This window comes from Burkholderia sp. BCC0044, from assembly GCF_902832955.1.
Taxonomy (GTDB): domain Bacteria; phylum Pseudomonadota; class Gammaproteobacteria; order Burkholderiales; family Burkholderiaceae; genus Burkholderia.
This window is the reverse complement of the sequence record NZ_CADFDO010000003.1, coordinates 964,928-1,021,861: the sequence shown is the minus strand read 5'-3', so window position 1 is coordinate 1,021,861 and position 56,934 is coordinate 964,928. Positions and strand designations below refer to the sequence as shown.

Genomic DNA, 56,934 nt, shown 5'->3' with positions numbered 1-56,934 from the left:
CGGCTGCTGCTGCCTTCCATCACGAGGCTCAGGTGCTTCAGCCCGTCGAGCGCGGTCGTGACTTCGTCCTCGCTGACGTTCATCACCGGCGAGCGCGCGGTTTTCTGGTTGCAGCCCGCGGTCAGCGCGTTCAACGACAACGGGTAGGTGTCCGGCACCGTGTGCTGTTTTTCGACGAGCACGCCGACAATGCGGGCCTCGAGGGGCGTGAGTTCGCGAAGGGCGCGGGGCGTGGGCGTATCCGGCGTGGTGTTCATGAGTGGCGTCGCAGCGTGCAGCAGGTGAAGGGGAAACGGTCGCGGCCCGCGCGGCTTCGCGCACGGGCGAGCCATATGATAGCTCGCGACGCGCGGCCCGGCGCCGCTGGCCGCGTCGGCGCGCGCACGTGCCGCAGCGGGCTTTCGTCCGACGTAGCGGCGCGCCCGATCGCACGCGGTGCAACGCAACGATGCATGCGCACAGCGCCGCAGATTCGGCCTTCGCGCACGCCCCGGCGTTTGCGCGATGCACATGCGGGCGCTACGATAAGCGTTCATCCCGATATCAGCGGCGCCGCGCGCGACCGTCTTCGCACGTCGATACCACGCATCACCCGCCCCGAATGCGCTGCCGCCGTGCGTGCGCGCCGCTCGTCACTACCGTTCACCCCCTCACCGGTTCACCGCCATGACTGCATCTTCTCCCGCACACGTACGCGCCATCGTCACCGGACACACCCGCGGCGTCGGCGCGGCGCTCGCCGAACAACTGCTGCAGGAAGGCATCGCCGTACTCGGCGTGTCGCGCAGCCGTCATCCGTCGCTCGCGTCGCAAGCCGGCGAGCGCTTCGCCGAAGTCGAACTCGACCTGTCAAATTCCACGGCCGTCGCAACCTGGCTGGCCGGCGACACGCTGCGCCGCTTCGTCGACGGCGCGTCGCTCGTGCTGCTGTTCAACAACGCGGGTATCGTCGACCCGATCGGCCCGCTCGCCGCGCAGGACCCGGCGATCGTCGCCCGCGCGGTCGGCCTGAACGTCGCCGCGCCGCTGATGCTGTCGGCCGCGCTCGCGCAAGCCGCCTCGGCCGCGACCGAATGCCGGATCGTGCACCTGTCGAGCGGCGCGGCGCGCAACGCGTATGCCGGCTGGAGCATCTACTGCGCGACCAAGGCCGCGCTCGATCATCATGCGCGCGCCGTCGCGCTCGACGCGAACGGCGCGCTGCGGATCTGCAGCGTCGCGCCGGGCGTCGTCGATACGGGCATGCAGGCGACGATCCGCGCGACCGACGAAGACAACTTCCCGATGCGCGAGAAATTCGACCAGTTGAAGTCGAGCGGCGCGCTCGCCACGCCCGAGGCGACCGCCCGACAGCTGATCGGCTATGCGCTGAGCGACGCATTCGGTAACGAGCCGACGGCCGACGTGCGCAACCTGCCAACGAAGTAGGCATCGGCCGCGGCCCGTCATCCTTCGAGCCGCTTCGTCCAGTCTTCGACCTGCCGCTCGATCCGGCGCTTTTCGAGCATCTTGCGCCAGCCGGGCGGCAGCAGCGGCACGTCGCACAGCGCATCGAGCGCGGCCATGTCGAGCGTGCGTCGATACAGCACGTCGAGCACCGTCGACAGCGGCCATTGCGGGTAGCGGCGCGCATGCAGCGCCAGCACATCGCCCGCCGCCACCCAGCCTTCCTGCAGCACGCGGTAGTACCAGCCAGTCCGGCCGCTGTCCTGCACGAGCGCCGCCATGCGCGGATGGTCGAAACGCGCGTTGAGCTTCCAGCACGGCTGCCGCGACTGCGACACCTGAAGCACCGCACCGCCCAGCGTGAACACGTCGCCGAGACACACGTCGTGCTCGGTGATGCCGCGCGTCGACAGGTTCTCGCCGAACGCGCCCGGCCGTGCGAGCACGTCGCGCGCGCCGATCTGCCCGGCCCACCACGGATAGTGATCGTGCGCATAGTGGTGAACCGCCTTGTCGGCGCCGCCGTGATGCCGCGCATCGGCCTGCTCGTCGCCGGCAAAGCCGAGCGCGCCCAGCCACAGGCGCGCATCCGCCGGCTGCTTGTCGATCGCGCTCGCGTGCGGCGTGCCGGCCAGCGGCCGGCTCGTGCCGATCCGCACCGCGTCGACGGCGGCCGCGATCGCCGGCCGTGTGTCGTCGCTCATGCCGCGACACCGTCCGGCAGCGCCGCGAGCAGGCGCTCGAGTTCGCGCGTGCGTGCGTCGCCGAGCGGCAGCAGCGGCCGCCTCGGTTCGCCGGCGTCGAAACCGCGCAACCGCAGCCCGGCCTTCACGGTCACCGGCAATCCGCCGTTGACGATGAACTGCAGCAACGGCAACTGCGCGTGAAAAACCGACCGGGCGCGCGCGAGATCGCCGGTGCGCATCGCGTCGAACAACGCGAGCGGCAACGCGGCATTCAGGTTCGGCGCGGCCGTGCACCATCCGGCCGCGCCCGCGGCCAGCGCGGCGAGCGCCATCGGATTGCTGCCGTTGTAGAACGGGATCGTCCCGTCGCTCAACTGCGCGAGCCGGTGCATCCGGCCGATGTCGCCGGCGCTCTCCTTGACCATCGTCACGTTGTCGACGGTCCGGCAGATCGTCGCGATCAGGTCCGGCGACATGTCGACGCCGCTCGTCGCCGGGTTGTTGTACAGCATGATCGGGATGCCGATCGCATCGCCGATCGCGCGGTAGTGCGCGACGATCTCGTCGTTGCCGAGCTTCCAGTACGACACCGGCAGCACCATCACCGCATCGGCCCCGGCCTGTTCGGCGAAGCGGGCACGGCGCACCGCGCCCGCCGTGGTGAGATCGGAAATCCCGACGACGGTCGGCACGCGCCGGCGCACCGCGCGAATCGATGCGGTCGCGACGGCCTCCCATTCGGCGTCGGACAGGTAGGCACTTTCGCCGGTACTGCCCAGCGGCGCGATCGCGTGAACGCCGTCGGCGATCAGGCGTTCGATCAGCGCATCGAGCGCGTTCAGGTCGACACCGCCGTCGGCGGAGAACGGCGTGACCGGGTAGGCAATGATGCCTTTCAGCAGGATGGACACGATCGGTATTCCTCAATGATTGACTGACAAGATTGAAACGGCGTACTCGCTTACGCGACGCAATCCCGATGCGTACGCAACGCGCGGCGCGCGTAGTAGTCGAACGTCACCGCATCGCGCTTCGGCTTCGAGATCCAGTCGTGCGCTTCGCGCGCCAGCGCCGGCGGCACCGGTTTGATCTCGCCGGCCGACATCGCGAGCAGTTGCAGCTTCGCGGCGCGCTCGATCAGCAACGCGAGGATGCATGCCTCCTCGATCGTCTTGCCGACCACGAGCTGGCCGTGATGCGACAGCAGGATCGCGCGCTTGCTGCCGAGCGCCTTCGAGATGATCTCGCCCTCCTCGTTGCCGACCGGCACGCCCGGCCAGTCCTTCAGGAACGCGCAATCGTCGTACAGCGGGCAGGTGTCCATGTGCGACACGACGAGCGGCTGCTCGAGCATCGACAGCGCCGCGACGTGCGCCGGATGCGTATGGATGATGCAGTTCACATCCGGGCGCTCGCGATAGATCCACGTATGGAACCGGTTGGCCGGATTCGGAATGCCTTCGCCGTCGACGACGTCGAGATCCTCGTTGACGCGCAGCAGGTTCGCGGCCGAGATCTCGTCGAAGCCGAGCCCGAGCCGCTGCGTGTAGTACGTGCCGGCCGCATCCGCACGGCAGGTGATTTGCCCGGCCAGGCCCGAGTCGTGGCCGGCGTCGAACAGGATCCGGCACGTCAGCGCGAGCTTTTGCCGTGTGGACCAGCCGCTGTCGCCCACTTCGTTTTCAAGACGCCGCTCTGCCAGCGCGACCAGCGCTTCCTTCGTCAAATTCAGCGTTTCCGCCATGTTCGCCTCCTGAATGAACCGGGTCTGCCGCGCCGTCCGCAGCCGTTTCCCCGGGCATAGGTGACACACGATACACCGAATGACACTTTGTGTCATGCGTTACAATCGGTTTTTCGAAGGACACCTGCCGCCCCATGACGATTCGCCTGAAGCTGCTCAGAAAACAGAAGGGCTGGACGCTCGACGTGCTGGCCGACGAGACCGGCCTCACCAAGAGCTACCTGTCGAAGGTCGAGCGCGGCCTGAGCGTGCCGTCGATCGCGGTCGCGCTGAAGCTGTCGAAGGCGCTGAACGTCGACGTCGAGCAGCTGTTCTCGGAAAGCAGCAACCGCGAGCTGATCACGGTCACGCGCGCCGGCGAGCGCACCGCGATGGGCGCGGCGGCCGACAGCCATGCGCACCGCTTCGAGAGCATCGCGGCCGGCGTCGCGCCGAAGAAGATGCTGCCGTTCGTCGTGCATCCGCCGCACGAATTCGTCGCGTCGACGTTCCGCGAGCATGAAGGCGAGGAATTCCTGTTCGTGCACAAGGGGCGCGTCGAAATCGAGTTTCCGAACGAGACGGTGCAACTCAGGGCCGGCGATTCAGTCTATTTCAACGCACTCATCCCGCACCGCACGCGCAGCCTCGGCACCGCGCAGGCGGAGATCCTGGTCATCGTCAGCCACGACGACTAGCCTCGTCACTTCTCGTCACTCTTTCGCGCAAGGATCTTCCGATGGTCACCAAGGCCACCGCACCGTTCCAGCAGATCAAGACGCTCGTTCGCCAGAACGTCGAGTCCGGCGACTGGCGCCCCGGCGACCGCATCCCGTCCGAGCTCGATCTCGCCGCGCAGTTCGGCGTCGCGCGCATGACGGTCAACCGCGCGCTGCGCGAGCTGACCGAGGAAGGCGTGCTCAAGCGCATCGCGGGCGTCGGCACCTTCGTCGCCGAGGTGAAGCCGCAGTCGAACCTGCTGATGATCGCGCACATCCGCGACGAAATCCGCGCGCGCGGGCACGAATATCGCTGCCGCGTGCTGAGCCGGTCGAGCGAACCCGCGTCGTTCGACGTCGCGGCCGCATTCGGCCTGCCGGTCAATACGCCGGTCTTTCACGTGGTATGCGTGCACGAGGAAAACGGCCGCCCGATCCAGCTCGAGGATCGCTACGTAAACCCGGCCGCCGCGCCCGGCTTCATCGATCAGGATTTCCAGACCGAGCCGCCGTCCGAGTACCTGTACAACAACGTGTCGCACTACGAACTGGAAATCGAGCACGTCGTCGACGCGTCGCTGCCGACCGGCGAGCAGGCGCGGCTGCTCGACATGCGCGCCGACGAGCCGTGCCTCACGCTCACGCGCCGCACGTGGACGGACGGGCTGCCCGTCACGTTCGTGCACTTCCTGCATCCGGGCAATCGCTACCGGCTCGGCTCGCGCTTCAAGCCGGGCGCAGGGCGCCACCCGACCTGATCGTTCAGCGTATGCACCCGAACGCACGGCGGCCGTTTCGTCATGAAACGGCCGCCGCGTTCGTTACCTCGACGCACGAGCGTCAGATCACGCCGACCTGCCCCGCGTCGCGCGACCACACCACCGGAAACAGCGGATGATCGAGCGGCGCGCCGTCCGGCAGTTGCTCCGCGAGCCCGGGGAAATCGGGCGACGTCTTCCAGCGGCGCGGCGCATGCCGGACATCGTCGCCGACGAAGCGGATCGAGAACGCGCGCCGGCGATTCTGCGTGCCGCCCGACGCATGCAGCGTCAGCATCCGGAAGCACACCATGTCGCCGGGCTCGAGCGCCCAGTGGCGGATCGGGAAGGCCGCGCGGTCGGCTTCGATGTCGGGCAGGTCGGCGAGGCTGCCTTCCGGGAACCACTTCGCCTCCTTGTCCATGAACGTGCGCGGCATCAGCCACGGCCCGCGATGCGAGCCCGCGACGAATTCCAGCGTCGATTCGAGCGGCACCGGATCGACCGGAATCCACATGCTGACGTTGTCGTCGCCTTCGATGTTGTAATACGGCTGGTCCTGATGCCACGGCGTGCGCTGCCGCGTGCCGGGCTCCTTCACGAGCAGGTGGTCGTGATGCAGCCGCACGTGGTCCGTGCCCATCAGCGCGGCGGCGACCGACGGCGCCGGCGAGCGCACGATGAAGTCGCGATACGCGTCGTTGTGCTGCCAGTTGCAGAAATCCTCGAAGAACCAGCCGGGATCGTCAGGCCGGCTCGCGACTTTCGCGCGTTCGCTCGGCTGCGCGAGGTTCGCGTCGATGCCGGCCCGCAGCGCGGCCACTTCGTCCGGCGAAAAGATGCCCTTGATGCAGACCGCGCCTTCCTCGCGGAACGCGGCGATCAGTTCGGGCGTCACGGCTTGCGCGACGCGGTCGTGGATACTCGTCATGGTGTGCCTGTCGATCGGATGAGTCACGGGGTCACGGCGCCGAAGTCAGTTGCTTGGCGCCGTAGATGTCGAAGTCGAAGTATTTCGCGGCGATCTTCTGGTACGTGCCGTTCGCGCGGATCGCGACGATCGCGTCGTTCAGCCGCTTCTTCATGTCGGCGTCGCCCTTGCGTATGCCCATCGCGACGCCGTAGCCGGTGATCCGCGCGTCGGTCACGTCCGCGCCCGCGAACGCGTAGCCCTTGCCGCGCGGCGTCTTCAGGAACGAGTAGCCGGCCTGCGTCTTGTCCTGAAAGGTCGCGTCGAGGCGGCCATTCACCAGATCCTGATACACCTGGTCCTGATTCTGGTACGAGACGATCGTCACGCCCCTCGTCGCCCATTCGGCCTTCGCATACGCCTCCTGCGTCGTGCCCTGGTCGATCCCGACGCGCTTGCCGGCGAGCGACGCGGCGGTCGGCAGCAGCTTCGAGCCGACCGGCGCGACGAGCGCGCCCGGCGACGCATATAGCTTGTTCGAGAAGTCGATCTGCTTGAGCCGCTCGTCGGTGGCCGTCATCGCGGACATGATCACGTCGAACTTGCGCGCGCGCAGCGCCGGGATCATGCCGTCGAAGCTTTGCTCGACCCACACGCACTTCGCATGCAGCTGCTCGCAGATCGCATTGCGCAGGTCGATGTCGAAGCCGGCGAGCGAGCCGTCGGACTGCTTCGCCTCGAACGGTGGATACGTGGGGTCGATACCCCAGCGGATCGTCGACGCGTCCTGCGCGAACGACACGAGCGGCGCGAACGCCAGCGCGGTGACGAGGAGCTTTGCGGTGCGGTTCATGGCGGGTCCTTGTGAGTCTCGACGCGGCGGGCGATGCCGGCGTACGGTGGGGGCGACGCGACGGGATGCCGGCGCGGGGGTGCGAAAGACGAGGGACTTCGATGAAACTGCGTTGCAGTCTAGACCGCTTGATTTTTGAGCGCAAGCGTGGAGATCAAGAACAGAAAAGGTAAAGACGGGCACGAACCCGAAGGCCAGCGCGGTGCTTGATTTACAGACGATAAGCCGGGAATTTCGCGTGTTTACCCTGCGCGATGCGTATTCGCCACAGAGCATACTTCCCCGGATATTCGCGGAACAGCGATGTCTATACAGGGGATCGGCGTAGCGCTTCTCCCTGACACGGTTGTAGCGGAATTTGCGAGCGACCTATACCGCATGGCAAGTCGCTCGAACGCGATCACGCGTTCGACGATGCAAGATATACCTTACATTCATGGGTCGCTGAATCCGCGCCGGAGGACCCGTATGCAACTCAATGAGATCGGTCAGGCCGTGGCAAAACGGAGGGCTGAGCTCGATCTCACCCAGGCTCAACTTGCCAGGCTCGCCGGGTTGTCTCGCCTCACTGTCAACCAGCTCGAAACGGGCAAACTCAAGGATCTCGGTATCAACAAGCTGATTCCGTTGCTTGCGTTGCTCGGCATCGAGCTCGTGACCCACGCGCGGCCCGCTCAACGAGGCCTCTACAAGGCCACCATAAGCGCGAACGTCAGCTACAAAAGTGAATTGACCGAGCGCCGGCTGGTCAACGCATTGGCCACGGGGGAAATCCCGGCGGGATATGAATCGCAGTTCGCCGTCGTCCTGGACGAGGTGCCGCTTCCCGTCGTCGTACAGGCGGTCGAGGAAGCGGCCGAACGCTCCGGAACCCCGCTTCGGTCGATCTGGAAAAACCTTGCCGCATGGTCGCAAGCGCTTCATCTCTATCGGAAGGTCTGGGTTTGACGTCAGCACCTTCCTGTCGCCGCTAAACCCTACCGCGCCGCCGCGCGTGCTGCAGCGGCGTCAGCCGTTCAACTGGCACGTCCCGTTCGCTGCCGTCGCCGAGCGTGATCGCCTCCAGCAACGCGGCCCAGCCGAGCCGGTTCACGTGATCGACGTTCACGCGCACATCGATGAGCATGCGCACCGTATCGACATGACCGCATTCGGCCGCCGGCATCAACGCGGCGCCGCGATACCGGTTCGTGCCGCTCAGGTCGGCGCGGTGCGCGAGCGTCATCCGCAGGATGTCGTCAAACGCATCAAAAACCCCGCAAAACACCGCCCCCAACTCCGGCGAAACCGCGATTGCCCGCGATGTCCCGCCATGTTAAAAGTCATCGCACGCATTTGAAAACAAAATGCCCGAATCCACAGAAGTGCAGAAATGAATAGACCCCTGTTCGACCTCGACCTGCTGCGCGCGCTGGTAATGGTCGCCGACTGCGGCAGCTTCACGACGGCTTCCGCGCGCCTGCATTCGACGCAGTCGACAGTCAGCCAGAAGGTGCGCCGGCTCGAGGAAATCGCCGGCCACCGCCTGCTCGATCGCGGCGCGCGCGACGTGCGGCCGACCGATGCGGGCGTGACGGTGCTCAGCTATGCGCGACGGATGCTCGCGCTGAACGACGAGATGCTGGAGGCGCTGTCGGGCGCGACGGTCGCGCTGACGATCCGGCTCGGCGTGCCCGACGATTTCGCGGCCGGCCGCACGACGCACGCGCTCGCCGCGTTCAAGCGCGAGCATCCGCAGGTGAAGCTCGAAGTGACGTGCGGGCTGAGCCGCGACATCAGCGCCGCGTACGATCGCGGCGAACTCGACCTCGTGCTGATCAAGCAGCGGCGCGACAGCCGCGAGGCCGTCGTGCGCTGGCCGGAGAAGCTGCGCTGGATCGACAGCGCGAAGCATCCGTCGATCGATCTCGACCCGGTGCCGATCGTCGTGTTCCCGCCGCGCGGCCTCTATCGCGACGACATGATCAAGGCGATCGAGGAGCGCGGCCGCCGCTGGCGGATCAGCTTCACGACGTCGAGCCTGAGCGGCATCCAGGCAGCCGTCGCGGACGGGCTCGGCATCAGCGTGCTGCCCGCGCGCGTGGTGACGGACGAGCATGTGGTGCTGACCGCGAAGCAGGGCTTCGCACCGATCGAGCACATGGACATCGCGATCCTGCACCGGCCGACGGCCGACCCGATGGTCAGCGCGCTGACGAAAGCGCTCGCGGCGATGCTGGAACTCGAAGGGCGGTAGGCGAAGCGGACTTCGAACGGGAGCGGCACACGGGGCGCCCCGCCCGCGTCAGAACATCGTGTTGCCGTTCGCCGCCTGCTCGGGCACCGGCTGGTTGACGTCCCAGTGTTCGACGATCTTGCCGCGCTCGAGCCGGAAGATGTCCACGATCGCACTGCCGCGCGTGCCCGGTTCGCGCACCGCGTGCACGTGCAGGATCACGTAGTCGCCGTCGACGAACGAGCGTTTGATCTCGCTGTGCGACTGCGGATATTTGTCGCGCAGAAACGCGACGAATTTGCGGAAACCGTCGCGACCATCGGCCGCGTTCGGGTTGTGCTGCACGTAGCGATCGCCGACATACGCGAGCGCGGCGTCCGCATCCTTCTCGTTCAGCCCTTTCTCGTAGAACGCGAGCACCGTGCGCCGGTTGGCTTCCTGCTGCGCGTCGGCCGGGCCGTCCGCCGCCGCATGCGCGGCGGTCACGGCGAACAGTGCCGCCGCCATCCATCGTGCGGCTCGTGCCGCGGTCGTGCGTCGCATCGTCGTCTCTCCCGGAAATCCGGCTGAAAACCGGATCATACCGGCGCGACGCGACACGGCGCTCAGACCAGCGCGCCGTCGCGCGCGACGATCTTCCCCGACGAGACGACGACGCGCCGCACCGGCCGCGCGACGACAGCCTCGGCGAACGTCAGCGCGTCGACGAGCACGACGTCCGCGCGGCTGCCCGGCTGCCCGGCTGCAGCCCGTAATCCGCGAAACCGCAGCCGCGCGCCGCGCCGTGCGTCACGCAGTCGAGCGCGACTTCGAGTGCATCGTCGCGGCGGAAATCGTTGCGCATGCCGATCAGCATCGCGCGTTCGAGCATGTCGGGCGAACCGTACGGCGTCCACGTGTCGCGCACGCCGTCGTTGCCGCCGATCACGGTCACGCCCGCCGCGCGGCATGCGGCCACCGGCGGCACCGGCACCGCGGCCGGCGCGGTCGTGACGATTCCCACGCCGAGCTCGGCCATCCGCGCGAGCAGCGCATCGCGCTCGCGTTCGGCGAGATCGCCGAGACAGAAACCATGGCTGATCGTGACCTTGCCGTGCATCCCGTGTGCTGCCGTGCGCTGCAGGATCAGGTCGAGCGAGTACGCGCCCATCGATCCGCGCTCGTGCAGATGGATATCGAGCCCGCGGCCGTGGCGTTCGGCGATCGCGAACAGCACGTCCACCGCCTCGACCGGGTCGCCTTCGATCGCGCACGGATCGAGGCCGCCCAACAGGTCGGCGCCGGCGGCGAGCGCGTCGGACAGCAGCGCATCGGTGCCCGGCCGCTTGAGCACGCCCGATTGCGGAAACGCGACGATCTGGATCTCGACCTGCCCGCGCAGCGTCTCGCGCGTCGCGAGCACGCCGTGCAGATGGCGCAGCCCGGCTTCGGTATCGACGTCGACGTGTGTGCGGATGCGCGTCGTGCCGGCCGCGAGGAACGCGCGCGCCAGCGCGAGCGACGCGGCGCCCGCATCGTGGCCGCTCGTCGCGCGATAGTGGCGCTCGTTCTCGATGCGGTCGACGAGGCGCGGCCCGACCGCGTTGCGATACCACGGCATCCCCCAGTGGGTCTTGTCGAGGTGCGTATGGCCTTCGACGAGGCCGGGCAGCGCCAACGCGAGCGCGCCGTCCTCGATCGCGCAGCCGGCGGGCGCGTCGAGCGACGGGCCGACACGGGCGATGCGATCGTCTTCGATCAGGATATCGAGCGCGGCGTCGGCGTTCGTGCGGACATTGCGGATCAGCAGGTTCGTCATGTCGATTCCGGTCGGGTCGGTCAGTGCAAGGCGTGCACGGCGCGTGCCGTGCACGCCGATAGGGTGGATCAGCGCGTGAATCGCAGCGACGGCGCGAACGGTGCGCCCGTATCGCTTTCGCCGCGACGGAATACCCAGCGCTCAGCCGGCACGCCTGCAACGGCCGCCGCCGCGTTCGGCGCGCGCACCGCGACGAAGCTCGCGTCGCAGCCCACCGCGATTCCGTAGTTCTCCTTGCCGATCGCGCGTGCGCCGGCGTGCGTCGCCATGTCGAGTGCGATGCCGAGCGCTTCGTCGGTGTAGAAGCCCGACCGGTAGCCGACCATCATCGCGCGTTGCAGCATGTCGCCGTTGCCGTACGGCCACCACGCGTCGCGGATGTTGTCGTTGCCCGCGAACACGTGCACGCCCGCGTCGCGCAGCCGTTGCACCGGCGGGAACGCGCAGTCGCCCGGCGCGTTCGTCAGGATCGACACGCCGGCTTCGGCCAGCGCCGCGGCGGTGCGCTGCACGTCGTCGTCGCTCACCTGGCCGAGCGCGTACGCATGGCTCACGTTCACGCGCCCGCCGAGCCCGGCCACACGCGTGCGCGCCGCGATCCGCAGCAATTGCGCGATGCCCGTTTCGCCCGGCTCGTGCAGATGGATGTCGATCTTCGCGCCGCGCTTCTCCGCGATGCCGAACACGATGTCGAGCTGGCCGTCCGCGTCGCCGTCGAGCGTCGTCGGGTCGATCCCGCCGACCACGTCCGCGCCTTCGCGCACCGCGGCGTCGAGCACCTCGGCCGTGCCCGGGCACGTAATCACGCCTGCCTGCGGAAACGCGACCAGTTCGATGTCGACGATCCCGCGCCACTGTTCGCGCGCGGCCATCACGGCGTGCAGGTTCGACAGGCCCGTCGTCGCATCGACGTCGACGTGGCTGCGCATCGCGATCGTACCGAACGCGGCGGCCTGCGCGATCAGCGCGTTCGCACGCTCGACGATCGGCGGCGCGGCCGCGAGCTGGCGCTTCTCGACCGCGAGCCGCTCGCGCAACGCGCCGACCGGTTCGTGCGGCACCCAGCGATCGCCGACGAAGCTCTTGTCGAGGTGGATATGGCCGTCGACGAAACCGGGCAGCACGACGCGGCCGTCGAGGTCGATCGTCTGCGCGCCGGGCGCGGCTGTGCAATCGGCGCCGATCGCCGCGAAGCGGCCGTCGCGGACGACGAAATTGACGGGCTGGCCGCCGGCGTCGCGGGCGTTGATGAAGAGTCGTTCGGTCATGGCTTCGAATGTGGGGCGGTCGCGGCGCGACACCGGCGCGGACAGCGGAAGAAACCGCGGCCGGCGCGGCGCGACTGTTGGCCGTTGGCAGGGAATCCGGCCACGATATCGGACGCCGCTGCGCGAGGCCAATTAAATGTCGCGATGCCGCGCATTCGATTTCGCGATGTGTGGCGCGCACGGCCACCGGGCCGGGCGTGGCGACGGAGAAGCGGCGAAATGTCAGCGGCAGCGCGTCGGTCGCGTCGCCGGCACGCTGACGCCCGTAAGCCGCGTCGCGCCGTTCTTCGACGCTCCGCCCGACCGGCGATTTACGCGGCAACAGACTTTACACGTTGTTACCCTGCCGCACCGGACGCGCATCCGGCCATTCCTTATACTCACGCCGAGTTCGCCACCCTTGACGGGAATCCATCGGCGGACACGTTGCCGATGCAGGAATCATCATGATGCGCATGCCTTCCACGAAGACCGTTCTGTTCGCCTCGCTCGTCGCCGTGGCGGCGCTCCCGCTCACCGCGTGCGTCGCACCGGGCTACTACGGCGCGCAACCGGGCTATCCGCAGCAGCAGCAATACGCGACGCCCGGCTATGCGCAGCCCGCGTATTCGCAGCCGGGCTACGTGCAGCAGCAACCGGCGTATCCGAACCAAGCGCCGCAACCGTACGATCAATACGGCAATCCGACGCAATACGGCTCGCAGCCGTATGACCAGTACGGCAATCAGCAGCAGCAATACGCGACCCCGTACGGCGCGCAATACGGCACCGTGTCGAACATCCAGCCGGTCAATGGCTCGGTCGGCCCGTCGGGCGTGGCCGGCACCGTCGTCGGCGCGCTGGTCGGCGGGCTGGTGGGCAACCAGTTCGGCCGCGGTCACGGCCGCGATGCGGCGACCGTGATCGGCGCACTCGGCGGGGCGGTGGCGGGCAACCAGATCGGCCAGCAGATGGGCGCGGCGCAAGGCCCGAGCAGCTATCGGATCGACGTGCAGGTCAGCGACGGCTCGATGCGCTCGTTCGACGTGCAATCGCCGGGCAACCTGCGTCCGGGCGACCGCGTGCAGATCAACGGCAATCAGCTGTCGCGCTATTGATGCCGCTGGCGTGCGCGTGAGTCGATCGCGCGCACGTCGCCTGTTTGACGTCGGGTGCCGGTCCGGCCCGACGGCGCATGCGCTTTACGCGCTCCCTCCTCGATGGCGATACGACGCGCCGCCATCACCCTCTTCTCCGTTCACGATCGTGCGCGCAGCCCGTGCGACGCACCGCACATCGCCACGAGGCATCCGGATTCCTATTAGGATAACGACGATGCATCCCGCGACCACAGCAGCGGCGCGCCGGCATGCACGACCCACAACCGGAATGCTGCCGATGACGATAAAGATCACGATCCGCCTGCTTGACGCCGCCGACGCGGCGCAGTTCCAGACCGTCCGCCTGCGTGCGGTCGACACCGCGCCCACGTCCTTCCTGCCGACGCTCGACGAGGAATCGCAGGTGCCGGTCGACGAATTCGCGAAGCGCCTCACGCCGACGCCAGCACAGGCCGTGTTCGGCGCGTTCGACGGCGACACGCTCGTCGGCATCACCGGCGTGCGCCGCGACGCACGCACGAAGATCGCGCACAAGGCGACGATCTGGGGCGTGTACGTCGACGCCGCGTATCGCGGGCAACGCATCGCGCAGGCGCTGCTCGACAGTGCGACCGCGCATGCGACGAACGCGTGGGGATGCAAGCAACTGATGCTGTGCGTGAACGAGGTCAACCGTACCGCGGAGCGACTGTATGCGTCGCAGGGGTTCGTGCGGTTCGGCACGGAGCCGCGCTCGATGTGCGTCGATGGCCGCTTCTACGACGAGCACTACATGGTCAAGACGCTGGCGTAACGCAGTCACATTCGCGTTCACGCGCAGGCACCGGCCGGTCCGCACGCGAACGTCGTTGCGTGTTGCGCCATCTCACCGCTTGTCGGTGATCGTCGCGTTGACCACCTGCCCGGCGATCGTCACGTTCGTCAGCGTCATCGCACTCACGTTGAACGCATAGATCGGCCCCGGCGACGTGACCGTCGGCGCGCCTGACGCGACCGGCGTACCGAAGTCGCAATTGCTGATCGTCACGCCGGAGATCGGCTGCACGGCCGGCGTCGGCGGCGTGCCGTTGTAGTCGAACGCGACCGGCCCCTGCGCGACGATCGCCTGGAAGCACGACGCGGTCACGCCGTTCAGCGTCACGTTGCTTGCTTTCACGTCGGCGATCGTCACGTTCTGCACGACCGGCGCGCGCGTGCGCACCGCATCGTTCGCCGGCTGGTAGTCGCAGTCGAACGTGACGATGCCGCCCTGCGCGGCCGACGGATTGCCGGCCGACGGCGTCACGACGCCGAGCGGCACGCTCGCGTTGACCGGGCTGCCCGCGAGCAACGCGCTGCCGTAGCCGCCGCCCTTCAGCGTCACGCCGTTCGGCAGCGTGACGCCCTTCACGTGGAAATCCTTCACGTAGCCACCGCGGTTCATGTTGGTCTTTACGCGAATCGCGATGTTCAGCGGGTTGGTCTGCCAGTTCGCGTTCAGCATCGACAGGTTCGTCGCATAGATCTGCTCGACGCCGCCGCCCATCTCGCTGCCGAGCGTGATGCCGCCGTGCCCGCTGTTCATCGTGCAGTTGCGGATCAGGTGCCGCTTTGCGGGGCCGTATTCGGTGTCGCGGTCCTTGCCCGACTTGATCGCGATGCAGTCGTCGCCGGTGTTGAACGTGCAGTCCTCGCACAGCACGTCGGTGCATGCGTCCGGATCGAAGCCGTCGTTGTTCGGGCCGATGCTGTTGGTCGTCACGCCGCGGATCACGACGTTGCGGCTGGCGGTCGGATGGTGCTGCCAGAACGGCGTGTTCTGCGTCTGGTAGTTCGCCATCAGCACGTTCGTGCAACCGATGAATTCGACCATGCACGGCCGCAGGTAGTGGCCGAGGCCGAAGATGCGCTGCTCGACCGGCACGCCGGCCTCGGACAGCGCCGGCAGGTAGTTCTGGTCCTGCTGCCACGGCGTGACGGGCGACGTCAGCAGCGCATAGAGCGCGTCGGGAATCGCGGGCGCGACGATCCGCAGGTCGACGTTGTTCGGATTCGCCGAGTTCTGGGCCGGCGCCGTCGCGCTCGCGCCGTACGCGCCCGACGAGCCCTTGTAGGTCCACCAGCAGACGCTGTTCGCGCCGCTGCCGGAGAACGGCGTCATCGCCTGCCCGTTGAGCACCGACGTCGGGCCTTCGCCGGTCAGCGCGATGTTCGTCGCGTTGCGCGCGTAGACGGGCGCGCCGTAGTTCAGGCAATCGTTCGCCTGCCAGCGGCTGTAGTACAGCCGGCCGTTCGCGCCGCAATCGACCGGGCCGTCCTTCGCGTAGTCGGCCGGGTTCGGGCTGAAGTAGATCGTGCAGTTCGCGCTCAGGTGGAACGTGACGTTGCTCTGCAGCACGATCGGCCCCGCGCAATACCAGTTGCCGGCGGGCACGACGACGCGGCCGCCGCCTTCGCGCCGGCATGCGTCGATCGCCGCGAGAAACGCCGGGCGCGAATCGAATGCGCCGGGCGCCGTCGTCAGCTCGGAACCGGGGCTGACCGGCGATTTCGCTGCGGGGTACGGCGACGTCTGCGCGACCGTCGCGCATGGGCGCGCGCCGTAGTGCGCCACGTCGAAGTCGCGTCCGCGCCGCGCGAGCCGCGACACGTGCGCGAGCGACGCCGCGATGCGCGCCGCCGCGCCGTGCTCGCCCCACACGAGATCGACCGCCGACGCATTCGGCGTCGCGCCTGCCGCCAGCGCGCGGGTGGCCGCGAACGGGCCGCCGAGCATCGCACCGCCGGCGAGTGCGCCGGTCCAGCCGATGAAGGCGCGGCGCGATACCCGTTTCGACGCGGGCGATCGGACGGACGAAGACGGACGGCGGCGGTGGGCGGCCATGGGCACTCCTTCTGGATAGGGTATCGATGCGCCGGTCGGTGCATCGCTATTTATACGTCGTCGTACTACATTGCGGAGTCTAGACGGGAAGCGGGCGGGATACGTATCTGTCGTTTACCCTGTTATTTATGACTTTTCTTGCTGTATGTGTGCACACACTCACTATCGAGACTGCGACGATAGAGATATGTCGTCGTATGTTTATGCGCAAAAACCCTGGGCTGAATCGCCCCGGCCAACGATGTCCGCCGGGGCGGTTTCCCTACTCGCCGGCTGCAGCGGCCGCTCCTGTCGTCGGCTCGCGCCCCACCGAAGCCGCCGGCTCGAACACCAGCACCAGGTCACCGCGATAGGGCCCGTTGATCGAAGCCGCACCGCTGACGGCTGTCGCTTGCGCACTGACCTTCACGTTGCGGGTTTCGTCATAGCCGTCGAATCCGTCGTGCCCGGGTTTCACCAGCGTGAGCGTGCGAGCAACGCCGGGCGCGATTTCCGCGTCTTCGGCCTTGCCTGTCAGCACGACCTTTGCGTTGGCAAGGTCGTCCCGACCGTTCGACAATCTCAGCGGCTGCAGCAGCGTGACGTTGATATCGGGATTCGTCGTGCGCACGCGGATCGGCAGCGTCGTCGCGAACGTCCGTTGCCTGCCGTCGGTCGCGTTCAGCTCGACCACGCCGTACGCGGTGTTGTCCGGCTGTGAAACGAACAGGCTGTCGCCGATGTGTGCGGTGAGCGTGATTTTCTTGACGACCGCTTGCGGCGACGTCGAGCCCGCATGGGCGATGCCGGTCAGGGCGCCACATGCGACGAGTGCGGTGAGAGAGATTCGGATTTTCATTGTGTAGTCCCGCATTCCTGAGGATTGGGATTCGAGCGCCCGCGCCTTCCATTGCAGGGCAATCCGGAACCTTGCTTATCCCGAAATTAGCCCGCGGTACCCCCGTGGCATTCGATGCGCCCAGCCGCGGCGCGCGCGATCGAGTCGTCCGGATTCGATCGCAAACAGGTACCGGATTCGCGCAACAGCCAATACTGGCCTTGTTGTGCGAACCCTCCGCGCCACGGCATGCAACAACGATAGGTCGCGGGAAGTCCGTTAAAAATCCATGGAAACCTTCACGGGTTTTTACGGTTTTCATTCACCAGTGCCATCTTGAAATCAAATAGAGCGCACTCGCGAATTGCCGCCGCCGACCGCCTCGGTAATTCCGCCTCTGTTCAGCTCCCCGCTGCCCGCGCTATCGTTTCCCCTATCCCCCAGCCAGGAGCTGCCTTTGCCTACCCGCCACGGAGTCGACCTCATCCGCGCCCGCGCGCTGTTCGATCGCGAGCGCCACGCGTTCACCGAAGCCATGCCGGTCTCCCGCGCGCTTTCCGCGGAAGCGTCCGAGCACTTGCTGTTCGGCGTGCCGTTGCACTGGATGCAGGACTGGTCGACCCCGTTCTCGCTGTACGTGAAGGAAGCCCGCGGCGCGACGTTCACCGACGTCGACGGCCATCGCTACGTCGATTTCTGCCTCGGCGATACGGGCGCGATGTTCGGCCATGCGCCCGAACCGGTCGCCCGCGCGCTCGTCGAGCAGGCCACACGCGGCTACACGACGATGCTGCCGAGCGAGGACGCCGCCTGGGTGTCGCGCGAACTCGCGCGCCGCTTCAAGCTGCCGATCTGGCAGTTCGCGCTGAGCGCGAGCGACGCGAACCGCTTCGTGCTGCGCTGGGCGCGCGCGGCCACCGGCCGCAACACGATCGTCGTGTTCAACGGCTGCTATCACGGCACGGTCGACGACGTGTTCGTCGATCTCGTCGACGGCCGCCCGGTGCAGCGCGACAGCCTGCTCGGGCAGTCGTACGACCTGCTCGCGAACACGCGCGTCGTCGAATTCAACGATCTGGACGCGCTCGAAGCGGCGCTGAAGGACGGCGACGTCGCATGCGTGCTCGCCGAGCCCGCGATGACGAACATCGGGATGGTGCTGCCCGACCCGGGTTTCTGGGAGGCCGCGCGCGAACTGACGCGCCGCCACGGCACGCTGCTCGTGATCGACGAGACGCACACGATCAGCAGCGGCCCCGGCGGTTACGCGGTCGCGCACGATCTCGAACCGGACATGCTGGTGGTCGGCAAGCCGATCGCGGGCGGCGTGCCGTGCGCGGTGTACGGGTTCAGCGCCGAATTCGCGGAACGCGCGAAAGCGGCGAAGCTGAATGCGCCGCCCGGCCATTCGGGCATCGGCACGACGCTCACCGCGAACATGCTCGCGATGCATGCGATGCGCGCGACGCTGGCCGAAGTCGCGACCGACGCCGCGTACGCGCACATGTTCGAACTCGCCGCGCGGCTCGCGACGGGCCTCGAACACGCGATCGCGAAACACCGGCTGCCGTGGTGCGTGACACGCATCGGCGCGCGCACCGAGTTCCAGTTCGCACCCGTGCCGCCGCGCAACGGCACGCTGGCCGGCGCGCAGCTCGACAGCGAACTCGAGCACATCGTGCATCTGTATCTGCTGAACCGCGGCGTGCTGATCACGCCGTTCCACAACATGATGCTCGTGTGCCCGCAAACGACGGCCGACGATGTCGACCGGCTCGTCGCGCAGTTCGATGCGTGCCTGGGTGAACTGGCCGGTTGATCGAATGCGACGACGGATGATCCTCGACGCGCCGGCAAGCCGGTGCGCTCGAGCATCGATGCGTCGTCGATGACGAAGGCGCGCGGCACGCGCAGCGAACCGAATACGCGGCGCCCCGTCCCCGCCCCGCTACACCGCCTTCAACGCGCGCCGCGCCACTTCCGCGAAATACCGCGCGCCGATCGGCAAAATCTCGTCGTTGAAATCGTACGTCGCGTTGTGCAGCGGCACGCCGCCCTGCCCGGCCGCTTCGCCGTTGCCGATGAACACGAAATTGCCCGGCACCGCCTGCAGGAACGCGCCGAAATCCTCCGAGATCATCATCGGCTGCACGCCGGCGTTCACCGCGTCGGCGCCCGCGACGTGCGCGGCGGCCTGCACGGCCGTGTCGACCCATTCCGGCGAATTCACCGTCGGCGCGAACTCGTGCGTGTACTCGAACGTGCAGGTCGCGCCGTGCGTGCGGCAGATCCCTTCGCTGATCTCGCGCATCCGCGTCTCCAGCAGCGCCTGCACGTCGCGCGAATAGCTGCGCGTGTCGCCCTTGATCGTCACCGTCGACGGCAGCACGTTGCGCAGCCCGTCGGTGATGAATTCCGTGCACGAGATCACCGCCTGCAGGCCCGGGTCGAGATTGCGCGACACGATCGTCTGCAGCGCGAGCACGATCTGCGAGCCGATCACGATCGGATCGATGCCCATGTGCGGACGCGCCGCATGCGTGCCGCGCCCGTCGATCCGGATCACGAAGTTGTCCTCGCTCGCCATGATGCCGCCCGCACGCGTCGCGAACGTGCCCGCGCGCATGCCCGGCATGTTGTGCGCGCCGAAGATCGCATCGACGGGAAAGCGCTCGAACAGCCCGTCGGCCATCATCGCCTTCGCGCCGCGGCCGTGCTCTTCCGCCGGCTGGAAAATGAAGCGCACCGTGCCGTCGAAATCCTTGCGCTCGGCCAGCAGTTGCGCGGCGCCGAGCACCATCGACATGTGGCCGTCGTGCCCGCACGCATGCATCTTGCCCGGCGTGCGCGACACGTGTTCGCGGCCCGGCGCGTGCTCGGCGATGTTCAGCGCGTCCATGTCCGCGCGAATGCCGATCGCGCGCGGGCCGGTGCCGGCCGTCAGGTTCGCGACGAGCCCCGTGCCGCCGATGCCGCGATGCACGTCGAGCCCGAGCGTCGTCAGGATCCGCGCGACGTAGTCCGACGTGTTCACCTCTTCGAAACCCGTCTCCGGATACTGGTGCAGATGGCGGCGCCAGGTCTTCAGTTGGCCCTGCAGCGTGCTTTCTGCCGTTGCGTCGATTGTGTCCATTGCGTTCGCCTCGTCGGTCGTCAGTCGGTCGTCAGTCGGTCGTCAGTCGGTCGTCAGTCGGTCGTCATGTCGTTCAGGCCGCCACCGCCGCGCGGCTCAGCCAGGCGCGCTGTCGCGCGAGCACCGCGTCGGCCGTCTCGCCGACGCAGTGCCGGTACACGGACGGCGCGGTCGCCCCTTCCGTGTTGATCGCGAGCACGCGCGCGTTCGCGTCGAGCCCGACCTGCCGCGCGCGCGCCGGGTCGCGCATCAGCACGGCCAGCCCCGCCACGCCGGCCGCACCCGATTCGCCGGCGACGAGCGGCACGTCGCGTTCGCTGCCGGCCGCGAGGCCGCGCATCGCCTGCACCGCGTCCTCGTCGTCGATCAGCATGAAGTGGTCGATGCACATCTCGAGGAAATCCCACGCGAGCGGCGACGCCTCGCCGCACGCAAGCCCGGCCATCACCGAATCGACGCTGCCGCTCGCCTTCGTCGCGCGCCCGGCCAGCGCGCTCTGGTACAGGCAATCGGCCTGGCGCGGCTCGACGACGACGAAGCGCGGCCGCTGCACACCGTCGCGTTCCCACAGGTAACTCGCGACGCCCGCGGCAAGGCCGCCCACGCCGCCCTGCAGGAACACGTGCGTGAACGGCCGCCCGTCGTCCTCCGCCGCCTGCGCGACCGCTTCGGCGGCGATCACGCCGTAGCCCTGCATCACGTCGCGCGGAATCGCTTCGTAGCCGTCGTACGACGTATCCGACACGACGTACCAGCCGTTCGCCTGCGCGAGCTGCGCCGCGCAGACGACCGATTCGTCGTAGTTCCCCGCGATGCGCACGATCCGCGCGCCGTACGCCGAGATCGCGCGTTCGCGCTCGGCGTCGACGTTCGCGTGCAGCACGATCACGCATCCGCAGCCGATCGCGCGCGCGGCCGCGGCCAGCGCGCGGCCGTGATTGCCGTCGGTCGCGCTGATCACCGTCAGGTCGGCCAGCGCCGACGCGTAGCGGCCAGTGACGAGCCCTCGCGGATCGAGTTCTTGCGTGCGGCGCAGCCGCTTCACGAGCCGCACCAGCGCGATCGGCGCGCCGAGCGCCTTGAAGCTGCCGAGCGGCGAGCGGCACGACTCGTCCTTCACGCTGACGCTCGCGACGCCGAGCCGCGCGGCCAGATCGGGCAGCGCCCGCAGCGGCGTGCGCGCGTTCCCGACGAGCGGCCAGTGCGCGAGCCACGCGCCGCTTTCGTCGGCCGACGCGATGTTCATCACGCGGCGCAGCGCATGAGGGTAGGCGGTGCGCGACGCGCGCGGGTTGGCGATCAGCATGGCGAAAGGCTCCGGAGCGGGACCGCGCGGGCGGTCCGTCGGGTGAGTCAGATGGGTCGGGGCGGGCAGGCGCCGGTTGCGCTCGCCGTCGGTTGGAAAAATAATATTGCGCATGCTGGTGAACGAAATCGCCAAATCGACCGTTCTGATGCAAAAATTTCTCATTCTTTCGAGGTTGTACGCGCCATCATGACGACCCCTCTCGATGCGTTCGATCGCAAGCTGTTGATGGAAGTCCAGCGCGACGCGCAGACGCCGCAGGCCGAGCTCGGCGCGCGCGTCAACCTGTCGACCGCCGCCGTGAACCGGCGGCTGCGGCGTCTCGCGGAAGCGGGCGTGATCGAGCGCTACACGGCCGTCGTCGCGCCGGAGAAGGTCGATCATCCGCTGACGATCGTCGTGAACGTCGAGGTCGAGAGCGAGCAGATCGATCAGCTCGACGCGATGAAGCGCGCGTTCGAGCGCTGCCCGCAGATCCAGCAGTGCTACTACGTGACCGGGGAATGGGATTTCGTGCTGATCCTCGCGGTACGCAACATGGATCAGTACAACGCGCTCACGCGCGAGCTGTTCTTCGCGAACAACAACGTGAAGCGGTTCAAGACGCTGGTCAGCATGAGCCGCGTGAAAGTAGGGCTCGACGTGCCGGTCGATTCCGGCGAGTGAATGTGAATGCGGCGATGAAACGGCCGGCGCGAGACAACGTGCGCCGGCCGTTTCCCATCGACGGTTACCTCAACGACAACTGAAGCTCGCCGCCGAGTTCAGGTCGCCCGAACCGTTGTAGCGCGCGACCTGCGGATACGGGCACAGCGGCCGCGTGCGTCCAGCGCCCCACGACGTCGGCACGTCCGCGTTCGGCACCGCGTTCGTCGTGTCGCGCGCGGTCGCCACGACCGCCGCGGGCGCCTGCCCCTGTTCGACCCACGCGACGAGCGGCGTCAGCATGTCGAACTGGTCGGCGGCCGGCCCGCCCGAGCAGTGGTTCATCCCCGGCACCGGATAGAAGCGTGCAAAGCTCGACGCATCGCCGCCGTTCGCCTGCGCGACCTGCGCATACCAGTCGCGCGTGTCGTTGAACGAGAACACCGGGTCGCCGGTGCCGTGATAGACGAGCAGCTTCGCGCCGCGCGACTTCAGCGCGGCGAGGTTCGTCTCGTCGGGCGGCGTCATGAACGACCACGACGATTGCGTGTAAGTGCCGTTCGTCGCGAAAATCGCCGGCGCGTCGTTGTCCATGTCGAAGCCGAGCGCGAAGCCGGCGAGGTTCGCGAGCACGGCGGCGGTCTTCGGCGGCGTCATGAACGTGAACGCCATCGCGGCCGGATCGAGCGTGACGGAATTCGACTGCTTCCACCCGGCCCAGCCAGGGCCCGAGATGCCCGGATCGTACGGAAAGCTCGCGTACAGCGCCGTGCCCGCGCTGTTGCGCGCACCGGCGAACACGTTCTGCAGCGCGGTTTTCTGCGCAGGCGTGAGGCACGACCCGGTGCGCGTGCCGTTCGCACAGGTCGGGATATCGGCATCGACGCTGAAATGCGCCTGGCACGCGGCGACGTCCTGCACCATCCCGTCGGCCGCGCCGTCGAGCGCATCGCATTTCTCGAGAATCTTCGCGCCGACGAACTGGCGCTCCGCATCGTTGAAACCGCTGCGGATATCCGGCAGCCCGTTCGTTCCGGTGGCCGACGCGATCTTCGCGAACTGCTGCGCGCCGTACATCTCGCCGATCGCCGCCTTCGGCAGATGGAAGCCCGGATCGCCCGCGATGATGCCGTCGTAGTCGGCCGGGTTGCGCACCGCCGTGACCATCGCATGACGGCCGCCGTTCGAGCAGCCGCCGAAATAGCTGCGATCGGGCGCCTTGCCGTACGCGAGCCGGATCACCTGCTTCGCCATCGGCGTCAGCGCATCGACGGCGCCGTAGCCGTAGTCGATCCGCGCCTGCGGATCGAGGCCGAACAGCGGATTCTGCGCGGCGCTGTGCCCGGAATCCGAGCTGATCACCGCGAAACCCTGGTTCAGCGCGTTGGTCAGCGGCCCGCCGCCGCCGATCTCGCCGGTCGCGGTCACGACGTTGCCGTCGAGCCCGCCGTTCGCCTGGTAGAAGAAGCGGCCGTTCCATGCTTTCGGCAAGCGCATCTCGAAGCCGATCGCATAGGTCTTGGCGTCCACCGCGCTCACGCGCTGGTTCATTTTGCCCGCGATCACGCAGTGCTCGGCGACCGGCTTGCCGGCCACCGTCAGCGAGCCGGCCGCCGCGGTCGTCACCGACGTGAACGACGTGTTCGCATACGCGAGCTTCGCGGCGAGCGCGTCGCAGGTCTGCGCCATCGCGGCCGGCGTCGCGGCGCTCAGGTGGGTAGGCGCGCTGATCGAATCGTCGCCGCCGCAACCAGCCAGCAGGGCGGCGGCGGACAGCGGCGCAATGCAGAGGAATGCAGATTTACTGTTCAAGATAACTCCCGTTCGGTTCGTCACGCCGGTGAATCAGAACATGTGCCGCATGCCGACCATCGCGCCGAGCTGCCCCATCCCCGCGCCGGGCGTCGTGCCGGGCCCGCCGCCGCTGACCGAGTAGCGTGCATGCGCGCTGTTCCACAGATACGACGATTGCGCATAGACGGCCGTGCGCTTGGTCAGCAGATAGGTTGCACGCAGCGTCGCCATCGTCGCGCGCGTGTCGTGCGCGCTGTTGACGATCCGGTAGCCTTCGCCGTCGACGATGAAATCGGGCTTCACCGCATACGACGCGCCGAGAAAGAACAGGTCCGAATGCGCGCCCGCCGCGGCCGGCGAACCGGTCGACACGCGCCGCCCGATCCAGCCCGCGCCGATCTTCGCGCCGGCCGCCTGCGCATAGGCGCTCACGTGCGTGCGCGCATCCTTGCCGCCGCTGCTCGTGAAGGGAACGGGCGCCACGCCGTCGAAGAAGTTGGCGGCCGCGCCGGTGCCGCCGCGCTGTTCCTCGTACGACGCCGCCGCACCGAAATACGCGCTGTCGTACTTGAGCATCACCGACCAGTTGCGGCACTGCACCGCGTCGCCCGGCACCTGCCCCGCGCACGTGCCCTGCCCCGGCGAGTTGCCGGTGCCCGCGCCGTCTCGGCCGAACGAATACGCGGCGCCGAGCGTCACGCCGCGATACGTGCCGACGTAGGTCACCGCGTTGTCGGCACGGCCGTTCGGCACGTACGCATCGAACGAGCCGAGCCCGTAGATGTCGGGGCCGATGATGTCCGCGCCCTGCAGCGCGAGGTACGTCATCGTGTACTGGCGGCCGAACGCGAGCGTGCCGAAGCCGCTCTTCAACCCGACAAACGCTTGGCGCCCGAACAACCGGCCGCCCTGCCCGAGATCGCCGCCGCGCACGTTGAAGCCGCTTTCGAGCGTGAACACCGCCTGGTAGCCGCCGCCGAGATCCTCGCTGCCGCGCAGCCCCCAGCGCGACGGCAGCTCGCCCGTCACACCCGGCATCCGCACCACGTGGTCGCCGGCCGCGTTCGCGTGCGACACGAACTCGACGCCCGTATCGATGATTCCGTACAGCGTCACGCTCGACTGCGCATGCGCGCCGGGCGCCGCGAGCGCGCAGCACGCGCCGGCAGCCAGCAGGCCGTTCCTTGTCTTCGTCTTCATCGTTGCGTCTCCAGACCTTGAGTAAGCGCGCTCTGACGGCGCGCATTGAAAAAAACCGAAACTTCAGTCGCCGGCTTGCGGGCGGCGAATCAACACGAATGCAGCGAAGGCCGCGACGAGCGTGACCGGGATGCTCGCGCCGATCACGACGGGCGCGCTGCGGCCCGCGGCCAGCAGCGTCGCGGCCGCGAGCGGCCCGACGACGGAGCCGAGCCGGCCGACGGCCACCGCCGCGCCGACGCCGGTGCCGCGCATCGCGGTCGGGTAGTAGATCGCCGCGAGCGCATACAGCACCGACTGCCCGCCGACGACGAACATCCCCGCTGCGAACGCGGCCGCCGCGAGCGACGCGAAACCGGGCGCGGCCGCGAGCGCGGCGAGCGACAGCACGATCCCGACGTACATCCCGCCGACCACGCGCGACGCGCGCATCCGGTCGAGCGCCGCGCCGATGCCGAGCGCGCCGAGCCCCGCGCCGACGTTGAACGCGATCTGCACGAGGCCGACGTGCGCGCGATCGAGCCCGCGCGAGGCCATCAGCGACGGCAGCCAGTTCAGCAGGAAGTAGAGGACGATCAGCGTGCAGAAGTAGCTGACCCACAGCGCGACCGTCGACGTCGTGCGGCCGTCGCCGAACAGCGTCTTGCCGACGCTCGCGCGTGCGGCCGGCGTGCCGGCGACGTCGAGATACGCACGCGATTCCGGCAAGAACCACACGAGTAGCGGCACGAGCAGCAGCGGCCCCACGCCGCCGACGTAGAAGATGTGCCGCCATTCGGTGTCGCCCGCGAGCAGCACGCCGATCACCGACGCGATCACGCCGCCGAACGGGATCCCGCAGTACATCGTCGCGACCGCGCTGCTGCGCGAGCGCGGCTCGACCGCTTCGGACGACAGCGCGATCAGGTTCGGCATCGCGCCGCCGAGGCCGATGCCGGTCAGCACGCGCACGACGACGAGCATCGCGAACGTCGATACCTGCGCGGTCGCGAGCGACAGTAGCCCGAACAGCACGACCGACGCGATCAGCACGCGCTTGCGACCGATCCGGTCGGCGAGCCGCCCGCCGAGCATCGCGCCCGGCAGCAGCCCGAAGGTGCCCGCGCTGAACGCGATGCCCATCTGCGACACGGACAGCCCGAATTCGCGCGCCATCCGCGGCGCGGCGACGCCGACCGACTGCAGGTCGAGCCCTTCGAGGAGTGCGATCGCGAAACACAGCGCGAGCGTGGTCGCGACCGTGGATTTTTCGGCAACGTAAGTGTTCATGTCTCCATTCCCATGTCTTTGTAGTCGGTCGGCCCTGCAACGGCCGCCGCGCGCCGCCGCCGGCCAGTGGCGATTCGGCGCGCGAGGTGTCGTATGAACGGCCGCCTTTATCAGGCAACCTGATTCACTGGCCGCGAAAGTGCCTGCCGGTGTCGTGGCCGGCCGGTCGTTGTGCGTGCTGTTGCTGCTTGCTGCTTGCTGCTTGTTGCTACTTGCTGCGTGCTGCTTACGCGTAAATCACGTCGGGATCGCGCCGCGCCGGGTCGTACAACGCGTCGATCGTCGCCGCGCGATGCTTCTGCACGGCCGCCTGGTTCAGCGAACCCTTGTCGGTCACCTCGCCGAGATCGAGCGACGGCGGCGTGTCGATCAGCCGGATCCGCGCGACGAACGTCGACCCGCCGCTCGCGTTCCGGTTCAGCGCGGCGAGCCACGCCGCGAACGCCGCGCGCACGGCCGGCGCGCGCAGCACGTCGGTCACGGATGCGTCGGCCGCCAACCCCGCCAGCGCACGGCACGCATCGACGCGCGGAAACACCAGCAAGCCGATGTCGTCGCGATTGATCCCGGTGACGACCACGTCCTGCACGTACGGCGCGCCGGTCGACACCGCGTTCGCGCGCAGCGGCCCGACGCTGACGAACGTGCCGCTGCTCAGCTTGAAATCCTCGGTCAGCCGCCCGTCGAACAGCAGCCCGAGTTCCGGCCGCGCCGGATCGGCGAAGACGCCCGCGTCGCCGCTGCGGTAATAGCCTTCTTCGTCGAACACGTCGCGCGGATCGACGTCCGCGAGCCAGTAGCCGCGCATCACGTTCGGCCCCTTGAAGCGCAGTTCGTGCTTGCCGCCGCACGGCACGAGCTTCGCGTCGCAGCCGGGCGCGGGCAGCCCGATATAGCCGGCCCGCATCAGCGGCCCCGTCGTAAACAGGCACGACGGCGACGCCTCCGTCATCCCGAGGCCGGCCATGATCCGGATACGCTCGCCGCAATGCGCTTCGGTCACGCGGTCGAGCCGGTCCCACGCGGCCTGCGACAGCCCCGCGCCGCCGAAGAAATACAGCTTCACGCGCGAGAAGAACGTGTCGCGCAGTTCGGCGTCGCGTTCGAGCGCGGCGGTCAGCTCCTCCCAGCCTTTCGGTACGTTGAAGTAGATCGTCGGCGCGATCTCGCGCAGGTTGCGCACCGTTTCGTCGAAGCGGCCGGGCATCGGGCGGCCGTCGTCGATATACAGCGTGCCGCCGTTGTACAGCGCGATGCCGAGGTTGTGACTGCCGCCGAACGTGTGATTCCACGGCAGCCAGTCGACCAGCACCGGCGGCTCGCGCGTGAGTTCCGGCATCGTCTGGCGCAGCATCTGCTGGTTGCTGCACAGCATCCGGTGCGTGGTCGGCACGGCCTTCGGCTGCTTCGTCGAACCGGACGTGAACAGGATCTTCGCGAGATGGTCGGGGCCGACCGCCGCGTGGATCGCGTCGATCGTGCGCGGGACGGTGGCGAGCAGGCGCGACAGCGGCACCGCGCGGCCGCTTGCATCAGCAGCGGCATCAGCATCGCGCACGACGATCAGCGCCGCATCGGCCGGCAACGTCGCGTCGAGCGCACGCGCGAACGGCGCGCGTTCCGCGACGAACACCGCGCCCGGCCGCAGCACGCCGAGCGTATGACGCAACTTGCCGTAATCGGTCGACACCAGCGAATACGCGGGCGAGATCGGCGAGTACGGCACGCCGGCCAGCATCGCCGCGAACATCAGTTGCAGATGCTCGAGATCGTTGCCGGACAGCACCGCGAGCGGACGCTCGGCCGTCAGCCCGAGATCGACGAGCCCCTGGCCGAGCGCGCGGGCGCGTTCGAGCATCTGTGCGTAGGTGATCTCGATCCAGTTCCCGTCGGCGCCGCGCCGCGCGGCGAGCACGCGATCGGGATGCGCTTGCGCGCCGCGCACGAGGCTGTCGGTCACGCGCGTCGGGTAGTCGCCGAGCGGTTCGCGCGAGCGCAGATACCACGTGCCGTCGTCCGCGCGGCGAATCTCCGCCGCGCCGACCGCGACGGCCGCCGCGCGATAGCGCACGCCGCCGGCGTGTTGGCCGACCTGAAGCGGCGCCTGCTCTGCATTCATCGTCGGCTCGCTCATATCGGGTAATGCCGCGGCGTGGTCTGCACGGTGATCCAGCGCAGCTCGGTGAATTCGGCGATCGACGCGCGGCTGCCGAAGCGGCCGTAGCCGCTCGCCTTCGTGCCGCCGAACGGCATCTGCGCCTCGTCATGCACGGTCGGCCCGTTGACGTGGCAGATCCCCGAGTCGATCCGGCGTGCGACCGCCATCGCGCGGGCGATATCGCGGCTGAACACGCTCGCCGACAGCCCGAATTCGCTGTCGTTCGCGAGCGCGACCGCTTCGTCGTCGCTGTCCGCGCGCAGGATCGCGACGACCGGCGCGAACGATTCCTCGCGGTACAGCCGCATGTCGCGCGTGACGCCGTCGACGATCGCCGGCTGCATCGTCGCGCCTTCCACACGGCAGCCGAGCGGCAGTTGCGCGCCATGCGCACGCGCATCCTCGACCAGCGACGCGGCCCGCGCGGCAGCCGACGCATCGACCATCGTGCCGAGCGGATGGCCGGCCTGCGGATCGCCCGCGACCAGCGTGCGCGCCTTCGCGGCGAGCCGCTCGACGAGCGCATCGGCGATCGGCCGCGCGACGATCACGCGCTCGGTCGACATGCAGATCTGCCCCTGGTTGAAGAATGCGCCGAACGCGATTGCGTCGACGGCCGCATCGAGATCGGCATCGTCGAGCACCAGCACCGGCGCCTTGCCGCCGAGTTCGAGCAGCACGGGTTTCAGGTGCGCGGCCGCGTGGCGCGCGATGATGCGGCCGACGTGCGTCGACCCGGTGAAGTTGATCCGCTTCACGTGCGGATGCGCGATCATCCGCTCGACGAGTTCGGGCGCATCGGCCGCCGCGTGCGTGATCACGTTGACCACGCCCGCGCCGAGCCCCGCTTCGTCCAGCACCGCGCCGATCAGCGCGTGCACGCCCGGGCACGCTTCGGACGCCTTCAGCACGACCGTGTTGCCGCATGCGAGCGGCATCGCCAGCGCACGCGTGCCGAGGATCACCGGCGCGTTCCACGGCGCGATGCCGAGCACCACGCCGCACGGCACGCGCATCGCGAGCGCGAGATTGCCCGGTACGTCGGACGGAATCACGTCGCCGTTGATCTGCGTCGTCATCGACGCGGCCTCGCGCAGCATGTTCGCCGCGAGCGTCACGTTGAAGCCGAGCCAGCCGGGCGTCGCGCCCGTTTCGGCCACGCCGGTCGCGATGATTTCGTCGATGCGCGCATCCATCAGGTCGGCCGCCTTCAGCAGCCGGCGGCGCCGCTCGGTCGGCGCGAGCGCCGCCCATGCGGGGAATGCGCGATGCGCGGCGTCGATCGCCGCGTCGGCGTCGGCCACGCCGGCTGCCGGCGCGCGCGACGCGAGCGCGCCCGTCGCGGGGTTGAAGCGGTCGAAGGTGCGGCCGTCGCGGGCGTTGCACCATTCGCCGCCGATCAGCATCCGTCTGTCGGTCATGTCGTCTCCTGCCTTGCCTGTCTCTTGCGATTACGCCGGCGGTGAAGCCGGCGGCTGCGTCGGCGCTTGTATCAGCGCTTGTATGCCTGCAGGCCCGGCTTGATCGTCTTGTCGTCGAGGAACTGCTTCAGCCCCTGCTCGCGGCCGCGCTCCGGATCGCGCAGCTGCGCCTGGTCGAGCTTCGCATACAGGTAATCCTCGCACTGTTCCCACGTGAGTTCGCGCGAACGCTTGAAGCCGTGTTTCGCCGCGCGCAGCACGACCGGGTTCTTGTCCATCAGCCGCGCGGCGAGCGCGATCGTCGCGTCGCGCAGTTCGGCGAGCGGCACGCTGCTGTTCACGAGGCCCATTTCCGCCGCTTCCGCGCCCGTGAACGTGTCGCCCGTCATGATGTAGTGCAGCGCGCGGCGATGCCCGACCGTGTCCGCCATCGCCTTGCTGACGAGGTTGCCCGGCGGGATGCCCCAGTTGATTTCCGACAGCCCGAACACCGCGTTGTCCGCCGCGATCGCGAGGTCGCAAGCGACGAGCGGCGAGAACCCGCCGCCGAAGCACCAGCCGTTCACCATCGCGATCGTCGGCTTGTTGTACATCCGCAGACGGCGCCACTGCCATTCCGATGCGTCGCGCCGCACTTTTTCCTGCAGCGCGTCGGAGCCGCCGTCGATCTCGCGGAAATATTCCTTCAGATCCATGCCGGCCGTCCACGCGGCGCCCGCGCCGGTCAGCACCAGCACCTTCGCCTCGTCATCGAACTCGACCGCGTCGAGGACGTCCAGCATCTCCCGGTTCAGCGTCGGGCTCATGGCGTTGCGCTTCTCGGGGCGGTTCAGCGTGACCCATGCGATGCCGGCCTCCACTTTCACTTCAACGGTCTGCCAGCGGTTGTCGTACTTGCTCATGTCTATTCCTGTCGTTCGTTTCCAGTGCGATTCGGTGCGCAGCCTGCATGCTGCGGACGACTTCATTTAATATCAGGCTACCTGATATTGCAAGCGGCACGAGCGCCGGTGTAAACCCGGAGCGGAATGTGGAGAAAGCGCTGGGGAAATCAGGGAGCGGTCGGGCGGCCGTCGATGGCGTGGGCGAAGCGAGCGCGGGCTTGGCGGCGGGCCCGCGTCGTGAAAACCGGGGAAGCGGTCAGCCGCGCAGGTTGCGCGAGAACAGTTCGAGCGCGCGCTGCACGTGCGCGGCGTCGTCGGCGGAAATGTCGCCGAGCATGCGCGCCTCGAGCGGGCGCAGCACGGCTTCGCATTCGCGCAGCATCGCCGCGCCCGCGTCGGTCAGCGTCAGCAGGATGATGCGGCCGTGCGACGGGTCGGCTTCGCGCGTGACGAAACCGCGGGCGGCCATCACGCTCATCACCTCGTTCGCCGATTGCGGCGTGATCCACGAGCGTTCGGCCAATTGCGCGTTCGACGACGCGCCGCGCGCCTCGAGCACCGACAGCGCCGTGTATTGCGCGAGCGTGATGCCGAGCGGCGCGAGCGCGTCGGTCATGTGACGGCGCAGCAGCCGGTCGAGGCCGCCGATCACGTAGGTCAGGCGCTGTTGCACGCGCGCTTTCGGCTTGTTGGCCGGGGGGCGGGCGGCGTCCTTCGCGGCGGGTTTCGAACGGGCGGGCTTGGTCGGGGTGGAACTCATGGCGCGTGCTGGATGGAATTGCGGGCCATCTTACCAGCAGGTGGGGATGGAATCGCGTAGTCGCTACATCAATCTCAGCGCCCATCCGTGTGCGCAGCTGGATCGTATAAGTACGAATTTATGGGTCGAACTACTAATCAAATTATCGAAAACGGTCGATTTCCATCTTGAAAATTGTGCGACGCTTTGAGACGCGGTAAAAGAACGGCTTCATTCCTCGCACGAGTCATCGATGAAGAACGCACAAGGCCGCGACATGGTTCGCCTGGGAGACGCCACCGATCATGGCGGCACCGTTATCGAAGCCGCCGATGATCTCAAGCATCTCGGCATTGGCGTGGCACTGGACGGACATGGCGTGACCTGCCCGAAATGCGGCGGTGTCTTTCCGCTGCTTGCAAGCGGCCCGCGCACGCACCGTGGCCGCCGGGTCGGATATCTGGGCGACAAGACCGCGTGCGGCGCCACGGTCGTCGGTGCCTGACGCAAGAGGATCAAAATCATGTCGATCCTGAACCAGGCCCGTACGCTGTCCATCTCCGGTGCTGCGTTACCCACTTACGGGATGGATGCGCTCCCGGTATTTGTTCCGGTGCGATTGCAAGGCACCGAAGCAATCGGTCGCATTGAAGAATGCCGTTATCTCGTTACGCTGCGCACCGACGATGCTTACGCGTTTTCTCCGAGCGTCACCGCCAATCTCGATCTGGATAAAGTAGTCGGCACCGAAGTCACCGTTTCCATCCAACTCGACGGCAAAGGCCGTTTCATTCCCGGTTTGGCGGGCAATAGCGGGCTCGGCAATATCGGCGCCGGCACACGCGAAATCACGGGGCTGGTCGAAGCGGCACGGATTGTCGGCCAGGACCGAGATTCGATCCTGTACGAACTCGAATTGCGCCCGTGGCTCTATCGCGCGACGCTGACGCAAGACAGCCGCCTCTTTCAGGAGATGAACGTCGTCGAGATCACCGACGCGGTGCTGTCGACGTATCCGTACACGGTCGACCAGCGTCTGGCGGGCGCATTCCGCGGGGGTTATCCGAAACGCGACGTACAGCGTCAGGCATTCGAGTCGGACTGGGCGTTCCTGCAACGACTGTGGGAAGAATGGGGCATCTGGTGGTGGTTCGAGCACGATGACGGCCATCACCGCCTGGTCTTGTGCGACACGATCGGCGGCCATCAACCGCACGGTCCTGCCTATGAGACGCTGCGCTACCTGCCGCCGGACGGCAAGCACATTGACGAAGAGCACATTCATGCACTGTCGGTAACCAGCCGACTCACGGCAGGCCGTGTGACCGTGACGGACTATGACTACACACGCCCGCGCGCGAAACTGGCGACTACCGAGGAAAACCCGCGCGACACGGCGAGCGCCGACGGGGAAATCTATGCATGGGGCGACTACAGCCAGCCGCTGGCGGGCGCACAAGGTCTCGCGGGCCAGCCCAACGATACGGATCTGGAAGCGCGCCACCTCGCTCGCGTACAGCTTGAGGCGCAACACTGTACGGGGCTGCGTGCCAAGGGCGCAGGAAACCTGCGCGGGCTGACGGTCGGTCGCACGTTCACCTTGACCGGATACCCACAGCAATCCGCGAACCGTGAGTATGTGGTCGTGTCCTGCGCGCTCGACATCGAGGAAATCGGGGGCCGCACTGGCGCCGCGCAAACGTACCGCGTCGATACGCAGTTCGAACTGCTGCCGGCGAATGAGCCGTTCCGCCTGAAGCGCAGTGTCGACAAGCCCGTGTTGAGCGGCCCCGAAAAGGCCGTCGTGGTCGGGCCGGCCGGACAGGAAATCTGGACCGACCAGTACGGCCGCGTCAAGGTGCAGTTCGAATGGGACCGTCAAGGCCCGCACGACGAGCGCTCGGGAATCTGGCTGCGCGTGTTGTCACCATGGCAAGGCATCGACATGGGCGCGACGTTCATCCCCCGGATTGGCCATGAAGTTGCCGTCATGCACTACTATGGCGATCCGGATTTGCCGGTCATTGCGGGTAGCCTCGCGAACGCATTTCGTCAGCCTGCGCTGGACCTGCCACACAATCAGGGCGTGTCGATACTGCGTGGCCGCGAGCACCAAGGCTCGGCATCCGGTCACGTCGCAATCGACGACACGCAGGGGCAAATTCATACGCAGATTGCGAGCGATGCCGGCACATCGCAGCTCAGTCTCGGTAACCTACGGCGCATGCTGAAGAAAAAGGGGCGTGCCGAGGCCCGCGGCAAAGGCTTCGATCTGCGTACCGACGATTGGGGCGTGATGCGAGCGTTGAAAGGCCTGTTCGTCACGACAGATGGTCAACCGGGCGGTGCGGGTCACGCGAAAGACGCGAAGGAGGCAATCGGTCGGCTGACTCGCGCGCGAGAACTGCAAGAGAGTCTGTCCGGGCTGGCGCAACGGCACGACGCACAACGATACGGCGCGGATCAGAGCGAGGTCGTCAAGGCGATCAACGCGCGCAACGATGCGATCAAGGGAAATCCATCGGGGGATCCGGACCACTTTCCCGAACTGACCGAAGCCGACATCGTGCTGGCCGGGCCGGCGGGCATCAGTCTGGCCGCCGAGCGCGGTGTCCATATCGCCAGCAACGAGGATGTGGCCGTGACGAGCGGCCGGCATGTCGGCCTGGCCGTGGGGCGTTCTCTGCTCGCGAGTGTGTCGAACGCGTTCTCGCTATTTGTGCACAAGGCGGGCATGGCGCTGGTCGCCGCAGCCGGGAAAGTGCGGATCGAAGCGCAGACCGATGGTGTTGACCTCGCTGCGAAGAAGACGATCAACATCACAAGTACGACCGACAGTATCCATCTCCACGCAGCCGAGGAAATCGTGCTGCACGCCGGCAGTACGGAGGTCCGCATCAGCGAACGGGGCTATGTCGTCAAGACGGCCGGCGAGCACACGATCCACGCGGGCAGTCATCAGACTGACGCTGCGCAGGTGCGGCCGATGCGCCTGCCGGTCACGCCCGAGCATCCAGGGCAGTTCGCGGCGCACTTTGTGCTGCTGGAACACGACAGCGGGTTCGCGCTACCGAACCAGCCGTACCGCGTCACACTCGATAACGGTCGCGTGATCGAGGGGGTGAGTAACGAACTGGGCGAAACGGACGTGGTAACGAGCCATGACATCGCGTTCGGTACAGTGGAACTGCTGGCGGCGAGCGATCCGGACAAGGTGATTGCGGTCAACCGGGCAGCCATCGTGCGTGATAACGCGACGCCCTACACCGCCAAGGCACCGAATGCCGACAAGCGCACCGCGACGATCAAAGGCAAGAAGGTCAACACCCCAGAGCAGGGGGCGACGTCCGAAAGTCAACCGGCGGCATTCGCGACCTGCGATCCGCTCAACTTCGGATTGCGTTTCCATCACTTCGTTGACGAGGCTAAACAGGGCGATACGCCTCCGGACATGCCAGTGCGCCGGGATGTTGAGTATCCGGTGACGAAGGCCTATACAGCGGCGATCAAGAAAGCGCTCACCGGGATCGAGTGGAGCAAGTTCAAAACGTTGAGTGGCGAGGTATCGAACGATCTGAAGGAAAGTATCGCGCTTGCGGTTGGCAATGTATTGAATACCGCCCTTGCGACGGGGCCATTTGGGTTGCCCAGGGGGGCGTCGGGTGACCCGCTTAGATCAAATGGCGTGACTCCAACGATCGATATTGTTAATGAAAAGGAAGGCAGAGCCAGATACAACATGCGCCCGGATGTCAGCGCATCATTTATTGGAAGCCGCTGGTCAATAGCTATCCAAGAGAGAGAAATCACGAAGATCATTTCGTCATCGAATAATGCGATCGCTTTGGATGGGTCCCTGCAGGCTTTCGCGGATTTGCTTTATCACGAAGCGCGGCATTGCCAACAAACATTCTGGATGATGGCCCTGCTCCAACAACATCCGATCGAATATGTGATGTTCTCGAAAGCAATTAATATTTATAAAACAAATATTCGCAAGAATGTCTTTGAAGTAGCCGAAAAGACGCGACTTCCAGATGACACGAGGGTAATGACGGGGCTGCATCGCATGTTGGTTTTCCACTATTACTGGACTATTTCCTACATGCAAAATCAGACAGGCGGAGCCGATGTGAAGCCTGATGTACAAATTGCACAGGCCGAAGTTTGCAAGCTGTTGAGGGTGTCGCCAGAAACGGCGGCCAAGATGGTGAGTTTCGAAGAGGGTTACCGGAGCCAGTTACATGAAGAAGATGCCTATGCGTGTGCGGAAGTGGTGCAAGCCTATTGGGACCGTCCTGATCGTGCTTTCGTGCGTAATCCCGGTACATGCACAGGAGAATACGATGCTTCACTTAAAACCATTGGAGGAGGGATTTAGAATGCAGACGACCGACGAAGAACAGCGCGTCATGCTGCGAACCATCCTTAAAACCTCAATGGAAATCCTGCGGGATGATGCGGCATACGATCCGGAGCACATTGTCTTCGGAACAAACTACACGACGTGGACACACCCCCCTGCGAAAGGGTTTCTCTACAAGTATGCAAATCGCTCGCTATATGGGACGAAGATTGAGTTTTCAACAGGTGACGATCCAGAGAACTACAGCGATGATCGAAATAAGGTGAAGATTGTTCCGGCTGGGGTCAGAATAGTCGTTGACGCAAGGGTTGCCAATCTGCCTGATACGGAAATCAAATCGCTTCTCCAGTTAGAAGACTTTTGGATTGACTCACGCGGGAATCGTGAATATGGAAACGAAATGAGAGGGCGCACCCCCGATGCTCCCAATTTACAGTCCTTTCGCTACCGCTCGAAAGATATTCCGGGCAGTAAATTTCCGATCGATGTCGATCTTGCTTACATAAATCCGCTAGATGGATCATCTCCGCAGCAATTGTGGATAGTCGAAATACGCCGCACATACAGAATCTTGGCACCAGAGGAGCGCAAGCAGCGCCGCTTGGAAGAGCAACAAGCGAAGCGCCATAAATACGGGTTGATGAATCTGTGTACGGGCATGCTGTGCCCTGAAACGGGGATATGGCAGGGATATACCAAGACCTCCGATTCGGATATCCACCTGATTCGAAAGGGACAAAAATTCCCCGATGTTCGCAAGCTGACTCCTCGGGAACAGGCGGAACGAGGTCAGTACACGAACCTCTTTGAGCCGGGACAGTGGATGTGGGTGGAGGAATATCAGGAGCCGTCATAAGCAAGGTGCGACCTGAAACAGCTGGGATTGCTGTCCGCCTGCTAGGCCTTTCCCGCCAACATCCGCCATTCAGGCCGCGGGCATACCCGCGAACCGCGCCGTCGGCAACCCCGCGTAGCGCGTCTGCGCGACGAACACACCGCCCGCATGCGCATCGCTCGCCAGCGCATCATCGCTCAGCCCAACCCGTGCACTCGTCACATACAACCGGCCGTCACCGTCGATCGCCACGCAGCTCGGCTGCGCGGTCGGCACTTCAACGCGATCCGTCTCGATCCCGTCCGGCCCATAACGCACCACCCGCCGCCCACCCCACTGCGCATTCCACAGCCCGCCGTCACGATCGACGATCGAGCCGTCCGGGTCGCCGTCCACATCCGTCAGCCGCGCGAACGGCCGCACGTTGGCCACGTCACCTCCCGCACGGTAATCGCACACAAAAATCTCACGCACCAGCGAATCACAGAAATACATCTTCGACCCATCCGGCGAGAACCCGATGCTGTTCGCGATCGCGGCCGCCGGCAACGCGAGCCGTTCGAGCGTCAGATCGGAATTGAGCCGATAAAACCCACCAACCGCGCGCGGCGGCTCGCCGCCTTCGTCCTTCATCCCGAACACGAATGCACCAGCCCCGTCACAGCGCCCATCGTTCAGCCGCGTCGGCAGCTCAGGCTCGACGTCGACGATCCGAGTAAACGCGCCGCTCCGCAGATCGAAAAACGCGAGATGCGTCGCGAGCCCGACGAGCAGCACGTCCGGATCGTCGGTCAGCGCAAAGCACGCGAGCCGCTCAGGCATCACCCATTGCACGAGGTCCGAGCCATCCGCCCCGCAGCGCCACAGCCGCGCGCCTTCGATGTCCACCCAGTACAGCGCGTGCGTCCTGTCGCACCACGTCGCGCCTTCGCCGAGCGTGTTGCGGCTGTCGGCCAGCAGCGTCGCCGCCGTGCCCGGATGAGTCTGTTGCATGCCGTCTCCCGATATCTGATCTGTCGCGTTCGCGGGCGGCCGCGCAATCACCGAAATCACCGAAATCAGATCTTCATCGCGCGCCGCTGGTTGCGACGATACTGGTCGAACAGCACCGCGAGCAACAGAATTCCGCCGCGTATCAGATATTGGTAAAAGGTCGGCACGTTCAGCAGGCTCATCGCATCCTGCACCGAGCCCATGATCAGCACGCCGACCAACACGCCGGAGATCGTCGCGACGCCGCCCGTCAGCGACACGCCGCCGAGCACGCACGCGGAGATCACGCCGAGCTCGAGGCCGACCGACGTCTTCGGATCGCCGAGGCTCATCCGCGACGCGAGCATCACGCCGGCGAAGCCGGTCACGAGCCCCTGCAGCACGAACACGGCGATCTTGATGCGCATCACCGGCAGCCCCGCGAGCAGCGCGGCCTCGCCGTTGCCGCCGACGGCCAGCACGTTCTTGCCGAACACCGTCTTGCGCAGCAAAAAGCCGAACACGACGAAGCCGATGATGTTGCTCCAGATCGGAAACGAGATGCCGAGGAACGAGCCGCCGCCGAGATCGAAGAAGCGCTCTTCCGAGATCATCACCGCGTCGCCGTTCGACGTGATGAACGCGAGCCCGCGCACGACTTCCATCATCGCGAGCGTGACGATCAGCGAGTTGATCCGGTAGCGCGCGATCAGCACGCCGTTCACGAGCCCCACCGCGCCGCCCGCGAGCACGCCGGCCGCGACACCGAGCACGATGCTGTGCGTCGCGGTGATCAGCGTCGACGCGACGACGCCGGAAAACGCGACGATCGACGCGACCGACAGGTCGACCTCGCCGAGCGCGAGCACGAACATCATCGTCACCGAGATCGAACCGATCAGCGTGACCGACAGCAGCAGGCCCTGGATGTTGCGCGGCGTGAGGAAGTCCGGCACGGTCAGCGACAGCGTCGCGAACAGCACCAGAAACACCATCACGATGCCGGAGCGGTTGATCAGCTGCCACACGCCGCCGCGCGGGCGGGCGGCCACGGCGGGGGTATCCGGGGAGGGGGTAGTCCGTTGGGGTTGCATTGCCTGGCTCATAACGTTTGCTTTCCGGTTGACTGCGGGCCGCTAGCGCGGCAGCGCGAGCTTGATCAGCGCGTCGGGCGTCGCGTGCGCCTTGTCGACCTCGCCCGCGATCCGTCCTTCCTTCATCACGACGATGCGGTCCGACACGCCGATCACCTCGGCCAGATCGCTCGACACGAGGATCACCGTGCGGCCCGCTTCCGCGAGTTCGTAGAACAGGTTGTAGATTTCCGCGCGCGCGCCGACGTCGATGCCGCGCGTCGGCTCGTCCATCAGGAACACGTCGATACGCTCGGCCAGCCAGCGCGCGAGCACGACCTTCTGCTGGTTGCCGCCCGACAGCGCGCCGATCGGCGTTTCGCCGTCGCGGGTCTTGATCGCGAGGCGCTCGATGTATTTCTGCGCGAGCTCGCGTTCGCGTCGCCCGTCGAGCAGCACGCGCGCCGGGCTGAAGTGACGGCGCGCGCTGATGTTCAGGTTGTCGGCCACCGACGCGATCGCGACGATGCCTTCCTGCTTGCGGTCTTCCGGGCACAGCGCGATGCCGGCGCGCACCGCGTCGCGCGGGCTGCCGAACGCCACGCGCTTGCCGTTCAGCTCGACGTGCCCGGCCGTCGGCCGCACCGCGCCGTACAGCAGCTTCATCAGCTCCGAGCGGCCCGCGCCGACGAGCCCGAAGAAGCCGACGATCTCGCCGCGCCGCGCGGTGAACGACACGGGCTCGGCCAGCCCCGGCCCCGTCAGCCCCTTCGCCTCGATCAGCACGTCGCCGGCCGGGCGCGGCCGGTAGCCGTACACGTCCTCGATCGAGCGGCCGACCATGCAGCCGATCAGCCGGTCGCGATCGAGATCGGCGACGGAGTCGAACGTGTCGATGCGGCGGCCGTCGCGAAACACCGTCACGCGGTCGCACAGTTCGTACACTTCCTCCATCCGGTGCGTGACGTAGATGATCGCGCGGCCTTCCGCGCGCAGCGCGCGGATGATCCGGAACAGTTGCGTGGTTTCGCGCGCGGACAGCGAACTCGTCGGTTCGTCGAACGCGATCACGCGCGCGTCGCGCATCAGCGCCTTGCCGATCTCGATCATCTGGCGCTGTCCGATCGACAGATACTTCACCGGGATGCCCGGATCGATGTGCTCGCCGAGCCGCTCCAGCGCATCGAGCGCGCGCGCGGCGAGCGCACGTTCGTCGACCACGCCGAGCCGGCTCGGCAATTGCCCGAGCATCAGGTTTTCCGCGACCGTCAGCTCGGGCACCAGATGCAGTTCCTGGTAGATGATCGCGATGCCGGCCTCGAGCGCCGCGCGCGTCGACGCGAAGCGCTGCTCCGCGCCGTTCAGCGTCAGCGTGCCGGCCTGCGGCTGGTTCACGCCGGACAGCACCTTCAGCAGCGTCGATTTCCCCGCGCCGTTCTCGCCCATCAGCCCGTGCACTTCGCCCGCGCGCACCGACAGCGACACCGCATCGAGCGCACGCACGCCCGGAAACGTCACGGTGATGCCGTCGAGCGCGAGCAGCGGGCCGTCCGGCGGCGTACCCGCTTCGGCGTCGTGGCCGGACACGGCCGTCATCGTCTGCATCGTCATCGCGTTCTCGCCTCGCCCCGCTCAGATACCGAGTTCGGCGCGCACGGCCTGCCAGTTCGCGCGCGTCATCAGCTTGCCGCTCGTCTGCGTGTCGGCCGGCGGCGTCTTGCCGTTGCGGATCCAGTCGACGAGGTTCTGCGTGCTGTCCTTGCCGTGGTTCGTCGAGCTGACCGCGATCGTCCCGTAGAAGCCGGTCGGCTCCTTCTTCTGGAACTCGGCGAACGCCTCGCCCGCGCCGTTGATGCCGACGCCGATCACGTCGGCCGCCGGGATGTGCAGCTGTTCGGTCGCGCGCACCGCGCCGAGCACGGTTTCCTCGTTCAGCGCGTAGACCACCCACTTCTTCACGTTCGGGTGGCGTGCGAGCACCGGTGCCGCCGCGCTGAAGCCGCCTTCGTCGTCGGTCGTCTTCTGCGGCGCATCGAAGATGTTCTCCTTGCGGAAGCCGTTCGCGAGCAGCGCCTGCGTCGCGCCGTCGGTGCGCAGCTTCGCGGTCGGCAGCTCGTAGTTCGTGATCCGCAGCGCGCCGACTTCTTCCGGCTTCCAGCCGCGCCGCTTCATCTCGTCGGAGATCGCCTGGCCGACCTGGTTGCCGATCTTGGTCGCCGACATCCCGAGGTGCGGCACGTTCGGCAGCGGCTTGCCGCTCGAATCGACGAGCTGGTCGTCGACCGTCACGAACTTCATGTTGTAGCGCTTCGCGCGCGACGCGATCGCCGGCCCGAGGCGCACGTCCGGCGCACAGATCACGAAGCCCTGCGCGCCTTGCGAGCCGAGGTTGTCGATCGCGGCCAGCACCTTCTCGCCGTCCGGCGTGCCGATCTTCACGACCGAGAAGTTCTCCTTCTGGCCGAGCGCGGACGCCGCGTTCTGCTCGTTGATGAACCACGCCTGCTCCGGCATCTTCACGAGGAAGCCGATCTTCAGCGGCGCGTCGGCGTGCGCGGCGCCCGTCATCCCGAGCGGCGCGATGCAAAGCGCGGCCAGCAGCGCGCGCAGGGTGTGTCGACGGATCGTGTGAGTCGTGCGGTTCATGGGTGTCTCCTTTGTATCGGCAGATGCCGTGATGTGTGTCGAAATATCAATCGATCGTCGCGCGCGCTTCATGCTTCATGCCGAAGCGCACGCAGGTTCAGCGGCCGAACGCGTCGGTCTGCACGCGCCGGCCGAACAGGAAGGCATCGGCGACGAGCCGCAGCGGCCGCACGTCGACGTCGCTCTCGCCACGCGCGATCAACGCGTGGAAATGCGCATACAGCGCCGGGTACTCGCGTTCCGGCCCGATCTCGACCGGCTCGCCCGCGATCGACAATTGCGCGCCGCCGCGGCTGATCGCGAGCACGCCGTCGGCCGTGTCGACCGCGATCTCCCATTGCTCGACCGGGCCGTGCCGCCAGTCGAATTCCGCGCGCACCGGCACGCCGTCGGTATCCGCGCAATCGAGTTCGGCTGCGATCGGCATCTGTGCGTCGCTCGGCACGATCAGCGTCGCCTCGCGCAGCACGAGCTCGCGCGGCAGGATTCGCGTGACGATCGACAGCGCGTTGATGCCGGGATCGAACACGCCGAGGCCGCCCGGCTCCCAGATCCACTGCTGCCCCGGATGCCAGCGCCGCACGTCTTCCTTCCAGCGCACCTGCACCGCGCGGATCGTGCGCGTGGCGAGCCACGCACGCGCCGGCTCGACCGCACTCGCGCAGCGCGAATGCCAGGTCGCGAACAGCGTGAGGCCGCGCTCGCGCGCCAGCGCGTCCAGCGCGGCCACTTCGCCGAGCGTCGCGCCCGGCGGCTTCTCGAGCATCACGTGCTTGCCGGCTTCGAGCGCCGCGCGCGCCTGCGCGTAGCGCACCTGCGGCGGCGCGCACAGCGACACGGCGTCGAGTTCGGGCTCGGCGGCCAGCAGCGCGTTCAGATCCGGATAATTGCGCACGCCGTTGACTTCCGCGTGACGGCTCGCACAGGCAGTCAGCGCGAAGCCGGGTTCGGCGGCGATCGCCGGCAAATGCTGGTCGCGGGCGATCTTGCCGATCCCGACGACACCCAGCGAAACTGGATTGCTCATCGTGTATCTCTCCTTCGCGAATCGCTCAGCGCGCCCAGCGCAGCACGAGCGGATCGAGCCGGCGCGCGATCGCGAGCAATTCCGCGCGCGTGTCCGGGTGCAGTTCCGGCATCGGATGCCGCGGCCGCTCGCACGCGATCACGCCGCCTTCGCGCATCAGCGCCTTCGCGGTGAGGATCCCGGACTGGCGGTTCTCGTGATTGATCAGCGGCAGCCACGTCTGGTAATGCGCGAACGCATCGTCGTGGCGCCCTTCGCGCCATGCTTCGAGGATCGGCCGGATGCCGTCCGGGAAGCCGCCGCCCGTCATCGCGCCGGTCGCGCCCGCATGGAGATCGGCGAGCAGCGTGATCGCTTCCTCGCCGTCCCACGGCCCCTCGATCGCATCGCCGCCGAGCCGGATCAGCTCGCGCAGTTTATTCGCCGCGCCCGGCGTCTCGATCTTGAAGTACGCGACCTGCTCGATCTCGCGGGCCAGCCGCGCGAGGAACGGCGCGGACAGCGGCGTGCCGCTCGCGGGCGCGTCCTGGATCATGATCGGGATGTCGATCGCATCCGACACGCGCGCGAAGAAATCGAAGATCTGCGCTTCCGGCACGCGGAACGTCGCGCCGTGATACGGCGGCATCGTCATCACCATCGCCGCGCCGAGCTGCTGCGCGCGCAGGCTCCGTGCCGCGCAGATCTGCGTGCCGTAGTGCGACGTCGTGACGATCACCGGCACGCGGCCGGCGACGTGTTCGAGGATCGTGCGGGTGAGCACGTCGCGTTCGTCGTCGGTGATCGCAAACTGCTCGGAGAAGTTCGCGAGAATGCACAGCCCGTCCGAGCCGGCGTCGATCATGAAATCGACCGCGCGCTTCTGGCTCGCGAGGTCGAGCTCGCCGGTGTCGGAAAACGTCGTCGGGACGACGGGGAAGATGCCGCGATAGCGCGGGGTGCTGCTCGATGTCATGGTGGGTCCTGCGTCAGTCGAATCGGCGTTCAGCCGGAAAACAGGGCGTTCAGGATTCGCGGGCGAATGCGCCCGCGGCCGGCTCGGGCGCGCGCAGCGCGGCCCGGACCACGAACGTCATCAGCACCGCGAACAGCAGCGTCGCCGCGAGAAAGTACAGGCCGGCCGCGAGGCTGCCGGTCGATGCCTTGATCAGCCCGATCCCGTACGGCCCGACGTAGCCGCCCAGGTTCGCGAGCGAATTGATCGCGGCGATGCCGACCGCGGCGCTCGTACCGGCCAGGAATTCGCCGGGCAGCGCCCACACGACGGCCTGGATCGAATAGAGCGAAAACGCGGTGAGGCAAATGAACATGAATTGCAGCGCCGGTTGCCGCACCCACGCGCTCGCGGCCATCGTCACGGCGGCGGCCGCCGACACGACGACGATGTGCCAGTAGCGCTCGCGCTTGCGGTCCGAGTGGCGCGGCACGACGAGCAGGCCAACCACCGCGAACAGGTACGGCACGGCGGACAGCAGGCCGGTCGTCGCATCGCCGGTGCCGAACGCGTGGATGATCGTCGGCAGCCACAGCGACAGCCCGTAGATGCACAGCGGGAACGGCAGGAACAGCGCGGCGAGCAGCAGTACGCGGCGGTCGCGCAACGCGGCGAGCGGATTGCCGTGCGAATCGGGGCGATAGGTGTCGCGGTCGGCGGCGAGCTGCCGCGCGATCCAGCGGCGCTGGCCGTCGTTCAGCCAGCGCGCATGCGCGGGCGATTCGGGCAACAGCCGCAGCGTCGGCCACGCGAGCAGCACGGCCGGCAAGCCGCTGACGACGAACAGCGTCTGCCAGTCCGACAGGCCGAACCACCCGTGCGTGGACAGCAGCCACCCGGCGAGCGGCCCGGTGACGATCCCGGCGAGCGGTTGCGCGAGCACGAGCAGGCCGATCACGCGGGCGCGGTCGCGCATCGGGAACCATTGCGTGAGGAAGTACAGGATGCCGGGATAGAGACCGGCTTCGGCCGCGCCGAGCAGGAAGCGCAGCACGTAGAAGCTGGTCGGCCCCTGCACGAGCGCCATCGCCATCGTGATCGCGCCCCAGGTCGCGAGGATGCGCGCGAACCACACGCGTGCGCCGAAGCGGCCGAGCGCGAGGTTGCTCGGCACCTCGCACAGGAAGTAGCCGATGAAGAAGAGTCCTGCGCCGAGCCCGTACGCGGCGTCGCCGAGGCCGATCGCCGCGTTCATGTGAAGCTTCGCGAAGCCGACGACGGTACGGTCGACGTAGGCGACCACGTAGATCAGCGCGAGGAACGGCACCAGCTTGCGCGTGAGCAGGCGGGTCAGTTGCCGTTCGTCGACGGCTGCCGGCGAATCGGACTGCTCCGCCGCGGCCTGCGCGGGCGTGTACTGCGTCGTCATCTTGTCTCCTGTCGGCCCACGTTAGCGCTTTAGCGCTTACGTACGTCCCATGCATCGCGGTCGGCCCACGTTAGCGCTTCAGCGCTTACGTGGGCCCCATGCATCGCGGTCGACGTACGTTGGCGCTTCAGCGCTTACGTACGTCCCATGCTTCGCGGTCGGTCTGCGTTAGCGCCTCAGCGCTTGCGCACACCCCATGCTTCGCGGCCGGCCCACGTCGGCACTTCAGCACTGACGTAGGCCGCGTCCCTGCACAACCGGCTATACCACCCGCCGCTCAATGCGAATGGCTCGGCACGTCCGCGCCGCGCATGCCGACCAGGAAGTCGAGGTCGCACCCCTCGTCCGCCTGCAGCACGTGATCGATATACAGCCGCGCATAGCCGCCCTTGCCGAGCTGGCCGGCCACGCCCGGCGCCGCGGTCGGATCGACGTCCGACAGGCGGCGTTGCAGCTCTTCATCCGTAATGTCCAGATGCAGCGTGCCGGCCTCGCAGTCGAGTTCGATCCAGTCGCCGTTGCGCACGGCCGCGAGCGGCCCGCCGGCCGCGGCTTCCGGCGCGACGTGCAGCACGACCGTGCCGTACGCGGTGCCGCTCATCCGCGCATCGGAAATCCGCACCATGTCCTTCACGCCCTGGCGCAGCAGCTTCGGCGGCAGCCCCATGTTGCCGACCTCGGCCATGCCCGGATACCCGCGCGGCCCGCAGTTCTTCAGCACCATCACCGAGCTCGCATCGATGTCGAGCGCTTCGTCGTTGATCGTCGCCTTGTAGTGGTCGAGGTTCTCGAACACCACCGCGCGGCCGCGATGCTTCAGCAACTCGGGGCTCGCCGCCGACGGCTTCAGCACCGCGCCGCGCGGCGCGAGATTGCCGCGCAGGATGCAGATGCCGCCGTCCGCGATCAGCGGCCGGTCGAGCGGGCGGATCACTTCGTCGTCGTAGTTCGGCGCTTCGCGCACGTTGTCCCACAGCGACTTGCCGTTGACCGTCAGCGCGTCCGGGTGCGGCAGCAGCCCGCCTTCGCCGAGCCGGCGCAGCACGGCCGGCAGCCCGCCCGCGTAATAGAACTCCTCCATCAGGAAGCGCCCCGACGGCATCAGGTCGACGATCGTCGGCGTGTCGCGGCCGATGCGCATCCAGTCTTCCAGTTCGAGCGGCACGCCGATGCGCCCGGCGATCGCCTTCAGGTGGATCACGGCATTGGTCGAACCGCCGATTGCCGCGTTCGCGCGGATCGCGTTCTCGAACGCCGCGCGCGTGAGGATCTTCGACAGCACGAGTCCTTCGAGCGCCATCTCGACGATGCGGATGCCCGACATGTGCGCGAGCACGTAGCGGCGCGAATCGACGGCCGGAATCGCCGCGTTGTGCGGCAGCGCGACGCCGAGCGCCTCGGCCATGCACGCCATCGTCGACGCGGTGCCCATCGTGTTGCAGGTGCCGGCCGAGCGCGACATGCCGGCTTCGGCGGACAGGAAGTGATGCACGTCGATCTCGCCGGCCTTCAGCGCTTCGTGCAGTTGCCACACGGCCGTGCCCGAACCGATGTTCTTGCCCTCGAGCTTGCCGTTCAGCATCGGGCCGCCCGACACGACGATCGCCGGCACGTCGCAACTCGCCGCGCCCATCAGCAGCGCGGGCGTCGTCTTGTCGCAGCCGGCGAGCAGCACGACCGCGTCGATCGGGTTGCCGCGGATCGCTTCCTCGACGTCCATCGACGCAAGATTGCGCGTGAGCATCGCCGACGGCCGCAAGTTCGATTCGCCGTTCGAGAACACCGGGAACTCGACCGGGAAGCCGCCCGCCTCCGAGATCCCGCGCTTCACGTGCTCGGCGAGCTTGCGGAAGTGCGCGTTACACGGCGTCAGTTCGGACCACGTGTTGCAGATGCCGATGATCGGCCGGCCGTCGAATTCGTGATCGGGAATGCCCTGGTTCTTCATCCAGCTTCGGTACATGAAGCCGTTCTTGTCGTTCGTGCCGAACCATTGGGCGGAGCGCAGCCTGGGTTTTGTTGCCGACATCGTCAGTCCTGTGGTGACGGGATACCGGCGCAGTCTAGGCAGAATTTTGATAACTGGCTAATGACGATTTAGGCGATTACGATATCGATTCAGATATCGATATAAACCCGTACGATGACCGAAGCCAGCCCGTGGGGAAACCGCGCCCGCCTGAAGACGCGCCAGTTGCTGCTGCTCGTCGCGCTCGCCGACGAAGGCAGCATTCACCGCGCGGCGGCCGCGCTGAACATGACGCAGCCGGCCGCGTCGAAGCTGCTGCGCGAGCTCGAGGAATCGATCGGCGCGGTGCTGTTCGAGCGCCTGCCGCGCGGGATGCGGCCGACGCTGTACGGCGACGCGCTGATCCGCCACGCGCGTGCGGCGCTCGGCAGCCTCGACCAGGCGCGCGAGGAGCTGGCCGCGCTGAAGGCCGGCCATCTCGGCCACGTGGCGGTGGGGGCGATCACGTCGCCGGGCCTGCGGCTCGTGCCGCCGGCCGTCGCCGCGGTGAAGGGCACGCATGCGGGCCTGCACGTGTCGGTCGAGATCGACACCAGCAACGTGCTGCTCGAACATCTCGCGCAGGAAAAGATCGACATCGTGCTCGGCCGGCTGTCCGCCGAACACGACAAGCTGCGCCTGCGCTACGAGCCGCTGACCGGCGAGTCGGTGGCCGCAGTCGTGCGGCCCGGCCACCCGCTGCTCGCGCAGGCGCCGCTGTCGCTCGCGGACGTGCAGCGCGCCGCGTGGGTCGTGCCGCCGGCCGGCAGCGTGCTGCGCCACCGCTTCGAGCTCGTGTTCCAGCGCGCGAGCCTCGCACCGCCGGCGAACGTCGTCGAGACGGCCGCGCTGCTGTTCATCACGCAGTTGATCGAGCAGAGCGACATGATCGCGGTGCTCGCCGAGGACGTCGCGCGCTACTACGCGCGGCACGGGATCGTCACGATGCTGCCGCTGGAGATGGATTGCCGGATGGACGATTTCGGGCTCATCACGCGCACCGACCGGCTGCATTCGCCGGCCGTCGCGGTGATGGTCGATGCGATTCGGGCGGCGGCGCGCGAGGTTTACGGCGTCGCGCCGTGACGACGGGGCGGCGATTTCCTATTCAGCGGCGAATTCGATCACCGGTTCGCAGCGAATCGGGAAATTGACCGAATTCGCGATATAGCACTGCGCGTGCGCGTCGTGATGCAGATGCGCCGCGCGTTCACGATCGTCGCCGGCCCGAATCGTCACCTGCGGGCGCAGCACGATGTCGGTGAAGTGCCCGGCTCCGGCGCCATCGAGCATCGTGCCTTCGGCGTGGTCGACGTAGGCCAGCACGCGGATGCCTGCCTCCGAACACAGATGCAGATACCAGAGCTTGTGGCACGCCGATGCCGACGCGAGCAGCAGGTCTTCGGGGTTCCAGCGCGCCGCGTCGCCGCGGAACGCCGGGTCCGACGAACCGGGAATGTCCGGCTTGGAACCGGCCCGGATCACGTGATCGCGGCCGTACTCGCGATACCCCGACGTGCCGGTGCCCCGATTGCCCGTCCACTCCACTGCGACGCGATAGTGATGTTCGCCCGATGCCATCTCGCTCTCCATTGATGTCGGTTGCCTTGACCGTACCGGACGCCGTTGAGCGGCGCCTGCCGGTAGTCGCCATTGTGGCATCGGATGGTCGTTTGGTATACCATTATTCCAAATTAACGAAACACGCAGGCATGGAAGCCAAACTCGACTCCACCGCGGACGCGGTCGCCGCGTCGCTGCGCGACATGATCATCAACGGCGAACTGGCGGCCGGCGAGCGGCTCGTCGAGCGCGACCTGGCCGAGCGGTTCGGCATCAGCCGGATTCCGATGCGCGAGGCGATCCAGCGGCTGGAACGCGAAGGCTTGCTCGATATCTTCAGAAATCGCGGCGCGGTCGTGCGGATGCTGAGCGCGTCCGACGTGCAGGAAATCTACGATCTGCGCGTGCTGCTCGAAGGCGACGCGATCTACCGCAGCGTGAAGCGGCTCGACGACGAAACGCTCGCGCGCGCCGAACTCGTGCATCGGCTGCTCGGCGATGCAACCGTGCCGCGCCGGCAAGGCGAACTGAACCGCGAATTCCACGCGTTGCTGTATGCGTGCTGCGGCAACGCGCGGCAGTTGAAGTCGATCGCCGAACTGCGCAGCCAGGTCGAACGTTACGAGCGCCTGCAGGCCACGCTGCTCGCCGATACGCCGTCGTTCCAGGTCGAGCACGAAGAGATTCTGCAGGCGTGCCACGAACGCAACGCACGCGCGGCACGCGCGATGACGGTCGCGCATCTCGAATCGGCGAGAAGCATCGTGCTGCGGCTCGTCGAAGGCGGCTGAGGCCGGTGCACGGCGCGGGTGCGTCGCGCGCGCCGGGCTTGCGAACGGGATTTCATGCGATGACGAGGGCCGATGACGAATCGGGAAAGCCGCCGCGCATCACGCGACCGCGTTCTGCGCGATGCATCGCGAGTAGTACGCAAGGCTGCGTTTGGGCGTACGAACCTGCGTGTCGAGATCGACGTGCACGAGACCGAACCGCTTCGAAAACCCCTGCCCCCATTCCCAGTTGTCGGTGGCGGCCCAGTAGAACAGCCCCTTCAGCCGCACACCTTGCCGACAGGCATCGTGTGCCGCGCGCAGGTAGCGCGACAGGCAGTCGATGCGCGGGCCGTCGTCGACGACGCCGTCATGCGGCGCCGGATCGTCGAGCGCAAAGCCGGTTTCGGTGATGTAGATGTCCGGCGCGCCGTAGTCGCGATGCACGCGCAACAGCATCTCGGTCATCCCGTCCGGCTCGACCTGGAAGTACGCGGTGCGCGGCAGATCGGCCGGCGGCTCGGCTTGCTCGACGCCGAACGGCGCCGATGGATTGGCGCGTGCATAGATGCGCGAGTAGTAGTTCATCCCGAGGAAATCCGGCTTCGCGGCAATGATGTCCGTGTCGCCCGGCCGGACGAGGCCGGCGAGCGAATGCATGAGCGGCTCGGGATAACCGCGCCCGTACAGCGGATCGAGGAACGCGCGATTCCACAACACGTCGACGAGGCCGGCCGCCTTGCGGTCTTCGTCGCGCGGCGCCGCCGGGCGCACCGGCTGAAGGTTGATCGTCGTGCCGATCCGCGCGTCGCGCAGGTTCGCACGCAGCGCCTGGAATGCGAGGCCCTGCGCGAGGTTCTGGTGATGCATCGCCGCGAACACGCCTGCCGGCGACCGCAGCCCCGGCGCATGCACGCCCATCCCGTAGCCGCGCAGCGCGAGGCTGTTGGGCTCGTTCAGCACGATCCAGTGCTTCACGCGATCGCCGAGCCGGCGCGTCACCCGATCGGCGTAATCGGCCAGTCGATAGGCGATGTCGCGACTCCGGAAATCGCCGGCCCAGACCGGCGTATCCCAGTGAAAGAGCGTCGGAAACGGCTCGATGCCGCGGGCCAGCATCGCATCGATCATCCTGTCGTAGGTGGCGAGGCCGGCGTCGCTCGGCGCGCCAGGCCCCTGCGGCTGCACGCGCGGCCATGCGATCGAGAAGCGGAATGCGCGAATCCCGGCTGCCGCCATCCACGCGATGTCGGCCGGATAGCGCCGCTCGAATTCGGCGCAGCGTGCATTGGTCGAGCCGTCGGCGATCGTGCCGGCCCGATCGGCAAATTCATCCCAGTTGCTGCGTCCGCGGCCGTCCCGGCTCTCCGTTTGCGCGGCCGACGCCGCGACGCCCCACACGAAATCGTCGGCGAAGCGAGCGTTGTCGTCGCGCGCGAACGCTGGCGCGCAGGCCAGACCGGCTGCTGCCGCGCCACCGGCGCGCAGAAACGTGCGGCGCGCCGACGAGCGTGGAATGGACGTATCGATAGGCATTGATGTCTCCATGTGGCGACGGACGACCGCGTGCGGTGCGGTGTCGCGTTAATCAAGCAATACACACTGCTTTTAAATGACGTGCGGACGGTGCACGCTGCGACGGCCGCCGATTACGGTGCCGGCGTAACCTCGACGACCACCTCCGCCGCATCCGCGTGGGCGGCCACCCGCAGCGCGCGCGCGTTGGGCGCGGATGTGACCGTTCCACCCGTCACCCGCGCGCGATAGCCGTGCGGATAGCGGTAGTCCGGCACGAAGATCTGCGTCGTCGCGCCGGGCCGCAGCGCCGGGCCGGCCGGCCGCGTCGCATAGCGCAGCTCGAAGTGCTGTGTCGTCGGGTCGAAGCGCCAGCGCGTCGGCGTGCCCGCGATCGCTTGCGGATAAGGGCGCACCAGCGCGTCGCGCACCGACTGCCACGACGCGGCCGTGGAATCCGCGGGAACGGGAAAGCGCCAGTAGATCCACGGGATCATGTCGCGGTCCGCGGCGTCCGCCATCCGCTCGGCCCGGCGGCCCGACGGATCGGGTGCATCGAGGCCGCTGAATTCGGTCATCAGCAGCGCTTCGCCGGTCGCATCGACACGGGCGAGCGCATTGCCGAACACGCGCGCCTCCTTGTCCGCGTCGGTCCCGCCGAGTAGCGGCGCAAGCCGTTCGGGCAACGCAGCCTGGCCGGCGGGTAAGGCCGTGCCAATAGCTTTCGCGAACTGATCGATCTTCGACGCGTAGTTGTGGAACGCGAAGCCCGAGCGCGCATCGCCTGGGTCGAGATGCGTCGGAAAGCCGAGATTGAACAGCGGATTAGGTTCCTGAAAGACCAGCGTGTTGCGGTCCGTGTCGCGAATCGCAGCCCGCAGCGTACGGTTGAAAACCGACATCACCTTCTGGTCGAACCCCGCGCAACCTTGCGGCCCCGCGCAGTCGAGCCAGCGTGTGCCCGGCCACGGTTCGTTCAGCAATTCGTAGCCGAGCAGGTAAGGCCGGCCCGCAAAGCCGGCGGCGACATGCCGCCACGCGGCGGCGAAACGATCCGCTAGCCCGACGCCTTCGGGCCCGCGCGCATTCCCGTAGAGATCGTCGAACGCGCGGTTGATCGCCTTCGACGTGACGTAGTAGTACGGGTGGCCGGGGTTGACGTTCGGCAAGCCGTCGTCGAGCGCCATCCAGTCGGCGAAGCCGTTGTTGATTTCGGCCCCGGGATTGCCCGCCGCGACTTCGCCGCGGCGGCGTTCGGGGGCGAACCGGCGCGAGTAGCCATCCTGATGCATGTCGAGCAGCGTGTAGATGCGGCGATCCGCGAGTTGCTGCTGGGTGCGGGCGAGCGAAGCCAGATAGGCGCCGTCGTAGCGTCCGGGCGCGGGTTCGAGCTGTTGCTGCGCGACGCCCAGGCGCACGGCGTTGAAGCCGTCCGCCGCAAGCCGGTCCATTTCCTTCGCGCCGAAACCCGCGGCTTCCGGCGCATACGGGGGTTGCTTGACCACGACGTTGACGCCATGAACGATCAGCACGCGCCCGTGATCGTCGATCAGCCAGCGGCCGGCATGCGAGACGGAGGAGGAGGAAGCGCCGGTGTCCGCGCGATCGGCATCGGCGGCCTGCGGCGTCATGCTCGCGCAGGCGGACAGCATCAGGAGGGTCGCGGCGAAGCCGGCGGTTCGGTACAGGGGCATTGCTCGGGTCATGTCGGCAAGAATCCGTGATCGGGTCGCGCAGGAATGCGTATCGGTTCGACGCATTGCCATCAGCGACAGCGCAGCCACGAACATGCATGGGCTGCAACATACAAGTAGGCTATATTGCTTGTCAATTGAGCAAACCGAGCGGTGTCTCGAAATGCGGAGCGGCCGGCGCCATGACGCGCGCGGCCGGAATCGTCAGCGGAATATCAGCGTGAAGCGCGCCGCTTGCCGGTTTTCGTGGGGGCTTGCGCGGGAGATTGCGTCACGTCCGTAATTTGTCCAAGCGCGATGTCACGCCAGAGCGCAAACGCGGCCCGCGCCGCGGCAGGGTCACCGCCCGTCACGACGTCGATGGTCAGCCCGCGAATCATCGATCCGCCCAGCAACTGCAGTTGCGTGATCTTGAGCGCGGTCGCACGATCGAAACCCGCGACGACCTCACGCATCAGTGTGCGAAACCCCTCGTCGAACGGCTGCAGGATACGTGTCACGGCCTCGTCGAGTTCCTTGTCGGCGCGCCGCGCCAACTGGATCTCCATGCTGGCGGCGAACAGCGGCGTGCCGATGAGCGCGCCCGCGACATCGAGCATCCGGTCGATCCGCTCGAGCGGCGTCGTCGCGCTGCGCGACGCGCGTTCGAACTGCGCGAAGCGATCGCCGGTGAGCCGCTCCTGCACCGCGGCCATCAATTCGGCCTTGGTCGGAAACTGGTGCTGCAGCGCGCCCATGCTGACGTCGGCTTCGCGCCGGATCGCGAGCGTCGTCGCGCCCGAATAGCCTTCCTTGTGCAGCAGCGATATCGCGGCGGCAATGACGCGTTCGCGCGTCGCGTGGCTGCGTTCCGCCTGCGTCTGCCGGCGTGCGCGCGCCGTGCCGGAAGCCGTTGCCGCACCTGTCTTGACGGTTTTCTTCATTCACGTATGGGGTCGAGCGCCGAAGTGGCGCGGGTCGGCCGTCGGGCACAGCCGCTGGCGGTTTGGATCGCTGCTGCCGGCGGCTGTCCACGGATGCGGATTCTACCAATGAACCTCGCGCCGCCACATGGCCCGTTCGCGGCCTTACGAACCGGGCGTATGCACGGCCTGGTGCGTTGCGCGGCCGTGCACCGGCCCGGTCGTGCCACGCACCGTCAGCGTCGGCAGCGACGCGACCCGCACGCGCGACGCGTCGTCGCCCTGCCCGCCGGCCTCGCGCAGCGTATTGAGCAATTCGACCGCGATGCCGGCCGCCTCGGCGGTCGGGATCGCGACGGTCGTCAGCGTGGGCCGCGTGTCGCGGGCGAGATGGATGTCGGTGATGCCGACGATCGACAGATCGTCGGGCACGCGCCTGCCGCGATCGGCCGCCGCATGCATCGCGCCGATCGCCGGCAGGTCGTTGGTCGCGACGAGCGCGGTCAGTTCGGGATGCGCATCGAGCAATTGCCCGGCCGCGCGCACGCCGCCCTCGATCGAATCGTGCCCGGCGCCGACGCGCGACGCGTCCAGCCCGGCTTCGCGCATCACGTCGACGCAGCCGTCGTAGCGCGCGGCCTGCACGCCGTTTGCCGACCCGCCGACGATCACGCCGATCTCGCGATGGCCGAGTTCGAGCAGATGCCGCGTCGCGATCCGTCCCGCCTCGCGGAAATCGATCGCCACGCACGGCAGCCCGTCGGGCGGCGCCTCGGGCCGCTCCCACAGACACAGCACCACCGGCACGCCGCGCCGCGCGACGTCGACCAGATCCGGCAGGTGCAGGTTCGCATTGGTCACGAGAATCCCTTCGGAGATCGTGCCGGCGATCTGGTCGAGATACGCGCGCCCCTGCAACGGATCTTCGTTGGTATTGCAGACGACCAGGAACTGCCCGTTGCGGCGCACCGCGCGCTCGACCGCCAGCGCGAACTCCGGATAGAACGGGTTCGCGATGCTCGATACCATCAGCGCAACCGTCGGCGCACGCCCTTCCGCCAGCGCCCGCGCGGCGAGATGCGGCCGATAGCCGAGCGCGTCGACCGCTTCGAGCACCCGCGCGCGCGTCGCGTCGCCCACCCGGCCGCGGCCGCGCAGCACGTTCGACACCGTCGCGGCCGTCACACCGGCGCGGCGCGCCACTTCATCCAGAGTTGCCATCGTGTGCTCACTATATGAGACGTCGATCCAGTATTTGCTTCGCTTACCGAAGCGGCGCACTATCGCCGCACACCTTGCCGCCCGACCGACGGGCGCGACTCGGCCGCGATCACGTCGCCTCTTTTTTGATCGCGATGATTAAGCGCTTAATCAAGTAGTGCGGCGCATTAGAACATGGAGCGGAGACAATGGCGAGCATCTCGATGCGGCGCGTGCAGAAAGCCTACGGCGAGCACGCGCCGGTCATTCGCGACGTCGATCTGGAGATCGGCGCGCACGAGTTCTGCGTGTTTCTCGGGCCGTCCGGGTGCGGGAAATCGACGCTGCTGCGCATGATCGCCGGGCTCGAGGATCTGAGCGCGGGCGAGCTGTCGATCGACGGCCGCCGCGTGGACGACGTGCCGGCCGCCGAGCGCGGCGTCGCGATGGTGTTCCAGAGCTACGCGCTGTTTCCGCACATGACGGTGTACGAGAACATGGCGTTCGGGCTGAAGCTCGCGCGCGTACCGAAGGCCGAGATCGACCGGAAGGTGCGCGACGCCGCGCGCATCCTGCAGCTCGACACGCTGCTCGAGCGCAAGCCGAAGGCGCTGTCGGGCGGCCAGCGGCAGCGCGTCGCGATCGGCCGCGCGATCGTGCGCGAGCCCGGCGTGTTCCTGTTCGACGAACCGCTGTCGAACCTCGACGCGGCCTTGCGCGGCCAGACCCGCGTCGAAATCGCGAAGCTGCACCGGCAGTTCGAACGCGCGAGCGTCGTCTACGTGACGCACGACCAGACCGAGGCGATGACGCTGGCCGACAAGATCGTGCTGCTGCACGCCGGCGCGGATACCGCGCAGCACGGCAGCATCGCGCAGGTCGGCGCGCCGCTCGACCTCTACCACCATCCGGCGAGCCGCTTCGTCGCGGGCTTCATCGGCTCGCCGCGGATGAACTTCCTGCCGGCCGTCGTGACCGCGTGCGACGCGCGGCGCACGACCGTCACGCTCGTGCCGTCCGGCGAAACCTTCGTGCTGCCGCGCGACGGCTCGGCGCTCTCCGCCGGCGCCGCCGTGACGCTCGGCATCCGCCCCGAACACCTGATGCTCGGCGCCGCGCCCGACGCGACGACGCTCGCGCGCGACGTCGCGCTCGTCGAACGCCTCGGCGAGCAGACCTATGTGCACCTCGACCAGCCCGGCGGCACGCCGCTGATCGCGAAAGTGCCCGGCGACGCGCAGGTCCGCACCGGCGAACGCGTGCACGTGCACGCGCCGGCCGCGGCCTGTCACCTGTTCACCGAAGACGGCCGCGCGGTGCCCGCGCGCGCCGACCTTCCCGTCCACCACTACGCATAAGGATCGGGCATGCGCCTCGGAGTCTGTTACTACCCGGAACACTGGCCGGAATCGATGTGGGCCGACGACGCCCGCCGGATGAAAGCGCTCGGCATCGACCAAGTGCGGATCGCCGAATTCGCATGGAGCCGCATCGAGCCGTCGCCGGGCGAATACGACTGGGGCTGGCTCGACCGCGCGGTCGACGTGCTCGGCGCGGCCGGCCTCGAGATCGTGATGTGCACGCCGACCGCCACGCCGCCGAAATGGCTGGTCGACCGCCATCCCGACATCCTCGCGATCGGCGCCGACGGCCTGCCGCGCAAGTTCGGCTCGCGCCGCCATTACGACTTCTCGTCGCCGACCTATCTCGAAGCGTCGCGCCAGATCTGCACGGCGGTCGCCGAACGCTACGGCCGCCATCCGGCCGTGCGCTACTGGCAGACCGACAACGAGCTGGGCTGCCATCAGACCGTCGTCAGCTACTCGCCGGCCGCGCTCGTGCGCTTCCGCGAATGGCTGAAAGCGCGCTACGGCACGATCGACGCGCTGAACCGCGCGTGGGGCACGGTGTTCTGGAGCATGGAGTATCGCCATTTCGACGAAGTCGACGCGCCGGTGGGCACCGTGACCGAAGCCCATCCGTCGCATCGGCTCGACTACCGGCGCTTCGCGTCCGACGAGCTCGCGCGTTATCACCGGATGCAGGTCGACGTGATCCGCGCGCACTCGCCGGGCCGGCCGGTCGCGCACAACTTCATGCAGTTGTTCACCGAGTTCGATCATTACGAAGTCGCGCGCGACCTCGACCTGGCGACGTGGGACAGCTACCCGCTCGGCGCGCTCGAGGAGCTGTGGTTCGCGCCCGACGTGAAGGCGCGCTGGCTGCGCACCGGCCATCCGGATTTCGCGTCGTTCAATCACGACCTGTATCGCGGCATGTCGAAGCTGCCGTTCT

48 protein-coding genes and 2 pseudogenes (2 of these 50 only partly in view) are annotated in these 56,934 nt (G+C 67.4%); 16 read left to right on the top strand and 34 right to left on the bottom strand.

Features of this window, described 5'->3' with window-relative positions:
* Positions 1–257 carry the 5' end (the start) of a YceH family protein gene (locus HWX14_RS21545; RefSeq protein WP_175884397.1) on the bottom strand. 454 nt of this gene lie to the left of the window's left edge, so only the first 257 of its 711 coding nucleotides appear in the window; it begins with the start codon at positions 255–257; its stop codon lies beyond the left edge, outside the window.
* A 409-nt stretch (positions 258–666) separates the two neighbouring features.
* On the opposite strand from HWX14_RS21545, the gene HWX14_RS21540 reads away from it, so the two are divergent.
* Positions 667–1,428, top strand: a complete 762-nt coding sequence (locus HWX14_RS21540) for an SDR family oxidoreductase (RefSeq protein WP_175884396.1) — start codon at positions 667–669, stop codon at positions 1,426–1,428.
* Positions 1,429–1,445: 17 nt separating this feature from the next.
* Here HWX14_RS21540 and HWX14_RS21535 read toward each other — a convergent pair whose 3' ends face one another.
* Genes HWX14_RS21535 through HWX14_RS21525 form a run of 3 tightly spaced genes read right to left on the bottom strand, consistent with a single transcriptional unit; the run spans position 1,446 to position 3,876 of the window.
* Positions 1,446–2,150, bottom strand: a complete 705-nt coding sequence (locus HWX14_RS21535) for an MOSC domain-containing protein (protein ID WP_175884395.1) — start codon at positions 2,148–2,150, stop codon at positions 1,446–1,448.
* Complete coding sequence (locus HWX14_RS21530) at positions 2,147–3,043, bottom strand: dihydrodipicolinate synthase family protein (protein ID WP_175884394.1); 897 nt, start codon at positions 3,041–3,043, stop codon at positions 2,147–2,149. Before HWX14_RS21530 ends, HWX14_RS21535 begins: the two co-directional genes overlap by 4 nt.
* Before the next feature lie 50 nt (positions 3,044–3,093).
* Positions 3,094–3,876, bottom strand: a complete 783-nt coding sequence (locus HWX14_RS21525) for an aldolase (protein WP_175884393.1) — start codon at positions 3,874–3,876, stop codon at positions 3,094–3,096.
* 134 nt (positions 3,877–4,010) lie between these two features.
* Between HWX14_RS21525 and HWX14_RS21520 the strand changes: the two genes are divergently transcribed.
* The gene (locus HWX14_RS21520) at positions 4,011–4,553 is read left to right on the top strand and encodes an XRE family transcriptional regulator (RefSeq protein WP_175884392.1); all 543 of its coding nucleotides are present in this window, start codon (positions 4,011–4,013) and stop codon (positions 4,551–4,553) included.
* Positions 4,554–4,594: 41 nt separating this feature from the next.
* Complete coding sequence (gene hutC, locus HWX14_RS21515) at positions 4,595–5,332, top strand: histidine utilization repressor (RefSeq protein ID WP_175884391.1); 738 nt, start codon at positions 4,595–4,597, stop codon at positions 5,330–5,332.
* Positions 5,333–5,414: 82 nt separating this feature from the next.
* Here the strand turns inward: hutC and HWX14_RS21510 are convergent, their stop codons facing one another.
* Positions 5,415–6,263 (bottom strand): phytanoyl-CoA dioxygenase family protein, encoded by an 849-nt coding sequence (locus HWX14_RS21510; protein ID WP_175884390.1) that lies wholly within the window; start codon positions 6,261–6,263, stop codon positions 5,415–5,417.
* A gap of 31 nt (positions 6,264–6,294) precedes the next feature.
* A complete protein-coding gene (locus tag HWX14_RS21505) occupies positions 6,295–7,095 on the bottom strand; it encodes an ABC transporter substrate-binding protein (RefSeq protein WP_175884389.1) in 801 nt (266 codons plus the stop codon).
* 468 nt (positions 7,096–7,563) lie between these two features.
* Here HWX14_RS21505 and HWX14_RS21500 point away from each other — a divergent pair, with 468 nt between their 5' ends.
* Complete coding sequence (locus HWX14_RS21500; protein WP_175884388.1) at positions 7,564–8,043, top strand: helix-turn-helix domain-containing protein; 480 nt, start codon at positions 7,564–7,566, stop codon at positions 8,041–8,043.
* A gap of 22 nt (positions 8,044–8,065) precedes the next feature.
* Here the strand turns inward: HWX14_RS21500 and HWX14_RS21495 are convergent.
* Positions 8,066–8,332: pseudogene (locus HWX14_RS21495) on the bottom strand (ankyrin repeat domain-containing protein); the annotation flags it as partial.
* 135 nt (positions 8,333–8,467) lie between these two features.
* Here HWX14_RS21495 and HWX14_RS21490 point away from each other — a divergent pair.
* Positions 8,468–9,331, top strand: coding sequence for a LysR family transcriptional regulator (locus HWX14_RS21490; protein ID WP_175884387.1), 864 nt, complete (start codon positions 8,468–8,470; stop codon positions 9,329–9,331).
* A 48-nt stretch (positions 9,332–9,379) separates the two neighbouring features.
* Here the strand turns inward: HWX14_RS21490 and HWX14_RS21485 are convergent, their stop codons facing one another.
* The 3 genes and pseudogenes from HWX14_RS21485 to HWX14_RS21475 all read right to left on the bottom strand — a co-directional run bounded on the left by HWX14_RS21485 (position 9,380) and on the right by HWX14_RS21475 (position 12,376).
* Positions 9,380–9,853 (bottom strand): nuclear transport factor 2 family protein, encoded by a 474-nt coding sequence (locus HWX14_RS21485; protein WP_175884386.1) that lies wholly within the window; start codon positions 9,851–9,853, stop codon positions 9,380–9,382.
* 62 nt (positions 9,854–9,915) lie between these two features.
* A pseudogene (locus HWX14_RS21480) lies at positions 9,916–11,108 on the bottom strand (amidohydrolase family protein).
* Between the two features lie 68 nt (positions 11,109–11,176).
* Positions 11,177–12,376, bottom strand: a complete 1,200-nt coding sequence (locus HWX14_RS21475) for an amidohydrolase family protein (RefSeq protein WP_175884385.1) — start codon at positions 12,374–12,376, stop codon at positions 11,177–11,179.
* Between the two features lie 446 nt (positions 12,377–12,822).
* Here HWX14_RS21475 and HWX14_RS21470 point away from each other — a divergent pair, with 446 nt between their 5' ends.
* Positions 12,823–13,473: a glycine zipper 2TM domain-containing protein gene (locus tag HWX14_RS21470; RefSeq protein ID WP_175884384.1), complete on the top strand. Its 651-nt coding sequence runs from the start codon at positions 12,823–12,825 to the stop codon at positions 13,471–13,473.
* Positions 13,474–13,744: 271 nt separating this feature from the next.
* Entirely contained in the window at positions 13,745–14,269 is a 525-nt protein-coding gene (locus HWX14_RS21465) for a GNAT family N-acetyltransferase (RefSeq protein ID WP_175884654.1), read from the top strand.
* 72 nt (positions 14,270–14,341) lie between these two features.
* Here the strand turns inward: HWX14_RS21465 and HWX14_RS21460 are convergent, their stop codons facing one another.
* Positions 14,342–16,339: a glycoside hydrolase family 28 protein gene (locus tag HWX14_RS21460; RefSeq protein WP_175884383.1), complete on the bottom strand. Its 1,998-nt coding sequence runs from the start codon at positions 16,337–16,339 to the stop codon at positions 14,342–14,344.
* A 262-nt stretch (positions 16,340–16,601) separates the two neighbouring features.
* Positions 16,602–17,177 carry a hypothetical protein gene (locus tag HWX14_RS21455; RefSeq protein ID WP_175884382.1) on the bottom strand — a complete coding sequence of 192 codons (576 nt, stop codon included), beginning with the start codon at positions 17,175–17,177 and terminating at the stop codon, positions 16,602–16,604.
* Positions 17,178–17,613: 436 nt separating this feature from the next.
* On the opposite strand from HWX14_RS21455, the gene HWX14_RS21450 reads away from it, so the two are divergent.
* On the top strand, positions 17,614–18,975 hold the full coding sequence (locus tag HWX14_RS21450; RefSeq protein ID WP_175884381.1) for an aspartate aminotransferase family protein: 1,362 nt from the start codon (positions 17,614–17,616) through the stop codon (positions 18,973–18,975).
* A 129-nt stretch (positions 18,976–19,104) separates the two neighbouring features.
* Here the strand turns inward: HWX14_RS21450 and HWX14_RS21445 are convergent, their stop codons facing one another.
* Positions 19,105–20,289: a M20 aminoacylase family protein gene (locus tag HWX14_RS21445; protein WP_175884380.1), complete on the bottom strand. Its 1,185-nt coding sequence runs from the start codon at positions 20,287–20,289 to the stop codon at positions 19,105–19,107.
* A gap of 73 nt (positions 20,290–20,362) precedes the next feature.
* The gene (locus HWX14_RS21440; RefSeq protein WP_175884379.1) at positions 20,363–21,595 is read right to left on the bottom strand and encodes a diaminopropionate ammonia-lyase; all 1,233 of its coding nucleotides are present in this window, start codon (positions 21,593–21,595) and stop codon (positions 20,363–20,365) included.
* A gap of 189 nt (positions 21,596–21,784) precedes the next feature.
* Here HWX14_RS21440 and HWX14_RS21435 point away from each other — a divergent pair, with 189 nt between their 5' ends.
* Positions 21,785–22,261 (top strand): Lrp/AsnC family transcriptional regulator, encoded by a 477-nt coding sequence (locus HWX14_RS21435; protein ID WP_126368427.1) that lies wholly within the window; start codon positions 21,785–21,787, stop codon positions 22,259–22,261.
* A gap of 69 nt (positions 22,262–22,330) precedes the next feature.
* On the opposite strand, the gene HWX14_RS21430 is transcribed toward HWX14_RS21435, so the two are convergent.
* From HWX14_RS21430 to HWX14_RS21400, 7 genes are all read right to left on the bottom strand, one after another.
* Positions 22,331–24,052 carry a tannase/feruloyl esterase family alpha/beta hydrolase gene (locus HWX14_RS21430; RefSeq protein WP_175884378.1) on the bottom strand — a complete coding sequence of 574 codons (1,722 nt, stop codon included), beginning with the start codon at positions 24,050–24,052 and terminating at the stop codon, positions 22,331–22,333.
* A gap of 33 nt (positions 24,053–24,085) precedes the next feature.
* On the bottom strand, positions 24,086–25,234 hold the full coding sequence (locus HWX14_RS21425; protein WP_175884377.1) for a porin: 1,149 nt from the start codon (positions 25,232–25,234) through the stop codon (positions 24,086–24,088).
* A 63-nt stretch (positions 25,235–25,297) separates the two neighbouring features.
* The gene (gene mhpT / locus HWX14_RS21420; protein WP_175884376.1) at positions 25,298–26,503 is read right to left on the bottom strand and encodes a 3-(3-hydroxy-phenyl)propionate transporter MhpT; all 1,206 of its coding nucleotides are present in this window, start codon (positions 26,501–26,503) and stop codon (positions 25,298–25,300) included.
* Between the two features lie 226 nt (positions 26,504–26,729).
* Positions 26,730–28,622 carry a feruloyl-CoA synthase gene (locus tag HWX14_RS21415; protein WP_175884375.1) on the bottom strand — a complete coding sequence of 631 codons (1,893 nt, stop codon included), beginning with the start codon at positions 28,620–28,622 and terminating at the stop codon, positions 26,730–26,732.
* Positions 28,623–28,633: 11 nt separating this feature from the next.
* Positions 28,634–30,082 (bottom strand): aldehyde dehydrogenase, encoded by a 1,449-nt coding sequence (locus HWX14_RS21410; protein WP_175884374.1) that lies wholly within the window; start codon positions 30,080–30,082, stop codon positions 28,634–28,636.
* 71 nt (positions 30,083–30,153) lie between these two features.
* Positions 30,154–30,984, bottom strand: coding sequence for a p-hydroxycinnamoyl CoA hydratase/lyase (locus tag HWX14_RS21405; protein ID WP_175884373.1), 831 nt, complete (start codon positions 30,982–30,984; stop codon positions 30,154–30,156).
* Positions 30,985–31,222: 238 nt separating this feature from the next.
* Complete coding sequence (locus HWX14_RS21400; RefSeq protein ID WP_175884372.1) at positions 31,223–31,726, bottom strand: MarR family winged helix-turn-helix transcriptional regulator; 504 nt, start codon at positions 31,724–31,726, stop codon at positions 31,223–31,225.
* Between the two features lie 232 nt (positions 31,727–31,958).
* Here HWX14_RS21400 and HWX14_RS21395 point away from each other — a divergent pair, with 232 nt between their 5' ends.
* Genes HWX14_RS21395 through HWX14_RS21385 form a run of 3 tightly spaced genes read left to right on the top strand, consistent with a single transcriptional unit; the run spans position 31,959 to position 36,927 of the window.
* Positions 31,959–32,210 (top strand): PAAR domain-containing protein, encoded by a 252-nt coding sequence (locus HWX14_RS21395; RefSeq protein ID WP_175884371.1) that lies wholly within the window; start codon positions 31,959–31,961, stop codon positions 32,208–32,210.
* A gap of 18 nt (positions 32,211–32,228) precedes the next feature.
* On the top strand, positions 32,229–36,086 hold the full coding sequence (gene tssI, locus HWX14_RS21390; protein ID WP_175884370.1) for a type VI secretion system Vgr family protein: 3,858 nt from the start codon (positions 32,229–32,231) through the stop codon (positions 36,084–36,086).
* A 1-nt stretch (position 36,087) separates the two neighbouring features.
* On the top strand, positions 36,088–36,927 hold the full coding sequence (locus tag HWX14_RS21385; RefSeq protein ID WP_175884369.1) for a hypothetical protein: 840 nt from the start codon (positions 36,088–36,090) through the stop codon (positions 36,925–36,927).
* Positions 36,928–36,996: 69 nt separating this feature from the next.
* Here the strand turns inward: HWX14_RS21385 and HWX14_RS21380 are convergent, their stop codons facing one another.
* The 8 genes from HWX14_RS21380 to HWX14_RS21345 all read right to left on the bottom strand — a co-directional run bounded on the left by HWX14_RS21380 (position 36,997) and on the right by HWX14_RS21345 (position 47,016).
* Positions 36,997–37,899 (bottom strand): SMP-30/gluconolactonase/LRE family protein, encoded by a 903-nt coding sequence (locus HWX14_RS21380; protein WP_175884368.1) that lies wholly within the window; start codon positions 37,897–37,899, stop codon positions 36,997–36,999.
* A gap of 65 nt (positions 37,900–37,964) precedes the next feature.
* On the bottom strand, positions 37,965–38,984 hold the full coding sequence (gene araH, locus HWX14_RS21375; RefSeq protein ID WP_175884367.1) for an L-arabinose ABC transporter permease AraH: 1,020 nt from the start codon (positions 38,982–38,984) through the stop codon (positions 37,965–37,967).
* A 30-nt stretch (positions 38,985–39,014) separates the two neighbouring features.
* Positions 39,015–40,562: an L-arabinose ABC transporter ATP-binding protein AraG gene (gene araG, locus HWX14_RS21370; RefSeq protein WP_175884366.1), complete on the bottom strand. Its 1,548-nt coding sequence runs from the start codon at positions 40,560–40,562 to the stop codon at positions 39,015–39,017.
* 21 nt (positions 40,563–40,583) lie between these two features.
* Positions 40,584–41,597 carry an arabinose ABC transporter substrate-binding protein gene (locus tag HWX14_RS21365; protein ID WP_175884365.1) on the bottom strand — a complete coding sequence of 338 codons (1,014 nt, stop codon included), beginning with the start codon at positions 41,595–41,597 and terminating at the stop codon, positions 40,584–40,586.
* Positions 41,598–41,694: 97 nt separating this feature from the next.
* Complete coding sequence (locus HWX14_RS21360; RefSeq protein WP_175884364.1) at positions 41,695–42,624, bottom strand: Gfo/Idh/MocA family oxidoreductase; 930 nt, start codon at positions 42,622–42,624, stop codon at positions 41,695–41,697.
* Positions 42,625–42,649: 25 nt separating this feature from the next.
* The gene (locus HWX14_RS21355) at positions 42,650–43,579 is read right to left on the bottom strand and encodes a dihydrodipicolinate synthase family protein (RefSeq protein WP_175884363.1); all 930 of its coding nucleotides are present in this window, start codon (positions 43,577–43,579) and stop codon (positions 42,650–42,652) included.
* A 49-nt stretch (positions 43,580–43,628) separates the two neighbouring features.
* Positions 43,629–44,987: an MFS transporter gene (locus tag HWX14_RS21350; RefSeq protein ID WP_175884362.1), complete on the bottom strand. Its 1,359-nt coding sequence runs from the start codon at positions 44,985–44,987 to the stop codon at positions 43,629–43,631.
* 277 nt (positions 44,988–45,264) lie between these two features.
* On the bottom strand, positions 45,265–47,016 hold the full coding sequence (locus tag HWX14_RS21345) for an IlvD/Edd family dehydratase (RefSeq protein WP_089489919.1): 1,752 nt from the start codon (positions 47,014–47,016) through the stop codon (positions 45,265–45,267).
* Positions 47,017–47,130: 114 nt separating this feature from the next.
* On the opposite strand from HWX14_RS21345, the gene HWX14_RS21340 reads away from it, so the two are divergent.
* On the top strand, positions 47,131–48,081 hold the full coding sequence (locus HWX14_RS21340) for a LysR substrate-binding domain-containing protein (RefSeq protein WP_175884361.1): 951 nt from the start codon (positions 47,131–47,133) through the stop codon (positions 48,079–48,081).
* Positions 48,082–48,099: 18 nt separating this feature from the next.
* On the opposite strand, the gene HWX14_RS21335 is transcribed toward HWX14_RS21340, so the two are convergent.
* Positions 48,100–48,576 carry an OsmC family protein gene (locus tag HWX14_RS21335; protein WP_175884360.1) on the bottom strand — a complete coding sequence of 159 codons (477 nt, stop codon included), beginning with the start codon at positions 48,574–48,576 and terminating at the stop codon, positions 48,100–48,102.
* Between the two features lie 131 nt (positions 48,577–48,707).
* Between HWX14_RS21335 and HWX14_RS21330 the strand changes: the two genes are divergently transcribed.
* On the top strand, positions 48,708–49,349 hold the full coding sequence (locus tag HWX14_RS21330; RefSeq protein WP_175884359.1) for a GntR family transcriptional regulator: 642 nt from the start codon (positions 48,708–48,710) through the stop codon (positions 49,347–49,349).
* 99 nt (positions 49,350–49,448) lie between these two features.
* Here HWX14_RS21330 and HWX14_RS21325 read toward each other — a convergent pair whose 3' ends face one another.
* The 4 genes from HWX14_RS21325 to HWX14_RS21310 form a co-directional block, all read right to left on the bottom strand.
* Positions 49,449–50,864: a family 1 glycosylhydrolase gene (locus tag HWX14_RS21325; protein ID WP_175884358.1), complete on the bottom strand. Its 1,416-nt coding sequence runs from the start codon at positions 50,862–50,864 to the stop codon at positions 49,449–49,451.
* A gap of 113 nt (positions 50,865–50,977) precedes the next feature.
* On the bottom strand, positions 50,978–52,537 hold the full coding sequence (locus HWX14_RS21320) for a cellulase family glycosylhydrolase (protein WP_244130294.1): 1,560 nt from the start codon (positions 52,535–52,537) through the stop codon (positions 50,978–50,980).
* 215 nt (positions 52,538–52,752) lie between these two features.
* Positions 52,753–53,460 carry a TetR/AcrR family transcriptional regulator gene (locus HWX14_RS21315; protein ID WP_175884356.1) on the bottom strand — a complete coding sequence of 236 codons (708 nt, stop codon included), beginning with the start codon at positions 53,458–53,460 and terminating at the stop codon, positions 52,753–52,755.
* Between the two features lie 144 nt (positions 53,461–53,604).
* Positions 53,605–54,660: a LacI family DNA-binding transcriptional regulator gene (locus tag HWX14_RS21310; protein ID WP_175884355.1), complete on the bottom strand. Its 1,056-nt coding sequence runs from the start codon at positions 54,658–54,660 to the stop codon at positions 53,605–53,607.
* Between the two features lie 188 nt (positions 54,661–54,848).
* On the opposite strand from HWX14_RS21310, the gene ugpC reads away from it, so the two are divergent.
* Both ugpC and HWX14_RS21300 read left to right on the top strand, forming a co-directional pair.
* Positions 54,849–55,997 carry a sn-glycerol-3-phosphate ABC transporter ATP-binding protein UgpC gene (gene ugpC, locus HWX14_RS21305; RefSeq protein WP_175884354.1) on the top strand — a complete coding sequence of 383 codons (1,149 nt, stop codon included), beginning with the start codon at positions 54,849–54,851 and terminating at the stop codon, positions 55,995–55,997.
* Positions 55,998–56,006: 9 nt separating this feature from the next.
* A protein-coding gene (locus HWX14_RS21300) for a beta-galactosidase (RefSeq protein ID WP_175884353.1) crosses the window boundary here: on the top strand, positions 56,007–56,934 show its beginning. 1,064 nt of this gene lie beyond the right edge of the window; 928 of the gene's 1,992 nt are visible here — the first part of the coding sequence; it begins with the start codon at positions 56,007–56,009; the stop codon falls past the right edge of the window.

Excerpts from the sequence above, each read along its gene's own strand:
- HWX14_RS21340 (WP_175884361.1), top strand. The coding sequence starts at position 47,131 with ATGACCGAAGCCAGCCCGTGGGGAAACCGCGCCCGCCTGAAGACGCGC.
- araH (WP_175884367.1), bottom strand. The coding sequence starts at position 38,984 with ATGAGCCAGGCAATGCAACCCCAACGGACTACCCCCTCCCCGGATACC.
- HWX14_RS21465 (WP_175884654.1), top strand. The coding sequence starts at position 13,745 with ATGCTGCCGATGACGATAAAGATCACGATCCGCCTGCTTGACGCCGCC.
- HWX14_RS21540 (WP_175884396.1), top strand. The coding sequence starts at position 667 with ATGACTGCATCTTCTCCCGCACACGTACGCGCCATCGTCACCGGACAC.
- HWX14_RS21525 (WP_175884393.1), bottom strand. The coding sequence starts at position 3,876 with ATGGCGGAAACGCTGAATTTGACGAAGGAAGCGCTGGTCGCGCTGGCA.
- HWX14_RS21455 (WP_175884382.1), bottom strand. The coding sequence starts at position 17,177 with ATGAAAATCCGAATCTCTCTCACCGCACTCGTCGCATGTGGCGCCCTG.
- HWX14_RS21520 (WP_175884392.1), top strand. The coding sequence starts at position 4,011 with ATGACGATTCGCCTGAAGCTGCTCAGAAAACAGAAGGGCTGGACGCTC.
- HWX14_RS21410 (WP_175884374.1), bottom strand. The coding sequence starts at position 30,082 with ATGACCGACAGACGGATGCTGATCGGCGGCGAATGGTGCAACGCCCGC.
- HWX14_RS21490 (WP_175884387.1), top strand. The coding sequence starts at position 8,468 with ATGAATAGACCCCTGTTCGACCTCGACCTGCTGCGCGCGCTGGTAATG.
- HWX14_RS21415 (WP_175884375.1), bottom strand. The coding sequence starts at position 28,622 with ATGAATGCAGAGCAGGCGCCGCTTCAGGTCGGCCAACACGCCGGCGGC.
- HWX14_RS21475 (WP_175884385.1), bottom strand. The coding sequence starts at position 12,376 with ATGACCGAACGACTCTTCATCAACGCCCGCGACGCCGGCGGCCAGCCC.
- HWX14_RS21310 (WP_175884355.1), bottom strand. The coding sequence starts at position 54,660 with ATGGCAACTCTGGATGAAGTGGCGCGCCGCGCCGGTGTGACGGCCGCG.
- HWX14_RS21460 (WP_175884383.1), bottom strand. The coding sequence starts at position 16,339 with ATGGCCGCCCACCGCCGCCGTCCGTCTTCGTCCGTCCGATCGCCCGCG.
- HWX14_RS21485 (WP_175884386.1), bottom strand. The coding sequence starts at position 9,853 with ATGCGACGCACGACCGCGGCACGAGCCGCACGATGGATGGCGGCGGCA.
- HWX14_RS21425 (WP_175884377.1), bottom strand. The coding sequence starts at position 25,234 with ATGAAGACGAAGACAAGGAACGGCCTGCTGGCTGCCGGCGCGTGCTGC.
- HWX14_RS21400 (WP_175884372.1), bottom strand. The coding sequence starts at position 31,726 with ATGAGTTCCACCCCGACCAAGCCCGCCCGTTCGAAACCCGCCGCGAAG.
- HWX14_RS21505 (WP_175884389.1), bottom strand. The coding sequence starts at position 7,095 with ATGAACCGCACCGCAAAGCTCCTCGTCACCGCGCTGGCGTTCGCGCCG.
- HWX14_RS21385 (WP_175884369.1), top strand. The coding sequence starts at position 36,088 with ATGCAGACGACCGACGAAGAACAGCGCGTCATGCTGCGAACCATCCTT.
- HWX14_RS21405 (WP_175884373.1), bottom strand. The coding sequence starts at position 30,984 with ATGAGCAAGTACGACAACCGCTGGCAGACCGTTGAAGTGAAAGTGGAG.
- HWX14_RS21500 (WP_175884388.1), top strand. The coding sequence starts at position 7,564 with ATGCAACTCAATGAGATCGGTCAGGCCGTGGCAAAACGGAGGGCTGAG.
- HWX14_RS21510 (WP_175884390.1), bottom strand. The coding sequence starts at position 6,263 with ATGACGAGTATCCACGACCGCGTCGCGCAAGCCGTGACGCCCGAACTG.
- HWX14_RS21345 (WP_089489919.1), bottom strand. The coding sequence starts at position 47,016 with ATGTCGGCAACAAAACCCAGGCTGCGCTCCGCCCAATGGTTCGGCACG.
- HWX14_RS21395 (WP_175884371.1), top strand. The coding sequence starts at position 31,959 with ATGAAGAACGCACAAGGCCGCGACATGGTTCGCCTGGGAGACGCCACC.
- ugpC (WP_175884354.1), top strand. The coding sequence starts at position 54,849 with ATGGCGAGCATCTCGATGCGGCGCGTGCAGAAAGCCTACGGCGAGCAC.
- hutC (WP_175884391.1), top strand. The coding sequence starts at position 4,595 with ATGGTCACCAAGGCCACCGCACCGTTCCAGCAGATCAAGACGCTCGTT.
- HWX14_RS21330 (WP_175884359.1), top strand. The coding sequence starts at position 48,708 with ATGGAAGCCAAACTCGACTCCACCGCGGACGCGGTCGCCGCGTCGCTG.
- HWX14_RS21440 (WP_175884379.1), bottom strand. The coding sequence starts at position 21,595 with ATGCTGATCGCCAACCCGCGCGCGTCGCGCACCGCCTACCCTCATGCG.
- HWX14_RS21380 (WP_175884368.1), bottom strand. The coding sequence starts at position 37,899 with ATGCAACAGACTCATCCGGGCACGGCGGCGACGCTGCTGGCCGACAGC.
- HWX14_RS21435 (WP_126368427.1), top strand. The coding sequence starts at position 21,785 with ATGACGACCCCTCTCGATGCGTTCGATCGCAAGCTGTTGATGGAAGTC.
- HWX14_RS21325 (WP_175884358.1), bottom strand. The coding sequence starts at position 50,864 with ATGCCTATCGATACGTCCATTCCACGCTCGTCGGCGCGCCGCACGTTT.
- mhpT (WP_175884376.1), bottom strand. The coding sequence starts at position 26,503 with ATGAACACTTACGTTGCCGAAAAATCCACGGTCGCGACCACGCTCGCG.
- HWX14_RS21360 (WP_175884364.1), bottom strand. The coding sequence starts at position 42,624 with ATGAGCAATCCAGTTTCGCTGGGTGTCGTCGGGATCGGCAAGATCGCC.
- tssI (WP_175884370.1), top strand. The coding sequence starts at position 32,229 with ATGTCGATCCTGAACCAGGCCCGTACGCTGTCCATCTCCGGTGCTGCG.
- HWX14_RS21355 (WP_175884363.1), bottom strand. The coding sequence starts at position 43,579 with ATGACATCGAGCAGCACCCCGCGCTATCGCGGCATCTTCCCCGTCGTC.
- HWX14_RS21470 (WP_175884384.1), top strand. The coding sequence starts at position 12,823 with ATGATGCGCATGCCTTCCACGAAGACCGTTCTGTTCGCCTCGCTCGTC.
- HWX14_RS21315 (WP_175884356.1), bottom strand. The coding sequence starts at position 53,460 with ATGAAGAAAACCGTCAAGACAGGTGCGGCAACGGCTTCCGGCACGGCG.
- HWX14_RS21320 (WP_244130294.1), bottom strand. The coding sequence starts at position 52,537 with ATGCCCCTGTACCGAACCGCCGGCTTCGCCGCGACCCTCCTGATGCTG.
- HWX14_RS21445 (WP_175884380.1), bottom strand. The coding sequence starts at position 20,289 with ATGGACACAATCGACGCAACGGCAGAAAGCACGCTGCAGGGCCAACTG.
- HWX14_RS21535 (WP_175884395.1), bottom strand. The coding sequence starts at position 2,150 with ATGAGCGACGACACACGGCCGGCGATCGCGGCCGCCGTCGACGCGGTG.
- HWX14_RS21365 (WP_175884365.1), bottom strand. The coding sequence starts at position 41,597 with ATGAACCGCACGACTCACACGATCCGTCGACACACCCTGCGCGCGCTG.
- HWX14_RS21350 (WP_175884362.1), bottom strand. The coding sequence starts at position 44,987 with ATGACGACGCAGTACACGCCCGCGCAGGCCGCGGCGGAGCAGTCCGAT.
- araG (WP_175884366.1), bottom strand. The coding sequence starts at position 40,562 with ATGACGATGCAGACGATGACGGCCGTGTCCGGCCACGACGCCGAAGCG.
- HWX14_RS21335 (WP_175884360.1), bottom strand. The coding sequence starts at position 48,576 with ATGGCATCGGGCGAACATCACTATCGCGTCGCAGTGGAGTGGACGGGC.